Annotated in this window: 45 protein-coding genes and 2 pseudogenes (2 of these 47 cut by a window edge); 18 read left to right on the top strand and 29 right to left on the bottom strand. The window is 64.7% G+C overall.

Annotated features, from left to right (window positions below; all coding sequences use genetic code 11):
- A protein-coding gene (locus EN874_RS05310; RefSeq protein ID WP_127424319.1) for an EAL domain-containing protein crosses the window boundary here: on the bottom strand, positions 1-1663 show its 5' portion. It extends 407 nt beyond the left edge of the window; 1663 of the gene's 2070 nt are visible here — the first part of the coding sequence; its start codon is at positions 1661-1663; its stop codon lies off the left edge, out of view.
- Positions 1664-1952: 289 nt separating this feature from the next.
- Here EN874_RS05310 and EN874_RS05305 point away from each other — a divergent pair, with 289 nt between their 5' ends.
- Together EN874_RS05305 and tdh are read left to right on the top strand one after the other, a co-directional pair.
- Positions 1953-3140 carry a glycine C-acetyltransferase gene (locus tag EN874_RS05305; protein ID WP_127424318.1) on the top strand — a complete coding sequence of 396 codons (1188 nt, stop codon included), beginning with the start codon at positions 1953-1955 and terminating at the stop codon, positions 3138-3140.
- 52 nt (positions 3141-3192) lie between these two features.
- On the top strand, positions 3193-4227 hold the full coding sequence (tdh, locus tag EN874_RS05300) for an L-threonine 3-dehydrogenase (RefSeq protein WP_126084386.1): 1035 nt from the start codon (positions 3193-3195) through the stop codon (positions 4225-4227).
- A gap of 61 nt (positions 4228-4288) precedes the next feature.
- Here the strand turns inward: tdh and EN874_RS05295 are convergent, their stop codons facing one another.
- Positions 4289-4732 carry a MarR family transcriptional regulator gene (locus tag EN874_RS05295; RefSeq protein WP_168247359.1) on the bottom strand — a complete coding sequence of 148 codons (444 nt, stop codon included), beginning with the start codon at positions 4730-4732 and terminating at the stop codon, positions 4289-4291.
- Between the two features lie 132 nt (positions 4733-4864).
- Between EN874_RS05295 and hmgA the strand changes: the two genes are divergently transcribed.
- From hmgA to EN874_RS05280, 3 genes are all read left to right on the top strand, one after another.
- Positions 4865-6178 (top strand): homogentisate 1,2-dioxygenase, encoded by a 1314-nt coding sequence (hmgA, locus tag EN874_RS05290; RefSeq protein WP_127424316.1) that lies wholly within the window; start codon positions 4865-4867, stop codon positions 6176-6178.
- 109 nt (positions 6179-6287) lie between these two features.
- Positions 6288-7301: a fumarylacetoacetate hydrolase family protein gene (locus tag EN874_RS05285; RefSeq protein ID WP_127424315.1), complete on the top strand. Its 1014-nt coding sequence runs from the start codon at positions 6288-6290 to the stop codon at positions 7299-7301.
- Positions 7302-7327: 26 nt separating this feature from the next.
- Positions 7328-7870 carry a DinB family protein gene (locus EN874_RS05280; RefSeq protein ID WP_127424314.1) on the top strand — a complete coding sequence of 181 codons (543 nt, stop codon included), beginning with the start codon at positions 7328-7330 and terminating at the stop codon, positions 7868-7870.
- Here the strand turns inward: EN874_RS05280 and EN874_RS05275 are convergent.
- From EN874_RS05275 to hppD, 3 genes are all read right to left on the bottom strand, one after another.
- A complete protein-coding gene (locus EN874_RS05275; protein ID WP_127424313.1) occupies positions 7867-8244 on the bottom strand; it encodes a type II toxin-antitoxin system VapC family toxin in 378 nt (125 codons plus the stop codon). The genes EN874_RS05280 and EN874_RS05275 overlap by 4 nt on opposite strands.
- On the bottom strand, positions 8241-8465 hold the full coding sequence (locus EN874_RS05270; protein WP_127424312.1) for a type II toxin-antitoxin system prevent-host-death family antitoxin: 225 nt from the start codon (positions 8463-8465) through the stop codon (positions 8241-8243). The genes EN874_RS05275 and EN874_RS05270 overlap by 4 nt, the downstream gene beginning before the upstream one ends.
- Before the next feature lie 67 nt (positions 8466-8532).
- Positions 8533-9648: a 4-hydroxyphenylpyruvate dioxygenase gene (hppD, locus tag EN874_RS05265; RefSeq protein WP_127424311.1), complete on the bottom strand. Its 1116-nt coding sequence runs from the start codon at positions 9646-9648 to the stop codon at positions 8533-8535.
- A gap of 139 nt (positions 9649-9787) precedes the next feature.
- Here hppD and EN874_RS05260 point away from each other — a divergent pair, with 139 nt between their 5' ends.
- A complete protein-coding gene (locus EN874_RS05260; RefSeq protein ID WP_127424310.1) occupies positions 9788-10255 on the top strand; it encodes an Lrp/AsnC family transcriptional regulator in 468 nt (155 codons plus the stop codon).
- A 224-nt stretch (positions 10256-10479) separates the two neighbouring features.
- On the opposite strand, the gene EN874_RS05250 is transcribed toward EN874_RS05260, so the two are convergent.
- The 4 genes from EN874_RS05250 to aztA form a co-directional block, all read right to left on the bottom strand.
- Positions 10480-10818 (bottom strand): TIGR01244 family sulfur transferase, encoded by a 339-nt coding sequence (locus EN874_RS05250; RefSeq protein ID WP_127424532.1) that lies wholly within the window; start codon positions 10816-10818, stop codon positions 10480-10482.
- A gap of 150 nt (positions 10819-10968) precedes the next feature.
- The gene (aztC, locus tag EN874_RS05245) at positions 10969-11910 is read right to left on the bottom strand and encodes a zinc ABC transporter substrate-binding protein AztC (protein WP_127424308.1); all 942 of its coding nucleotides are present in this window, start codon (positions 11908-11910) and stop codon (positions 10969-10971) included.
- A 30-nt stretch (positions 11911-11940) separates the two neighbouring features.
- Positions 11941-12816 carry a zinc ABC transporter permease AztB gene (gene aztB, locus EN874_RS05240; protein ID WP_127424531.1) on the bottom strand — a complete coding sequence of 292 codons (876 nt, stop codon included), beginning with the start codon at positions 12814-12816 and terminating at the stop codon, positions 11941-11943.
- Positions 12816-13646, bottom strand: a complete 831-nt coding sequence (aztA, locus tag EN874_RS05235; protein ID WP_127424307.1) for a zinc ABC transporter ATP-binding protein AztA — start codon at positions 13644-13646, stop codon at positions 12816-12818. Before aztA ends, aztB begins: the two co-directional genes overlap by 1 nt.
- Positions 13647-13872: 226 nt before the next feature.
- Between aztA and EN874_RS05230 the strand changes: the two genes are divergently transcribed.
- On the top strand, positions 13873-14217 hold the full coding sequence (locus tag EN874_RS05230; protein WP_127424306.1) for a RidA family protein: 345 nt from the start codon (positions 13873-13875) through the stop codon (positions 14215-14217).
- A gap of 117 nt (positions 14218-14334) precedes the next feature.
- On the opposite strand, the gene hutC is transcribed toward EN874_RS05230, so the two are convergent.
- Both hutC and EN874_RS05220 read right to left on the bottom strand, forming a co-directional pair.
- Entirely contained in the window at positions 14335-15081 is a 747-nt protein-coding gene (hutC, locus tag EN874_RS05225; RefSeq protein ID WP_127424305.1) for a histidine utilization repressor, read from the bottom strand.
- Between the two features lie 15 nt (positions 15082-15096).
- Positions 15097-16452 carry a formimidoylglutamate deiminase gene (locus EN874_RS05220; protein ID WP_127424304.1) on the bottom strand — a complete coding sequence of 452 codons (1356 nt, stop codon included), beginning with the start codon at positions 16450-16452 and terminating at the stop codon, positions 15097-15099.
- Between the two features lie 99 nt (positions 16453-16551).
- Here EN874_RS05220 and hutI point away from each other — a divergent pair, with 99 nt between their 5' ends.
- The 5 genes from hutI to EN874_RS05195 are packed head-to-tail and all read left to right on the top strand — an operon-like array spanning position 16552 to position 22472.
- Positions 16552-17781, top strand: coding sequence for an imidazolonepropionase (gene hutI, locus EN874_RS05215; RefSeq protein ID WP_168247358.1), 1230 nt, complete (start codon positions 16552-16554; stop codon positions 17779-17781).
- Positions 17778-19313, top strand: a complete 1536-nt coding sequence (gene hutH / locus EN874_RS05210; protein ID WP_127424302.1) for a histidine ammonia-lyase — start codon at positions 17778-17780, stop codon at positions 19311-19313. The genes hutI and hutH overlap by 4 nt, the downstream gene beginning before the upstream one ends.
- Before the next feature lie 52 nt (positions 19314-19365).
- A complete protein-coding gene (gene hutG, locus EN874_RS05205; RefSeq protein ID WP_127424301.1) occupies positions 19366-20181 on the top strand; it encodes an N-formylglutamate deformylase in 816 nt (271 codons plus the stop codon).
- Positions 20182-20209: 28 nt separating this feature from the next.
- Entirely contained in the window at positions 20210-21880 is a 1671-nt protein-coding gene (gene hutU, locus EN874_RS05200; protein WP_127424530.1) for a urocanate hydratase, read from the top strand.
- Between the two features lie 4 nt (positions 21881-21884).
- On the top strand, positions 21885-22472 hold the full coding sequence (locus EN874_RS05195) for a HutD family protein (protein WP_127424300.1): 588 nt from the start codon (positions 21885-21887) through the stop codon (positions 22470-22472).
- A 50-nt stretch (positions 22473-22522) separates the two neighbouring features.
- Here EN874_RS05195 and EN874_RS05190 read toward each other — a convergent pair whose 3' ends face one another.
- Entirely contained in the window at positions 22523-23068 is a 546-nt protein-coding gene (locus EN874_RS05190; protein WP_127424299.1) for a DUF4019 domain-containing protein, read from the bottom strand.
- Between the two features lie 357 nt (positions 23069-23425).
- Between EN874_RS05190 and EN874_RS05185 the strand changes: the two genes are divergently transcribed.
- The 3 genes from EN874_RS05185 (at position 23426) to EN874_RS05175 (ending at position 35150) form a co-directional block, all read left to right on the top strand.
- The gene (locus tag EN874_RS05185) at positions 23426-32005 is read left to right on the top strand and encodes a glucoamylase family protein (RefSeq protein ID WP_127424298.1); all 8580 of its coding nucleotides are present in this window, start codon (positions 23426-23428) and stop codon (positions 32003-32005) included.
- Positions 32006-32378: 373 nt separating this feature from the next.
- The gene (locus EN874_RS05180; protein ID WP_127424297.1) at positions 32379-34148 is read left to right on the top strand and encodes a glucan ABC transporter ATP-binding protein/ permease; all 1770 of its coding nucleotides are present in this window, start codon (positions 32379-32381) and stop codon (positions 34146-34148) included.
- Positions 34149-34391: 243 nt separating this feature from the next.
- Positions 34392-35150: a heme ABC transporter permease gene (locus EN874_RS05175; protein ID WP_127424296.1), complete on the top strand. Its 759-nt coding sequence runs from the start codon at positions 34392-34394 to the stop codon at positions 35148-35150.
- Between the two features lie 3 nt (positions 35151-35153).
- Here the strand turns inward: EN874_RS05175 and EN874_RS05170 are convergent, their stop codons facing one another.
- Positions 35154-36212 carry a D-TA family PLP-dependent enzyme gene (locus EN874_RS05170; RefSeq protein ID WP_127424295.1) on the bottom strand — a complete coding sequence of 353 codons (1059 nt, stop codon included), beginning with the start codon at positions 36210-36212 and terminating at the stop codon, positions 35154-35156.
- Between the two features lie 213 nt (positions 36213-36425).
- On the opposite strand from EN874_RS05170, the gene EN874_RS05165 reads away from it, so the two are divergent.
- Complete coding sequence (locus tag EN874_RS05165) at positions 36426-37112, top strand: D-lyxose/D-mannose family sugar isomerase (protein ID WP_127424294.1); 687 nt, start codon at positions 36426-36428, stop codon at positions 37110-37112.
- Positions 37113-37157: 45 nt separating this feature from the next.
- On the opposite strand, the gene EN874_RS05160 is transcribed toward EN874_RS05165, so the two are convergent.
- Genes EN874_RS05160 through EN874_RS05130 form a run of 7 tightly spaced genes read right to left on the bottom strand, consistent with a single transcriptional unit; the run spans position 37158 to position 43674 of the window.
- On the bottom strand, positions 37158-37694 hold the full coding sequence (locus tag EN874_RS05160) for a hypothetical protein (RefSeq protein WP_127424293.1): 537 nt from the start codon (positions 37692-37694) through the stop codon (positions 37158-37160).
- 26 nt (positions 37695-37720) lie between these two features.
- On the bottom strand, positions 37721-38584 hold the full coding sequence (locus tag EN874_RS05155) for an RDD family protein (RefSeq protein WP_127424292.1): 864 nt from the start codon (positions 38582-38584) through the stop codon (positions 37721-37723).
- Positions 38571-39590 (bottom strand): stage II sporulation protein M, encoded by a 1020-nt coding sequence (locus tag EN874_RS05150; protein WP_127424291.1) that lies wholly within the window; start codon positions 39588-39590, stop codon positions 38571-38573. Before EN874_RS05150 ends, EN874_RS05155 begins: the two co-directional genes overlap by 14 nt.
- Positions 39587-40891 (bottom strand): DUF58 domain-containing protein, encoded by a 1305-nt coding sequence (locus EN874_RS05145; RefSeq protein ID WP_127424290.1) that lies wholly within the window; start codon positions 40889-40891, stop codon positions 39587-39589. The genes EN874_RS05150 and EN874_RS05145 overlap by 4 nt, the downstream gene beginning before the upstream one ends.
- A complete protein-coding gene (locus tag EN874_RS05140) occupies positions 40888-41844 on the bottom strand; it encodes a MoxR family ATPase (protein ID WP_127424289.1) in 957 nt (318 codons plus the stop codon). The genes EN874_RS05145 and EN874_RS05140 overlap by 4 nt, the downstream gene beginning before the upstream one ends.
- Positions 41831-43045, bottom strand: coding sequence for a DUF4350 domain-containing protein (locus EN874_RS05135; protein ID WP_127424288.1), 1215 nt, complete (start codon positions 43043-43045; stop codon positions 41831-41833). The genes EN874_RS05140 and EN874_RS05135 overlap by 14 nt, the downstream gene beginning before the upstream one ends.
- A complete protein-coding gene (locus EN874_RS05130; RefSeq protein WP_127424287.1) occupies positions 43042-43674 on the bottom strand; it encodes a DUF4129 domain-containing protein in 633 nt (210 codons plus the stop codon). Before EN874_RS05130 ends, EN874_RS05135 begins: the two co-directional genes overlap by 4 nt.
- Before the next feature lie 149 nt (positions 43675-43823).
- Here EN874_RS05130 and EN874_RS05125 point away from each other — a divergent pair, with 149 nt between their 5' ends.
- Positions 43824-44606, top strand: a complete 783-nt coding sequence (locus EN874_RS05125; RefSeq protein WP_127424529.1) for a hypothetical protein — start codon at positions 43824-43826, stop codon at positions 44604-44606.
- Between the two features lie 6 nt (positions 44607-44612).
- On the opposite strand, the gene EN874_RS05120 is transcribed toward EN874_RS05125, so the two are convergent.
- From EN874_RS05120 to EN874_RS05105, 4 genes are all read right to left on the bottom strand, one after another.
- The gene (locus EN874_RS05120) at positions 44613-46319 is read right to left on the bottom strand and encodes a tetratricopeptide repeat protein (RefSeq protein ID WP_127424286.1); all 1707 of its coding nucleotides are present in this window, start codon (positions 46317-46319) and stop codon (positions 44613-44615) included.
- Between the two features lie 105 nt (positions 46320-46424).
- Positions 46425-47549 (bottom strand): FAD-binding oxidoreductase, encoded by a 1125-nt coding sequence (locus EN874_RS05115; RefSeq protein WP_127424285.1) that lies wholly within the window; start codon positions 47547-47549, stop codon positions 46425-46427.
- Between the two features lie 72 nt (positions 47550-47621).
- Positions 47622-49145, bottom strand: a complete 1524-nt coding sequence (locus EN874_RS34795; protein ID WP_127424284.1) for an amino acid ABC transporter permease/ATP-binding protein — start codon at positions 49143-49145, stop codon at positions 47622-47624.
- 168 nt (positions 49146-49313) lie between these two features.
- The gene (locus EN874_RS05105; protein WP_127424283.1) at positions 49314-50150 is read right to left on the bottom strand and encodes an ABC transporter substrate-binding protein; all 837 of its coding nucleotides are present in this window, start codon (positions 50148-50150) and stop codon (positions 49314-49316) included.
- Between the two features lie 193 nt (positions 50151-50343).
- Here EN874_RS05105 and EN874_RS05100 point away from each other — a divergent pair, with 193 nt between their 5' ends.
- On the top strand, positions 50344-51423 hold the full coding sequence (locus tag EN874_RS05100) for a LacI family DNA-binding transcriptional regulator (RefSeq protein ID WP_127424282.1): 1080 nt from the start codon (positions 50344-50346) through the stop codon (positions 51421-51423).
- Between the two features lie 75 nt (positions 51424-51498).
- Here EN874_RS05100 and EN874_RS05095 read toward each other — a convergent pair whose 3' ends face one another.
- From EN874_RS05095 to EN874_RS05070, 5 genes and pseudogenes are all read right to left on the bottom strand, one after another.
- Entirely contained in the window at positions 51499-53139 is a 1641-nt protein-coding gene (locus tag EN874_RS05095; RefSeq protein ID WP_127424281.1) for an ABC transporter substrate-binding protein, read from the bottom strand.
- Between the two features lie 249 nt (positions 53140-53388).
- Positions 53389-54350, bottom strand: a pseudogene (locus EN874_RS05090) (alpha/beta hydrolase).
- 5 nt (positions 54351-54355) lie between these two features.
- Positions 54356-55033, bottom strand: a complete 678-nt coding sequence (locus EN874_RS05085) for an isochorismatase family protein (RefSeq protein ID WP_127424528.1) — start codon at positions 55031-55033, stop codon at positions 54356-54358.
- A 334-nt stretch (positions 55034-55367) separates the two neighbouring features.
- The gene (locus EN874_RS05080; protein ID WP_127424280.1) at positions 55368-56672 is read right to left on the bottom strand and encodes a Xaa-Pro peptidase family protein; all 1305 of its coding nucleotides are present in this window, start codon (positions 56670-56672) and stop codon (positions 55368-55370) included.
- A 318-nt stretch (positions 56673-56990) separates the two neighbouring features.
- A pseudogene (locus EN874_RS05070) lies at positions 56991-57671 on the bottom strand (GlxA family transcriptional regulator) (it continues 288 nt past the right edge of the window).

Below are 57671 nucleotides of genomic sequence, written 5' to 3'. Positions count from 1 at the left end.
CGTCGAGGATGACGGATTCGACGATTTCCAGCGACAGCTTCTGCGGCGCAAGCCCGGCCCGCTCCAGCGTCCCGAACAGGAACTTGTCGAAGTCAGGCTCGCGCAGCTCGGTGCCCGAGACGTTGACCGCGATGCGCCCGAAATCGATGCCGGCGCGGTCCCATTCGGCGGCTTCGTTGATCGCCTTGGTGATGACGATGCGGCCGATGTCCGGCATGAAGCCGCATTTCTCCGCCACCGGGATGAACTCGCCGGGCGAGATCATGCCGCGCACGGCATGCTTCCAGCGCACCAGCGCTTCGATGCCGCTGATCTTGCCGCTGGTGAGCGAGACCTGCGGTTGGAAATAGACCTCGAAGGCCTTTTCCGCGATCGCGGCACGGATGTCCTGCTCGAGCTGCTTGCGGTAGTCGAGTTCGCGCCGAAGCTCCTCGGAGAAGAAGGAGAAGCTGCCGCCGCCCAACTTCTTGGCAGAATAGAGCGCGAGATCGGCATGGACGAGCAGGTCCTGCGCATTGTCGGCGTCTACAGGGTAGACGGCGATGCCGGCGCTGGCGCCGGGCAGGATCGTCGCGCCCTGGAAGGTGATCGGCTCGTTGATCTCGCCCAGGATGCGCTTGGCCAGCGCATGGATGTCCTCGGTGGAGCCGGCGCCGTTCAGGATCATCACGAATTCGTCGCCGCCGAGACGGGCGCAAAAATCCGACGCGCGGCAGGAATCGCGCATGCGCTGCGCCGTCACCACCAGCACATAGTCGCCGGCGGGGTGGCCGAGCGTGTCGTTGATCTGCTTGAAACGGTCGAGGTCGAACTGGATCACCGCCAGCCGTTCGCGGCGGCGATGCGCGCCCTTGATCAGCGTGTCGAAATGATCGGTGAGGAAGGTGCGGTTGTGCAGGCCGGTCAAGCCGTCATGCACCGCGATGAACGCCATCGAATTGCGGGCATCTACCAGCTCGTGTGTCTTGCGCAGGATCGCCTTCGACATCGGCCGGAAGATGAACAGCGCCACCAGCACGATGACGCCGATGGTGGCGAAGAACAGCGTGCGGTGCAGGTCGAGCATCTCGTCCGATCGCTCGTTGGCAAAGGCGCTGATGCGCTGGCCGAGCGCGGCATAGCCCGACAAAGTCGCATTGGCGACGGAAGCGTCGAGCCCGGCGCGCTCGCCGCCGCCCTTGTAGCCGTCGCTTTGCATGCCGAGCTGCGACTGGAAGGACGACACCAGCCTGCCGCCATTGGCGATCAGGCCGACCGAGAAATAGTCGAGATGGAACGGCTTGCTGAACAGCACATATTCGATCGATTTCGGATCGTTGCGGGCAGGCGACAGCGGATCGGCGCCGGTCTCCTTGAGCAGCCGGTCGTAATTGGTCTCGAACTCGCCCGTCGCCTGCTTGAGCGCGGTGACGAGCGCCGGCTGCTTGTCGCGCGTGGCAGCACCGGTGGCGCTGGCCAGGAAGACAATGCGCTGCGACAGTGCCTTCTGCATGGAAACGATATCGAGCAATGCATCATTGTGCTGTTGCTGCGCGATCAACTGCTGCAGAAGAATGAAGGAGGCCATCACCATGGCGGCAATGATCGTGAGCGCCAGCCAGTAGCCGGTCTTGATGAGCAGAATCAGCTTGCGCGAAACGCTCTGCACTGGCTGCTGCGACATAATTCGGTGACCCCTCCGGTCGACGCGTTCTTGCCCTGGATTTCGTGGCGGGAAGACCCTTGACCTGAAAGGGTTAACAGGTCGGCAAGCGGGCGCGGCGTTGATCCCGACAGCGTGACAAAGCTGACAAGATGGTTATCGCGTCCTTTCAAGCGTTGTCGGCATTTGAGCGCATCGTCCTCCGGCCGCCGTCGCAAAGCTTTCGCAAGGCCACCGAAGCGGTCGTTTTTGCAGTGGATTTTTCTTGTCCGCGGCGCGACAGTCCGCGTCAAACGAACAGGGCCTGACCATGAGCGCAGCGTTTCTCTCCCACCTCGACAACGAGCTTCAGGGCCTGAAATCGGCCGGCCTCTACAAGTCGGAGCGGGTCATTTCCTCGATGCAGTCGGCCGAGATCGAGGTGGCTGGCCAGAAGGTGCTGAATTTCTGCGCCAACAATTATCTCGGCCTCGCCGACAGCCCCGAACTGCGCGAGGCCGCAAAGCAGGCGCTCGACCGCTACGGCTACGGCATGGCCTCGGTGCGCTTCATCTGCGGCACTCAGGAGGAGCACAAGGCGCTGGAAGCCACAATCTCCTCTTTCCTCGGCATGGACGACACCATCCTGTACGGCTCCTGTTTCGACGCCAATGCCGGCCTGTTCGAGACGCTGCTCGGCGAGGAGGACGCCGTCATTTCGGATGCGCTGAACCACGCCTCGATCATCGACGGGGTCAGGCTCTCAAAGGCCAGGCGCTTCCGCTACGCCAACAACGATATGGCCGATCTCGAAGCGCGGTTGAGGGAAGCGAAGGACTGCCGCTTCCGGCTGATCGCCACCGACGGCGTGTTCTCGATGGACGGCATCATCGCCAACCTTGAAGGGGTGTGCGACCTCGCCGCGAAATACGATGCCATGGTCATGGTCGACGACAGCCACGCTGTCGGCTTCGTCGGCAAGAACGGCCGCGGCTCGACCGAACATTGCGGCGTCGAGGGCAGGGTGGACATCATCACTGGCACGCTCGGCAAGGCGCTGGGCGGCGCATCCGGTGGCTATACTTCGGGCAAGAAACAGGTGGTCGACTGGCTGCGCCAGCGCTCGCGGCCCTATCTCTTCTCCAACACGCTGATGCCAGCGATCGCCGGCGCCTCGCTGAAAGTGTTCGAGCTGATCCGCAATGGCGACGCGTTGCGCGAGCACTTATATGCCAATGCGCAACGTTTCCGGTCTCAAATGGGTAAGCTGGGGTTTACGCTTGCCGGCGCCGATCATCCGATCATCCCGGTGATGCTGGGCGATGCTGCGCTCGCGCAGGAGATGGCTGCGCAGATGCTGAAGCGCGGCATCTATGTCATCGGCTTTTCCTTCCCGGTGGTGCCGAAGGGCCAGGCGCGCATCCGCACGCAGATGTCGGCGGCCCATTCCGGCGCCGACATCGATCGCGCGGTGGAGGCGTTTGGCGAAGTCGGCAAGGAACTGGGTGTGATTTCCTGAACGGCCGACATCGAAAAGCCGCTCCCGATCAAGAGATTCGAGGAACAAAAGAATGTCCAACATGATGAAGGCGCTGGTGAAGGCCAAGGCCGAGCCGGGCATCTGGATGGAAGAGGTGCCGGTGCCGGAGATCGGCCCCAACGACGTGCTGATCAAGGTCAAGAAGACCGCGATCTGCGGCACCGACGTCCACATCTACAACTGGGACCAGTGGGCGCAGAAGACGGTGCCGGTGCCGATGGTGACCGGTCACGAATTCGTCGGCACCGTCGCCGATTTCGGTGCGGCGGTCACCGAATACAAGATCGGCCAGCGCGTCTCGGGCGAGGGCCATATCGTCTGCGGCCATTGCCGCAACTGCCGGGCGGGCAGGGGGCACCTCTGCCGCAACACGCTCGGCGTCGGCGTCAATCGCCCCGGCGCCTTTGGCGAGTACATGGTGATCCCGCAGCACAATGTGGTGCCGATCCCCGACGACGTGCCGGACGAGATCGCCGCCATCTTCGATCCACTGGGCAATGCGGTCCACACGGCATTGTCCTTCGACCTGGTCGGCGAGGACGTGCTGGTCACCGGCGCCGGGCCGATCGGCATCATGGGCGCCTTGGTCGCGCAATGCGTCGGCGCGCGCAAAGTCGTCATCACCGACATCAACCCGGTGCGGCTGGATCTGGCGCGCAAGCTCGGCGTCCAGCATGTCGTCGACGCCTCGAAGGAGAAGCTGCGCGACGTCATGCCGAAGCTGGGCATGACCGAAGGCTTCGATGTCGGCCTCGAAATGTCGGGTGCGGCGCCCGCGTTCCGCGACATGATCGACACCATGAACAATGGCGGCAAGATCGCCATCCTCGGCATCGCCCCCACCGGCTTCGAGATCGACTGGAACAAGGTCATCTTCAAGATGCTGCATCTCAAGGGCATCTACGGCCGCGAGATGTTCGAGACCTGGTACAAGATGATCGCCCTGGTGCAGGGGCCATTGGATGTCTCGGGGCTGATCACGCATCGCATTGGGATCGACGATTTCCAGGTTGGGTTCGATGCGATGCGGAGTGGGAGTTCGGGCAAGGTGGTGATGGATTGGTAGGAGGCCCTCCGGGAGGACGCCTCCCGTCCATACATGACGAAGGGTAGGAGGCGTCCTTTTGCTACAATCCGTAAAGAGCTGTCTCCAGCGCCGCCACGCCCCTTGCAATCGCCGTCCGCTCCTCCTCACTCAGCCTCGCCAACAACTCTCCCTCAAACGCTTTCGCCAGCGGCACCATCTCGCGATAGGCGGCAAGTCCGGCCTTGGTCAGCGTCAGGTGCTCGATGCGACGGTCATTCTCGTCCGGCGAGCGCGTTAGCCAGCGCCGCCGCTCGAGTTCTGCGACGGCGCGCGAAACCTTGGTCTTGTGCATCGCCGACTGCTCGCCAAGCTCTGTCGCCGTCATCGTGCCGCGCTGGCCGAGGCCAGAAAGCGTGCGCCATTCCGGTCGGGTCAGGCCGTGGCGGTCCCTGTAGATGGCGGAGAACTCGCGGCTGACAGCGTCGGCCAGCCGATAGAGCCGGTAGGGCAGGAAGCTTTCGAGCTCGAGGATTTCCGGTTCCATCAGGTCCACCATCGGAGCAGCGTTCGCCGTTGATAGTTACATTTTCGATGGTTACAAATGAAACCAGTTTGGTCAACATTGCCGGCAAGCCACGCTTCATGAGGCCTGGAAGCCGAGATCAGGGAGGATCGGATGGCCTTTTCCTACATGCCGGGCTTCGGCAACGACTTCGAGACCGAGACGCTGCCCGGTTCGCTGCCGCAGGGGCGCAACTCGCCGCAGCGGCCGGCTTATGGCCTCTATGCCGAGCAACTGTCAGGCTCGCCCTTCACCGCGCCGCGCGGCACCAACGAGCGCTCCTGGCTCTACCGCATCCGGCCGAGCGTGAAACACACCGGCCGCTTCAAGGGCGCGAGCTATCCCTTGTGGAAGACCGGGCCCAACATCGGCGATCATGAGCTTGCGCTCGGCCAGTATCGCTGGAATCCCACCCCGATGCCCGGCGAGCCGACCGACTTCATTTCCGGCATGCGCACCATGACCACGGCCGGCGATGCGATCGGCCAGTCCGGCATGGCCGCGCATGTCTATGTCGCCAACCGCTCGATGGTAGACGACCATTTCTTCAATGCCGACGCCGAGATGCTAATCGTGCCGCAGGTCGGCGCGCTGCGCTTCGTCACCGAGATGGGCGTCATCGAGCTTCGGCCCGGCGAGATTGCCGTGCTGCCGCGCGGCCTCGTCTTCAAGGTCGAGCTCGCCGACAAGGAGGCCCGCGGCTATGTCTGCGAGAACTATGGCGCCAAGTTCACCATGCCCGATCGCGGCCCGATCGGCGCCAACTGCCTGGCCAATCCGCGCGACTTCAAGACGCCCTGCGCCTGGTTCGAGGAGAAGGAGACGCCGTGCCGGCTGATCGTCAAATGGTGCGGCACCTTCCACGTCACCGAACTCGGCCATTCGCCGCTCGACGTGGTCGCGTGGCATGGCAACTACGCGCCCTACAAATATGATCTGGCGACGTTTTCGCCGGTCGGCGCCATCCTGTTCGATCACCCCGATCCGTCCATCTTCACCGTGCTGACGGCGCCGAGCGGCGAGGAGGGCACGGCCAATGTCGACTTTGTCATCTTCCCGCCACGCTGGCTGGTGGCGGAAAACACGTTTCGGCCGCCGTGGTACCATCGCAACATCATGAGCGAGTTCATGGGCCTGATCCACGGCCAGTACGACGCCAAGGAGGAAGGTTTTATTCCTGGCGGCATCAGCCTGCACAATCAGATGCTGGCACACGGCCCGGATGCGTCCGGCTTCGAGAAGGCGACGCGTGCGGAGCTCAAGCCGGTCAAGCTCGACAACACCATGGCCTTCATGTTCGAGACGCGCTTTCCGCAGATGCTGACGCGCTACGCCGCCGAGCTCGACACCTTGCAGGAGAACTACATCGACTGCTGGGCCGACCTGAAGAAGCGTTTTAACGGCACGCCTGAAGGCGACTGGTCCTGACCGCCGGCATCAGTGTCAGGAAAACTTGAACGGGCGGCTTGACGATCGTCCGTAACGGCCTTGTTGTGGAGCCACGCGGTGAGAGGGCCGCATCGGGAGAGGAGACCGCATGAAGCTTGCCACTTTGAAGAACGGAACGCGCGACGGGAAGCTGGTCGTGGTCTCGCGCGATCTGACGCGGTTCACCGACGCTTCCTTCCTGGTGCCGACGCTGCAAGCCGCGCTCGACGACTGGCGCCGCATTGCGCCGCATCTGGCGGCGATGGCGGAATCGCTCGAGACCAACGCGGTGCCTTCGGCGCGCTTTCACGAGCATGACGCGCATTCGCCGCTGCCGCGCGCCTATCAATGGGCCGACGGCTCAGCTTATGTGAACCATGTCGAGCTGGTGCGGAAGGCGCGCGGCGTCGAGATGCCGGCAAGCTTCTGGACCGATCCGCTGATCTACCAGGGCGGCTCGGATTTCTTCATTCCGCCGCGCGACCCGATCCGCATGGCGGACGAGGCTTTCGGCATCGACATGGAGGCCGAAGTCGCCGTCATCGTCGACGATGTGCCGATGGGCGCCGGGCTGAACGAGGCGAGGGACGCGATCCGGCTGGTGATGCTGGTCAACGACGTGACGCTGCGCGCCATCACCGGACCGGAACTGGCCAAAGGCTTCGGCTTCTTCCAGTCGAAACCGTCATCGGCTTTCTCGCCGGTCGCGGTCACGCCGGACGAGTTGGGCGATGCCTGGGATGGCGGCAAGGTCAACCTGCCACTGCTCGCCGATCTCAACGGCAAGCCGTTCGGCCGCGCCAATGCCGGCATCGACATGACCTTCGACTTCCCGGCGCTGATCGTGCATGCCGCAAAGACCCGGCCGCTCGCCGCGGGCACCATCATCGGCTCGGGCACCGTCTCCAACAAGCTCGGCGGCGGCCCGGGCAAGCCGGTTTCGGCCGGCGGCGCCGGCTATTCCTGCATCGCCGAATTGCGCATGATCGAGACCATCGAGACAGGCGAGCCGAAGACGCCGTTCCTGCATTTCGGCGACACGGTGCGCATCGAGATGAAGGACAAGGCCGGACATTCGATCTTCGGCGCCATCGAGCAGAAGGTCGAGAAATACGTCAGATAAGCACGGGCCGGGGAGGAGGCGAAGCGGTGACGTTGCTCGAGCATCTGCGGCGCATGGCGCGCAACAATCTGTGGTCGAACGACCGCCTCTATCGCGCTGTGCTGGCGCTCCAGCCCGGCGAGTTCGAGGCCGAGCGCAACAGCTTCTTCCCATCGATCAAAGAGACGCTCAACCACATCCTTGCGGTGGACGATCTCTATTTCGATTTCCTGACGGACGGCGGTCGGGGCGCCGCGGCCTACGACGACTTCGTGCCCTTCGACAATGGGGCCGACCTGGCGGCGGCCCAAGCCGATTTCGACCACAAGCTCATCGCTTTCTGCGATGGCTTGATGGATGCCGATCTCGACCGCCGCGTCATCACTGATAGGCGCGAGGACGGCATGATCCCCGAACGGATCGGCGACATTCTCGGCCACGTCTTCCTGCATGACATCCACCATCGCGGCCAGGTGCACGCCATGCTTTCCGGCACCTCGGTGGCGCCGCCGCAACTGGATGAATTTTTGCTCGACTATGACGTCAAGCTGAGAAAGGACGAGGTCGAACGGCTCGGGCTGGAAACTTAAGCAAGCGCAACGTTGTAGCGAGCGAAATGCGAGTCAGATGTCAAGATCGTCAGGTTCTCTATCTGCGCCTGCGCGATCAGCAGCCTGTCGAACGGATCGCCATGGTGAGAAGGTAGATCGCCGACTGCGTGCGCGTGCTGCAAGGTAACGGCGAGGGGCTGAAACCGCATCCTCGGAAGCAATGTTGGCAGGTCATCTGGCGCCTGGAGCTTTCCAATTGATCGTTTGATGGCGATCTCCCAAACGCTCGCCGCGCTGGCGAACACCACTGCATCCGATGCGAGGATAGCGCGGTGGTGCTCGCCGAGACGTCGATCGTCCGCAATGGACCAGAGGATAATATGTGTGTCGGCGAGAAACGGGCCGACCGTCATTTGACGTACTCGTCCCATTCGGGACCGAGTTCGTCAAAATCCTCCGCAATCCAGATCTTGCCCTTCAAGGCGCCGATACGCGGCAGCGGCTCTGCTACTGCTGGAGGTACGATACGCGCGGCAACCTTGCCATGGCGCGTGAGCACGATCTCTTCACCAGCTTCCGCTCGGCTGACGAGTTCCGACAATTTGGCCTTGGCTTCGGCGATGGAGACATTCATGGGCGCGTTCCTTTATGACCATAATTTAGGTCATAATTGACCGCACCGCAAGATATCCGCGCGTCGCTTACGCCGCCTTGCCGTCCAGCTTGATCACGCCGCGCTTGATCTGGTCCTGCTCGATCGACTCGAACAGGGCGCGGAAATTGCCCTCGCCGAAGCCCTCGTCGCCCTTCCTCTGGATGAACTCGAAGAAGATCGGGCCGATCACGGTCTTGGAGAATATCTGCAGCAGGATCTTGGTCATGCCGCCGTCGACGACGCCTTCGCCGTCGATCAGGATGCCGTGCTTCTTCATGCGCTCGATCGGCTCGTCATGGCCGTGCACGCGCTCATGCGACATCTCGTAATAGGTGTCGGGCGGGCCGGGCATGAATTTCAGCCCATTGGCTGCAAGCTTGTCGGTGGCCTCGTAGATCGCGTCGGTGCCGACGGCGATGTGCTGGATGCCCTCGCCATTGTACTTCTTCAGGTACTCGGCGATCTGGCTGGTCTCGTCCTTGGACTCGTTCAGGGGAATGCGGATCTTGCCGCAAGGCGAAGTGATGGCGCGGCTGACCAGGCCGGTGATCCTGCCGTCGATGTCGAAGAAATGGATCTGCTTGAAGCCGAACAGGTCGCGATAGAAATCCCACCACTTGTCCATGTTGCCGCGATAGACGTTATGCGTGAGGTGGTCGAGATAGAAGAAGCCGACGCCTTGCGGCTTCGGGTCGCGCTCGCCCAGCCATTCGAACTCGGCATCATAGGCCGAGCCCTTCTCGCCATAGGCTTCGATGAAATAAAGCAGCGAGCCGCCGATGCCGACGATGGCCGGCACATCGAGAGCCTTGTCGGCGTCTTCATAGGGCACAGCACCCTTCGACACGGCATGGTCGAATGCGTGCTTGGCATTGACCACGCGCCAGGCCATCGATGCGGCGCAGGGGCCGTGCTTGTCAACGAACCTCATCGCATGCGAGCCGGGCTCGGCATTGACGACATAGTTGATGTCGCCTTGCCGCCAGACGGTGATGTTCTTCGCGCGGTGCTTTGCCACCGCGACGTAACCCATGCGGGTGAAGAGTTCGGCGAGCTTGGCGGGCTCCGGATGCGCGAACTCGACGAACTCAAAACCGTCGGTGCCGGCCGGGTTTTGCTTGCTGATCTTGGCGGGCGGGGCGTCGTGCGGGAAGGGGCCCATGGCGGTTCTCCGAAAACTGTTGCGGCCGATCTTGGCCATCTTCGCGAAATGATAGCGCCAGATGGTCGCACGGTGCTTGCATTCAACCGCTTGAAATGCTCTTGATGTGCGCAGATCGTGCATGGTTGGAGGAAAATCCATGGATGATGCGCGTGTTGATCAATTTGACCGCAAGATACTGGCGCTGCTGCAGGCCGACGCGCGGCTCACAAACAATGACCTTTCGGAGCGGGTGAATCTCTCGGCCTCGCAATGCTCGCGCCGCCGCCAGCGGCTGGAGGAGGACGGCTTCATCAGAGGCTACCGCGCCGTGCTCGACCGCGACCGTCTGGGCTTTTCGCTGGTCAATGTGATCTCGGTGACCTTGGCCACCCACAATCGCGACAATGCGCGGCGCTTCGGCGAGTTGGTGGCGCGCCTGCCCGAAGTTCAGGAGGCGCATGCGCTGACCGGTGAGATGGACTACATCTTGAAGGTCGTGACGCCCGACCTCAAATCGCTGTCGGAGTTCGTCAACGGCGTGCTGCTGCCGCACGAATCCGTGCAGCACGTGAAGACGGCGATCGTGCTGGAAACATTGAAGGAGACGGGTGCGCTGCCGATTTAGGGCCGACAGATTTTATTGGCTACGTCGGCGGGACAGCGCCCCCCTCTGTCCTGCCGGACATCTCCCCCACAAGGGGGGAGATCGGCCATCACACCGGCTTTCACCAATCTCCTACGTTGCAGAACGAGCGGGGCGCTCAAGCTACCGATCTCCTCCCTAGTGGGGGAGATGGCCGGCAGGCCAGAGGGGGCGCGAAGGATCGCCAACCTGATTGGGAACGCCCGTCACGCCTTCTGCTGCTGGATCAGCCCGTAGAGGTTGGTGCAGCGCGCGCCGGAGCGGCAATAGGCGAAGACCGGGCCTTCGAGCTCATCGAGCGCCGCGGCCTGGTCCTCGACATTGTCCATGGTGATCTGGCCGCTGATGACCGGGATGTAGCGGAAGGCGAGCCCGGCGGCTTCGGCCGCCGCCTGAACGCTCTCGGCCGAGGGTTGGCCCGGCTGCTCATCGTTCGGCCTGTTGCAGATCACGCTTCTGAAGCCGGCATCCTTGATGGCGGCGATGTCCTCGGGCCGGATCTGGCCGGAGACCGAATAATCGTCGCTGACCTGGCGGTATTCCATCGTCTTATCCTCGCAATCTTCCTTGGCTGCAGTCATGCCACTCCAGGGCATGAGCGGCAATCCGTGACGGCGGATTTCTCTGCCAAATAGAGAGTGCGAGCAGGAAAATCCAACCAGGCCGCTTCCCGGCCCGGTTGGATCCTTGGCAGCTCAGCTGCCGAGGATGGCGCCTTTGATCTGGGTGAGGTTGTTGTGCATCATGTCGATATAGGTCGAGGCCGGACCGTCCGAGCCCGACAGCGCATCCGAATAGAGCGTGCCGCCGACCTTGATGCCGGTCTCGCCGGCGATCTGCTCGATCAGCCGCGGATTGGTGATGTTCTCGATGAAGATCGCCGCCGCCTTGTCCTGCTTCACCTGTTCGACCAGCCTGGCGACGTCGGCGGCCGAAGGCTCGGAATCGGTCGAGATGCCTTGCGGCGCCAGGAACGTCAGCCCGTATTCATGCTCGAAATAGCCGAAGGCGTCATGCGAGGTGATCACCACGCGCTTCGCTTCGGGGATCGACTGGATGGCGGCTTTCACTTCGCCTTCCATGGCATCCAGCTTGGTAGTATAGGCGGCGGCGTTGGCCTTGTAGCTGTCGCAGCCCTCGCTGTCGGCCGCGCAGAAGGCATCGGCAATGTTCTTCACATAGATCCTGGCGTTGGCGATCGACTGGAAGGCGTGCGGGTCGGTGACCGTCTTGCCGCCGCCGGTGCCGGCGCCTTCGGCGGCGTCCGCATCGGCGAATTCCGGCTTGAAGTCGATCGGCGTGACGCCCTTGGTGAGCGTCACGATCGCGGCCTTGGTGGCGCTGGCGTCGACCAGGCGCTGCAGGAAGCCTTCGAAATGCAGGCCGTTGACCAGCACCACATCGGCCTTCGCCATCGCCACGGCGTCGGCCGGGCTCGGCTCATAGACATGCGCGTCGCCGTCCGGGCCGACGATAGTGGTGATGTTGACGCGATCCCCGCCGACGTTCTTGGCGAAGTCGGCAATCACCGTGAAGCTCGCCACCACCTTGAGCGGTGCCGCGAAGGCCGACGATGTCGCGACTGCGCCTAATGTTATAACGCTCATCGCTACGGCGGCGCGGAAGGATTTCAGCATCGGGGAGGTCTCCTTAGAGGGCGATTGAGGTCAGGCAGTCCGGTGACGGTGATGAACGATGCGGGCGCGCAGCGCGCCGCGCGAGCCGAACACGATCGAGAAGAAGTAGACGACCCCAGCCGAAAGGATGATCGCCGGGCCGGACGGCAGCGAGGCGTGGTAGGACAGAAGCAGCCCTGCGATACAGGAGGCGAAGCCGATCAGCACCGCCAGCACGCACATCGGCTCGACGCGCACCGTCCAGAAGCGGGCGGCTGCCGCCGGCAACATCATCAGACCGACCGACAGCAGTGTGCCGAGCGCCTGGAAGCCGCCAACGAGATTGAGCACGACTAGGCCGAGGAAGATGAAATGCACCGGGCTACCCATGCGGCTCACCGAGCGCAGGAACAGCGGATCGAGGCATTCGGCGACCAGCGCGCGCCAGAAGACGGCAAGGCTGGCAAGCGTCACCACCACGATGCCGCCGATCAGCGTCAGCGCCTCGTTGTTGAGCGCCAGCACCGTGCCGAACAGCACATGCATCAGGTCGACGCTCGAGCCGCGGATCGACACCATCAGCACGCCGACAGCAAGCGAGATCAGATAGAAGGCCGCCATCGAGGCGTCCTCGCGCTGGATAGTGAAGCGCGATACGGCGCCGGCGCCGAGCGCCACGATGATGCCGGCGATCAGCCCGCCGACCGTCATCGGCAGGATTTCGAGGCCATAGAGCAGGAAGCCGGCGGCCGCACCCGGCAGGATCGCGTGCGCCATCGCGTCGCCCGAAAGGCTCATGCGCCGCAGCATCAGGAAGACGCCGACCGGGCAGGCGCCGAGCGACAGCATCAGCGAGCCGAACAGCGCCCGCTGCATGAAGGCAAAATCGGCGAAGGGTGCGATGAACAGGCCGTAGAGGAAATCCATCATGCCGCCCTCGGTCCGGAGCCGTGGTGGTGATCATGCGTGTGGGCATGATCATGGTGATCGTGCTCATCGTCATGATCGTGCCCGGGATGGTCATGGTCGGGCTCGCACCACGGCGCATTCTCTTCCCAGGCCTCATGGAAGCGCCGCGCCTTGAGCAGGTTTTCAGGCCGCAGCGTCTCGCGCGTCTCGCCCCACGCAACGGGCTGGCGGGCAAGCAGCAGCGTCTCGGGAAAATTCTGCCGCACGAGGTCCAGATCGTGCACGACGACCATGATCGTGCGCTCCTCGCCATGCCAGCGTTTGATGAGCTCGATGAGGTCCCCGACCGTCTTGGCATCGACGGCATTGAACGGCTCGTCGAGCAGGATGAGGTCGGCGTCCTGCAGCAGCACGCGGGCAAACAGCGTGCGCTGCAGCTGGCCGCCGGAGAGCGTGTCGATCGGCCGCTTCTCGAAACCGCCGAGGCCGACGGCCATCAGCGCCTTGCTCACCGACTCGCGATCCTCCCTGGTGTAGCGGCCAAGCATGCCGCGCTTCGGCCAGAGACCCAGCGAGACCAGGTCGACCACGCGCGCCGGAAAACTGCGGTCGAGCTCCGACTGCTGCGGCAGATAGGCGGTGCGCACGCCGGGCGCACGGACGACCGTGCCCTCCATCGGCTTCAGCACGCCGACAATGCCCTTCATCAGCGTCGACTTGCCCGAGCCGTTGGCGCCGACAACCGCGGTCAGCGAACCTTTGCGGACGATGCCGTTGAGGTGATGGATGGCGGGATGGCTGTTGTAGCCGAGCGTCAGGTCGCGGAAGGTCAGGCAGGCATTGGTCATCAGACGTTCCGGGCGGTCCGCTAGAGCGAGTGCATCGTCGATATGTGATGTTATTACATTAGTCAACACGGCAGATCGGCGGAATTGTGTCCCGGCCGGTCAACTCGGCGTGTGCGCAACGGGCGAGGCCAAGCTATTGGCTCAATTGGTTTCGCCTCCGGCGGCCTTGCCCGGAACCGGCCCGGACTCTAAAGAGCAGCGACACCAAAAACGAAGGAACCTTGCAATGAGCATTCGTCGCATCGATGTCGGTCCACGCATGAGCCAAATCGTCATCCATGGCAATACCGTCTATCTGGCCGGCCAGGTTGGCGAGCCCGGCGGCAATGTCGCCTCGCAGACCCGCGACATCCTGAAGACCATCGACGAATTGCTGGCCAAGGCCGGTACCGACAAGACCAAGATCGTGCAGGCGATCATCTGGCTGGCCGACATGGGCACCTTCGCCGAGATGAATTCGGAGTGGGACAAGTGGGTGCCGCAAGGCCACACGCCGGCTCGCGCCACCGGCGAAGCCAAGCTCGCCGGCCCGGAATATCTGGTCGAGATTATTGTTACGGCGGCGATCTGAGGCCTTCTACCTCCCCCTCGTGGGGAGGTCGGGCCGAAGGCCCGGGTGGGGGTCGGCGCAGCCCCGGCCCCGCCGCTTTGCGGCGACACTCCCCACAAGGGGGAGGGTGAAGGGGCGCTACCCCTGCGACGGAGTAAACCTCGCCACCAGCGTGTGGCTTTCCGCCGGATAGATAAAGCGCACGTGAGTGACCGGGTGCTCGGCGCTCCAGGTGCGGCGCTCGACCACCAGGCAAGGGGCGCCGGGGTCGATGTCGAGCGCGTCGGCGATAGCCTCGTAGGCCGCCATGGCGCGGATGCGGTGCTCGGCCTCGCTCCACGGCACGCGGCCGATCAGCCAGGGGCCGGGGGCGATGTCGAGAAATTCTTCCTCGGCCGCCCCGGCCACAGCTGAAAGATTGATCAGGCGCTGCTCGAGCGCGAACGGCCGTTCGCCGGCAAAATGCAGGCTCTCCAGCCAAAGCACCGGACCGGCGGCGGCAAGCCCGAGCAGCGACCGGTCCTCGGCGCTGCTGCGCCGTTTCAGGCGTTCCAGCCGCTCGTAGCAATAGGGCAGGCCAAGCGCCTCGACCTCGATCCTGATGTCGTGCAGCTCCAGCACCGCCGCCTGCGATTGCGGCTGGCGCACGAAACTGCCCGAGCGGCGGCGGCGCTCGATCAGCCCGGCCTTGGCGAGCTGCGACAGCGCCTTGTTCACGGTCATGCGCGAGCATCTGTATTCGGCCGTCAGCTCATGCTCGAAGGGGATGCGATGGCCGGGCGCCCAGGCGCCGGACAGGATTTTCTCGCGGATATCCGACAGGATGCGCTGGTGCAACGAGATGCTTTCGCCGCTTTCCCCGTCATCTGTTTCAACCAGGCTCATTGCGCTTTTCCCTGCTCAGCCTTGCGAAAGCGCGGTCATCACTGTGCGGAACCGCTTGGCAATGGTCTCGCGCTTCGCATGCCTGCCGCCGCTGACCTGCTTTTTGCCATGCACCCAGACGCAATCGATCGTGCTGGCACTAGCGAAGATCCAGGCGTCGAGGACCGCATCGCCCGCCTTGCCGGCAAGCGAGGGATGGCTGGCGTCGAGCGAGACGAAATCGGCAGGACCGCCGGCCGCAATCCGCGACGGACCGGCGCCGAGCGCCTGGCTGCCGCCGTCGAGCGCGGCGTCGAACAGCGCGCGCCCGGCGGAGCCGCCGGCGCGCGCCAAAACGTTGCGGGCTCGGTGGGCGAGGCGCTGCGAATATTCGAGCTGCCTGAGTTCGTCCGGCAGGCCGATCAGCACGTTGGAATCGGAACCGACGCCGAAGCGGCCGCCATGCTCGATGAACAGCGGCGCGGCAAAAGTGCCGTCGCCGAGATTGGCCTCGGTGATCGGACAAAGCCCGGCGATCGCGCCGCTCTTTGCCATGGCGACCGTCTCGGCCTCGGTCATATGCGTGGCGTGGATCAGACACCAGCGCTTGTCCACTGATGCCCGGTCGAGCAGGAACTCGACGGGACGAGCACTGGACCAGGCAACGCAATCTTCCACTTCCTTCACCTGCTCGGCGACATGGATGTGGATTGGACCGTCCGGCGCCATCGCCGCGACCGCGTTGACGTCGTCCGGCGTCGCCGCGCGCAGGCTGTGCGGCGCGACGCCGACGACCGCTTGATTCAAACGGCTAACGCTCTCGCGACTTTTCTCAAGCAACTGTCCGAACCGCTCGACATCGTTGATGAATCGCCGCTGGCCTTCGTTCGGCGCCGCGCCGCCGAAGGCGGAATGGGCGTAAAAGACCGGCAGAAGCGTCAACCCGATACCTGTCTCTGAGGCGGCCGCCCCGATGCGCTCCGCCATCTCGGCGATGTTGGCGTAAGGCCTGCCGTCGCGGTCGTGATGGAGATAGTGGAATTCGCCGACGCGCGAGAAGCCGGCCTCCAGCATCTCGATATAAAGCTGCGCCGCCACCGCCTCGACCTGGTCCGGCGTCATCGACAGCGCGAAGCGGTACATCACCTCGCGCCAGCTCCAGAAACTGTCGGCCGAAGGGCCTCGCAATTCGGCCAGCCCCGCCATGCCGCGCTGGAAGGCGTGGCTGTGCAGATTGGGCATGCCGGAGAGCAGAATGGCATGGCGCTCATCACCCGCCTGCGGCAAGGCGCCCGCTTCGACTGTTGCGATGCGGCCGCCATCAAAAGCAACCCTCACATTGCCTTGCCAGCCATCCGGCAGCAGCGCCTGTTCCGCAAAGATCGCCGTCACGTCCAAACTCCCAAATATGAATGCCCGAGCGACATTATCACTTGCGTCGCGCCCCAATATGTATATACATAATCGTCATCCTTTCAAATGGAAAAGATGATGGGTGGAGAGAACGGAAAGAGCGGACTTCGTCTCTGGCGCAATGCGCGGCTGGCGACCATGGCCGATGGCGCGGCCGGGTTGGGTATCGTCGAAAAGGGCGCGGTTGCCGCGCGCGACGGGCGTATCGTCTTTGCGGGCGTAGAAGCCGAAATGCCGGCGGCGCTAGGGCAAGGCGCCGAGACCGTCGATTGCGAAGGCCGCTGGATCACGCCGGGTTTGATCGACTGCCATACGCATCTGGTCTATGCCGGCAACCGCGCCAACGAATTCGAGATGCGGCTGGCCGGCGCCACCTACGAAGAAGTAGCGCGAGCAGGGGGCGGCATCGTCTCTTCGGTCAAATCGCTGCGTGCCGCCAGCGAGGACGAGCTCGTCGCCCAGACGCTGCCGCGCCTCGATGCGCTGATGGCCGAGGGCGTCACCACCGTCGAGGTGAAGTCCGGCTACGGCCTCGATCTCGACAACGAGAAGAAGTCGCTGCGCGCCGCCCGTCGGCTTGACGGCGAACGGCAAGTGACGATCCGCACGACCTGTCTTGCCGCGCATGCGCTGCCGCCCGAAGCCAAGGGCGACAAGGATGCTTTCATCGATCTCGTCGCCGGCACGATCCTGCCGGCGGTCGCCGCTGAAAAGCTCGCCGACGCCGTCGACGGTTTTTGCGAGGGCATCGCCTTCTCGCCGGAGCAGATTTCCCGCGTTTTCGACAAGGCAAGGGTGCTGGGCCTGCCCGTAAAACTCCACGCCGACCAACTGTCCAATTTGCATGGCGCCGAGCTTGCCGCGCGCTACCGCGCACTGTCCGCCGACCATCTCGAATACACGGATGAGGAGGGCGCCACGGCGATGGCCAGGGCCGGCACGGTCGCGACGATCCTGCCGGGCGCCTATTACTTCATCCGCGAGACCAAGAAGCCGCCGGTCGACCTGTTCCGCCGCCACGGCGTGAAGATGGCGGTCGCCACCGACAGCAACCCCGGCACCTCGCCGCTGACCTCGCTGCTGCTCACCATGAACATGGCCGCGACGCTCTTCGGTCTCACCGTCGACGAATGCCTCGCCGGCGTCACCCGCGAGGCTGCGCGGGCGCTGGGCCTGCTCGACAAGACCGGCACGCTTGAAGCCGGCAAATCGGCCGACCTTGCCATCTGGGACATCGAGCGGCTGGCCGAACTCGTCTACCGCATGGGCTTCAACCCGCTCCATGCCCGCATCTGGAGAGGACAATGACCGAACTGATCCTGAAGCCCGGCAGCGCGACGCTTGCCGACTGGCGTGCCATCTACCGCGGCGCCGTGCCGAAGCTCGACGACGCCTGCCGGCCGAAGATCAAGGCCAGCGCCGAGGCCGTCGCGCGCATCGTCGCCAAGGGCGAGCCGGTCTATGGCATCAACACCGGCTTCGGTAAGCTCGCCAGCGTCCGTATCCCGGCGAACGATCTCGAAACGCTCCAGCGCAACATCGTGCTCTCGCATGCCGCCGGCGTCGGCGAGCCGATGCCGGTCGCGGTGGTGCGGCTGATGATGGCGCTTAAGCTTGCCAGCCTCGCCCAGGGCGCTTCCGGCGTGCGCGCCGAGACCGTCGATCTGCTCCAGGGGATGCTCGCCAACGACGTCATTCCGGTGGTGCCGGCGCAAGGCTCGGTCGGCGCCTCGGGCGATCTGGCGCCGCTCTCGCATATGACCGCGGTCATGATCGGCGTCGGCGAATGCTTCACCCCGCATGGCCGCTTCCCGGCCAAGGTAGCCTTCGTCTCGCATGGGCTGGAGCCGGTCACGCTCGGCGCCAAGGAGGGCCTGGCGCTGCTCAACGGCACGCAGTTCTCGACCGCTTTCGCGCTGGCCGGCCTGTTCGAGGCCGAGACGCTCTACCAGTCGGCGCTGGTCGCCGGTGCTCTGTCGACCGATGCCGCCCGCGGGTCAGACGCGCCCTTCGATCCGCGCATCCACCTCTTGCGGAAACATCGCGGCCAGATCGAGACGGCGGATGCGCTGCGCAATCTGATGGCCGGCAGCGCCATTCGCGAGTCACACCGCGTCGGCGACGAGCGCGTGCAGGACCCGTATTGCCTGCGCTGCCAGCCGCAGGTGATGGGTGCGGCGCTCGACGTGCTGCGCAAGGCCGCCGACACGCTCGAGACCGAGGCCAACGGCGTGACCGACAATCCGCTGATCTTCGCCGAGGACGACACCGCGCTCTCGGGCGGCAATTTCCATGCCGAGCCGGTGGCCTTCGCCGCCGACATGATCGCGCTCGCCGTCTGCGAGATCGGTTCGCTGTCGGAGCGGCGCATCGCCATGCTGGTCGATCCGGCGCTTTCCGGCATGCCGGCATTCCTGACGCCGAAGCCTGGCCTGAATTCCGGCTTCATGATCCCGCAGGTGACGGCCGCGGCGCTTGTCTCCGAAAACAAGCAGAAGGCCTATCCGGCAAGCGTCGATTCGATCCCGACCTCGGCCAACCAGGAAGACCATGTCTCGATGGCCGCCCACGGCTCGCGCCGGCTGCTCGGCATGATCGAGAACGCGACCGCCGTCATCGGCATCGAATTGCTGGCTGCGGCGCAAGGTTGCGATTTCCACGCGCCGCTCGCTTCGAGCGAAGCGTTGGAAGCGGTGCGCAAGCTGGTCCGTTCGGAGGTACCGCATCTCGATAACGACCGGCATTTCCATCCCGACATGGAAAAGGCGATCGCAATGGTGCGCAGCGGAGCCGCGGTGGCTGCCGCCAATGCGATCGTGCTGCCGGGGATTACGTCGTGAGGCGGTATTTATTGATAGGCCGCCGTGGAACTCCAGCGCTGGGAGATCTTTCATGACGTCTTCTTGGCTCACCGTCACCCGCGACACCGCACCCCTGCTGGTCTCCATCCCGCACACGGGAATCGATCTTGCCGGGCTCGACGGCCGGCTGGTCTCGACCTGGCTTGGTCGCCGCGACTGCGACTGGTGGATCGACAAGCTCTACGACTTCTCCGCCGACCTTGGCGCGACGGTCGTCCATACCGCCATCTCGCGCACCGTCATCGACGTCAACCGCGACCCTTCCGGCGTCTCGCTCTATCCTGGACAGGCGACGACCAGCCTGTGCCCCACGGACACCTTCGACGGCGATCCACTTTACCGCATGGGCGAGGAGCCGACGCCGGCCGAGATCGATCAGCGCCGCGAGAAATACTTCGCGCCCTACCATGCCGCCTTGCAGGCCGAGATCGAGCGGCTGCGCGGCATGCACGAGAACATAGTGCTCTATGATTGCCACTCGATCCGCTCGGTGCTGCCGCGTCTCTTCGAAGGTACGTTGCCGGTGTTCAATCTTGGCACCAATGACGGCAAGAGCACCGACCCGTCGCTGCAGGAAAAGGTGGCCGCGATCCTCGCCGCGACCGGCGAGAGCTGGGTGGTCAACGGCCGCTTCAAGGGCGGCTGGATCACCCGCAGCTTCGGCCGGCCGCAAAATGGCGTGCATGCGCTGCAGATGGAACTCTCCAACCGCGGCTACATGCGCGAGCCGCCGGAGAAGGGTTCGCCGGAAAACTGGCCGGTGCCTTACGACGCGACCTACGCCGCGCCGATCCGCGCCACGCTCAAAACCATCCTCGAAACCGCCATTGAATGGGCCGGGCGCTGACGCGCCGACTTGCTAGAAAGGGACAATGATGAACGATCCCCGCCACAACATCCGCGAAGTGCGTGCACCGCGCGGCGACAAGCTCAACGCCCGCTATTGGACGACCGAAGCGCCGCTGCGCATGCTGATGAACAACCTCGATGCCGAGGTTGCAGAGAACCCGAACGAGCTCGTCGTCTATGGCGGCATCGGCCGTGCAGCGCGCACCTGGAACGACTTCGACCGCATCGTCGCCTCGCTGAAGACGCTCGGCGAGGACGAGACGCTGCTGGTGCAGTCGGGCAAGCCGGTCGGTGTCTTCAAGACCCACTCCAACGCACCGCGCGTGCTCATCGCCAACTCCAACATCGTGCCGCATTGGGCGAATTGGGAAAAATTCAACGAGCTCGATAAGAAGGGCCTGATGATGTACGGCCAGATGACGGCCGGCTCCTGGATCTATATCGGCACGCAAGGCATCGTCCAGGGCACCTATGAGACCTTTGTGGAAGCGGGCCGCCAGCATTATGGCGGCAACCTCAAAGGCAAATGGCTCCTGACCGGCGGCCTCGGCGGCATGGGCGGCGCCCAGCCGCTGGCCGCCGTCATGGCCGGTGCCTCTTGCCTCGCCATCGAATGCAATCCGGACTCGATCGATTTCCGCCTGCGCACCCGCTATGTCGACGAGAAGGCCGAGACGCTGGACGAGGCGATGGAAATGATCGAGCGCTGGACCAAAGCCGGCGAGGCGAAGTCGGTCGGCCTGCTCGGCAATGCGGCCGAGATCGTGCCGGAAATGTTCAGGCGCGGCATCCGCCCCGATATCCTCACCGACCAGACCTCGGCGCACGACCCCATCAACGGCTACCTGCCGAAGGGCTGGACCATCGCCGAATGGCGCGAGAAGCGCGTCAGCGATCCCAAGGCCGTCGAGAAAGCCGCGCGCGCGTCGATGCGCGAGCACGTCGAGGCGATGGTGGCGTTCTGGAATGCCGGCGTGCCGACGCTCGACTACGGCAACAACATCCGCCAGGTCGCCAAGGACGAGGGTTTCGAGAATGCCTTCGCCTTCCCGGGCTTCGTGCCGGCCTATATCCGGCCGCTGTTCTGCCGCGGCATCGGCCCGTTCCGTTGGGCCGCGCTCTCCGGCGATCCCGAGGACATCCTCAAGACCGACGCCAAGGTGCGCGAGCTCACCCCCGGCAACACCCATCTCCACAATTGGCTCGACATGGCACGCGAGCGCATCTCCTTCCAGGGCCTGCCGGCGCGCATCTGCTGGGTCGGCCTCGGCGATCGCCACCGTCTCGGCCTCGCCTTCAACGAGATGGTGGCCCAGGGCGAGCTGAAGGCGCCGGTCGTCATCGGCCGCGATCATCTCGATTCCGGCTCGGTCGCTTCGCCGAACCGCGAGACGGAAGCGATGAAGGACGGCTCAGACGCCGTTTCCGACTGGCCGCTGCTCAACGCGCTGCTCAACACCGCGTCGGGCGCCACCTGGGTGTCGCTGCACCATGGGGGCGGCGTCGGCATGGGCTTTTCGCAGCATGCCGGCATGGTGATCGTCGCCGACGGCACGCCGGAAGCCGCCAAGCGGCTGGAACGCGTGTTGTGGAACGATCCGGCGACGGGCGTCATGCGCCACGCCGATGCCGGCTACGACATCGCCCTTGAGTGCGCCAAGGAGCACCACCTCAACCTGCCGGGCATATTGGGCTGACGCGATGCGCATCCTTCGTGCCGCCGGCTACCGCGTCATGCCGTGGAAGAATGGCGGCGGCACGACCACCGAGATCGCCGTCTCGCCTGACGGCGCCGGTCTCGACGATTTCGACTGGCGCATCTCGATGGCCCGCGTCGAGACAAGCGGGCCGTTCTCCAGCTTTGCCGGCATCGACCGCACGCTGTCGGTGCTCGAAGGCGAAGGCATCGTGCTCGATATCGCCGGCAGGCCCTCGGCGCGCCTGACCACGGCCTCAGCGCCGCTTGCCTTTCCGGGCGACGTGCCCACCAGCGCTGCGCTGATAGGCGGCCCTATCACCGATCTCAACGTCATGACGCGTCGTGGGCGGATGACACACCAGGTTGAACGCCTGGCGCTCTCGGCGCCGCTGGATGTGGAGGCGAGTGCGGGCACGACCCTCGTCCTGCCTCTCGGCGGAGAATTCATCGTGCCTGGCGACAAGCCGGTCCGCGTCGGCCCGCTGGACGTAGTGGTGCTCGATCAGGGCGCCCCATATCTTCGCCTCGAACCGGCCGAAGAAGCGGTGCTGTTTGTCATCCGCATCGATCGGACCACCGCCAACGACTAGGCCGCTTGCCGTGGAGAAGGCAGCCCGTCTGAACGTTCAACGATTGGCTTTCAACGGAAGTTTGGACAGTTCCGCGACAACTCGGCCCATGCTTTGTCCAATTCAAGTTTCGAGTTGGTGGTCTCGATTTTCTTCGCTGTCGCGTTGTCGATGAAGTTGCTTTCGGCGCGCATGACGTGGAAAGCTCCCCCTGAAGGCTGCTGATAGAGCACGATATATCCACAGTGGCGGTCGATCTTCTCAAACCTCGTGGCGATATCGACCGCCGCATAGATGCCCGGAAAGGGAGCGTCCGCCGGGTCTTTAAGCCACGTGAATTTGAGTAGTTTCCGTTCCAGCAGTGGACCGGACTGTGAGCGGCACTTCTCGGATTGCTCTGCGAACATAGTCGGCGGAATGGATGATTTGGCGGCATCATCCATCATTTGATATGCTCGTTCGGGGTTGCCGCTATCGAGCATGGAGAAATAATCGGTGACTGTCTGTGTTGCGTCCCGAACCGAATCCTGAGACGGCGTCCACTCTTGCGAACACGCAGGCTGGCCGTCGATCGATGTCAGAGCCACCAACACAATGAAAGCTACGGCTGCGCGCATCCGCTTACCTTGTCACGCCGTCTAAAACGTCACAGGCACTCCAGGCCTATGGCCATATTTCAATCTGACAAACTACCAACGATTAACGGCTGTTGCCAAACATGATCGCGGCGCCCGCGAAATATCGCCCGGCCACTTGCATGCATCACGAAAAAGCCTGAATCCTTTCCCTGATCGGAACCGGGGCAGGGAAGTGAGGGGCGTTCGCCCTTGAGTTGTCGAAAGGGGACGCCCCTGTCATGGAGCGCAAGAAAACTTTCGACCGGACCTGCCATGCAACCAATTGCATTTGAACCGGTTTTAGGGCCATTGCCGTGGCGGTGACGCCGCATTGCGCCCCGCCTTACGGAATAATCAATGAACATTCAGACGAACCCCGCCAAGATCGAATTCACGAGCGCCGGCTTCCCGGGCGTGACGGAAGCGCCGATACGCTCCAATTTCCTGCCTGAGGACCGGCTGCGTGTGCTTGGCGCAGCACTTGCCAAAGGCGAAGTCAGGGACCTTTTCGGGTTCGCGCCATTCGAATTCCAGGCCCGCATCCGCGACAGCGCCAAGAGGATTCTCGAAGTCTACCGTTCGACCAATGCCGCCCAGGCGAAGGGCGAGACGATCACGCCCGCGGCGCAATGGCTGCTCGACAACAATTATCTGGTCGAGGAGACCATCTTCCAGGTCAAGCGCGACCTGCCGCGGCGTTTCTACCGCCAGTTGCCGACGCTCAGGCTTGCCGACGGGACCGTGCTGCCGCGCGCCTTCGTCGTTGCCTGGAGCTATGTCGAACATTCCGACAGCGCGGTTTCGGCGACGATGTTCAAGGCGATCGTCGAGGGCTTCCAGTCGGTCGAGCCGCTGAAGATCGGCGAGCTCTGGGCGCTGCCGTCGCTGCTGCGTTTCGTGCTGATCGAAAACCTCCGCCGCATCGCCGTGCGGGTCGAGCGCACGCGTCAGATGCGCCACATCGCCAACGAGGTCGCCGACCGCGTTCTGGCGACCGACGACAACGCCGACCGGACCAGGATCCTGTCGACCTACGCCGCGCATGCGCAGGACACGACTTTCGCCACCCAGCTCCTCTACCGCTTGCGCGACGGCTCGCAGAACGCCGGCCGGGCGCTGGAATGGCTGGAGGGCGAGCTCGAGAAGACCGGCTCCGACGCAGAGGAGATCATCATCTCCGAGCATCAGACGCTGTCCAGCGGCAATGTCACCACCGGCAATATCATCCGCGGCCTGCGCCTCATCAACGACGTCGACTGGACGGTTTGGTTCGAGGGCGTCAGCCGCATCGACACGTTGCTGCGCGAGAAGACCGATTTCGCCGCGCTCGATTTCTTCTCGCGCGACCAGTACCGCACCGCGATCGAGCAGCTCGCGCGCCGTTCCGACCTCTCCGAATTCCGCGTCGCCGAAAAGGCGATCGAGCTCGCCGGCCATGTTCCGGGCGTCACCGACGCGTCCGGCGTGCCGGAAACCGCCGATCCCGCTGTGCATACCGATGTCGGCTTCTTCCTGGTCGGGCCGCGCCGGCCGGAGCTGGAACAGGCGATCGGCTATCGGCCGCCGATCAATGTGACTTTCAAGCGCGCCTTCACCGCAACGGGCTGGCTGGGCATTGTCGTGCCCGTCTTCCTGCTGACGGTGCTCCTGCTTGTGCTGTCCGGCAACGCGCTGGCCAATCTCGGTCTCTCGGCGGAATCCATCACGCTGATGCTGGCGCTGTTCGCGGTGCCGGCGAGCGAGGGCGCATTGGCCTTCTTCAACACCGTCATGGCGCTCTTCCTCAAGCCGACGCGGCTCGTCGGCTACGACTACAAGCACGGTATCCCCGCCGAAGCGCGCACGCTGGTCGTGGTGCCATCGCTGATCGGCTCGCGCGACGACGTCGAGGAAAACATCCGCAACATCGAGGTCCATCATCTCGCCAACACGGCGGAAGAGATTCATTTCGCGCTGTTGTCCGACTGGCCGGATTCCAAGACCGAGATCGACGCCGCCGACATCGAGATCCTGCAATATGCCCGCGACGAGATTGCCAGGCTGAACGCCCGCTACCCGTCCGAAGGCGCCCCGCGCTTCTACCTTCTGCACCGCCGCCGCCTCTACAATCAGGCGCAGGGCTGCTGGATGGGCTGGGAGCGCAAGCGCGGCAAACTGCACGAGCTCAATCTCCTGGTGCGCGGCGACAGCGACACAACCTTCCTGCCGCTCGACGTGCCGCTGCCGGATAAAGTCACCTATGTGATGACGCTCGACGCCGACACGCGCACCACACGCGACGCCGTCTCGACGCTTGTCGGCAAGCTCGCGCACCCGCTCAACCGTCCGCACTTCGATCCCGTGAAGCGCGTCGTCACCGCGGGCTACACCATCCTGCAGCCGCGCATCACCGCGTCGCTCACCAGCGGCGACGATGCCTCCTTCTTCCAGCGCGTCTTCTCGGCCAACCGCGGCCTTGACCCGTATGTTTTCGCCGTTTCCGACGTCTATCAGGACGTCTTCGGCGACGGCTCCTTCACCGGCAAGGGTCTCTATCATGTCGATGCCTTCGAGGCGGCGCTGAAGAACCGCATCGAGGAAAACACCATCCTCAGCCACGATCTGCTCGAAGGCGCACTCTCGCGCGCCGCTTTGGTCACCGACGTCGAGCTCGTCGAGGACTATCCGACCCGCTACTCGGTCGACGCCTCGCGCCACCACCGCTGGGCGCGCGGCGACTGGCAATTGCTCGGCTTCATGTTCGACCCGCGCTCCGGCGTTCCGGCGCTGTCGCGCTGGAAGATGGTCGACAACCTCCGCCGCTCGCTGACCCCGATCTTCTGGGTGATGGCCTGTATCGCCGGTTGGACGTTGCTGCCCTTCACACAGGCTGCCCAATGGCAAGCGCTGTTGATCCTCAGCCTGTTCATGGCGCCCACTTTCGACATCGTCAACGGCATCCTGCCGAAGAGCGGCGACCAGACGCCGCGCGGCCATTTCTCGGCGCTTGCGCGCGACACCGTGTTCGGCACCGCGCTTGTGGCGCTGAAGGTGCTCTTGATGGCGCATCTTGCCTGGATGATGGGCGACGCCATCATCCGAACGCTTTACCGGCTCTTCGTCAGCCGCCAGAACCTTCTTGAGTGGCGCACCGCCTCGCAGGCGCACAAGAGCGGCGGCAGCGATCTCGGCGCCTACTACAGCATGATGTATGGCGCCGTGATCATCGGCGTCGTCGGCCTTGCCATTCCCGTGCTCGCCGATTCCACCGGCGCGTTCGTCGCCTTCTTCTTCGCGATTTTCTGGATCGGCTCGCCCGCCGTTGCCTGCTGGATCAGCCGCTCGGCCGAAACGGAGGACAGGCTGCGCATTTCGGCGTCCGACATCCATGCGCTGCGCACCGTGGCGCGACGCACCTGGCACTATTTCGAGACTTTCGTGACGGCCGAGCACCACCATCTGCCGCCCGACAATTTCCAGGAAAGCCCGGCGCCCGTGGTGGCGCCGCGCACCTCGCCGACCAACATCGGCGTCTATCTGCTGTCGGTGGTGTCGGCGCGCGATTTCGGCTGGATCAGCCTGTCCGACGCTATCACCCGCATCGACGCAACGATGACGACGATCGAGAGCATGCCGCGCGATCGCGGACACCTCTACAACTGGTACGACACGACGACGCTGAAGCCGCTCTATCCGCTCTATATCTCGGCGGTGGACAGCGGCAACCTTGCCGGCCATCTGGTCGCCGTGGCCGCGGCCTGCGCCGAATGGGCCGAAGCGCCTTCCGTCCACCTGCAGGGCGATTTCGAAGGCATCCTCGACACCGTCACCATCCTCGACGAGAGCCTGGAGGACCTGCCTGACGACCGCCGCCAGCTGAGGCCGCTGCGCCAGCGGCTGGCCGACCGCCTCGACGGCATGCGCCGGGCGGTGATGACCATCAAGGCCCAGCCCGAGATGGCCTCGATCCGCACCATCAACCTCGCGGTGCTGGCCGGCGAGATCCGCAAGCTCGCCACCGCCATTCACGTCGAGGCGGCGTCGCCGAAGAGCGACGTCATCGCCGACTGGGCCGCAAGGCTGGAGGCGACCTGCGAAGCGCATGTGCACGATTCGCACAATGACGAAAGCGCTGTCACGGCGCTGCGCACCAAACTGCTCGCGCTACGCGGGCGCTGCCGCCGCTATGCCTTCGAGATGGAATTCTCCTTCCTGATGCGGCAGGAGCGCAAGCTCCTGTCGATCGGCTACCGCGTCGAGGAGCACCAACTCGACGAGAGCTGCTACGACCTGCTCGCTTCCGAAGCGCGGCTGACCAGCCTGTTCGCCATCGCCAAGGGCGACCTGCCGACGGAGCACTGGTTCCGGCTTGGCCGGCCGATCGTCGAGATCGGCTTCAAGGGCGCGCTGATGTCCTGGTCGGGCTCGATGTTCGAGTACCTGATGCCGCCGCTGGTGATGAAGGAGCCGCAGGGCTCGATCCTCAACCAGACCAGCAAGCTCATCATCAAGCGCCAGATCCAGTATGCGCGCTCGAAGAACGTGCCCTGGGGCATTTCGGAAGCGGCCTACAATGCCCGCGATCGCGAGCTCACTTACCAATACACCAATTTCGGCGTGCCCGGCCTCGGGCTGAAGCGCGGCCTCGGCCAGAATACGGTGATCGCGCCTTACGCCACCATCCTGGCGGCGCAGTTCTACCCGCGCGAGGCGGTGCAGAATCTCATGCGGCTGCGCTCGATCGGCGCGCTTGGCCGCCACGGCTACTACGACGCGGTCGATTTCACGCCGCAGCGCGTGCCGGAAGGCACCGACCATGCGGTCGTTCATAACTACATGGCCCACCATTCCGGCATGTCGATCGCCGCTGTTGCTGACGCCATCTTCGAGGGCCGGCTGCGCGAGCGCTTCCACAGCGATCCGGTGATCGAGTCGGCGGAGCTCCTGCTGCAGGAGAAGGCGCCGCGCGACATTCCGGCCGCGACCGTCAGGACGGAGGCCGACGAGCGCGCCAAGGACGAGACCGAGACCGAGAGCCCGGACAGCCGCATCATCCTCGACCCGATCAGGGCGCTGCGCGCGACCAATGTCATGTCGAACGGCCGTTACTCGGTCATGGTCTCCGCCACCGGCTCCGGCTACAGCCGCTTCGGCGAGCTTGCCGTCACCCGCTGGCAGCCGGACCCGAGCGAGGATCGCCTCGGCTCCTACATCTTCCTGCGCGACACAGCGACCGGCGACTGGTGGTCGGCGACCGCCGAGCCGAAGCGCGCCGAGAACGAGCGCGTGCAGACGCTGTTTGCCGATGACAAGGCGAGCTTCACCAAGTCCGTCGGCTCGCTGCGTTCGGAAGTCGAATGCATCGTCATTTCCGAAGGCAATGGCGAGGGCCGCCGCATCACGCTCTACAATGACGGGGCCACGGACCGCCACATCGAGGTGACCTCCTTCGCCGAGCTGGTGCTGGGCAACGAGGCCTCGGACAATGCCCATCCCCTATTCTCGAAGATGTTTGTCGAGACCGAGATCGCGGCGAACAACGGCGCCATCTTCGCCACCAGGCGCAAGCGTGACAAGAACGAGCCCGACCTCGCCATGGTGCATTTCGTCACCGATCCGTCGGGGCCCTCGCGTGACGCGGAGGCCGAGACCGACCGGCGCGCCTTCATCGGCCGCGGCCGCACCATCGCCGACGCTGCCGCCTTCGATCCCGGCGCCCGGCTCTCCGGCGGCCACGGCTTCACGCTCGACCCGGTGGCGGCGCTCCGCCGCCAGGTGCGCGTGCCGGCCAACAAGAAGATCTCGCTCACCTTCTGGACCATTGTCGGCGCCAACCGCGGCGAGCTCGACGAGGCGATGGGCCGTCTCGACCACCAGGAAAGCTTCGCCCGCCAGGCGATGCTCGCCTGGACGCGCAGCCAGGTGCAGACGCGCCATCTCGGCCTCAGCCTGACCGATGCCGCCAATGTGCAGACGCTGGCGCGCTACCTGATCTATCCAGATCCGTTCCTGCGCCTGCCGGCCGAATCCATCGCCTCGGGCCTTGGCCGCCAGTCGAGCCTGTGGCCGACCAGCATCTCCGGCGATTTCCCGATCTTCCTCGTGCGCATCGGCGATGTCGCCGACCTCGAGATCGTCGCCCAGGCGCTGCGCTTCCAGGAGTATATGCGCGCCCGCGGCATGATGATCGACTTCGTCGTCGTCAACGAGCAGGCGTCCTCCTATGTGCAGGATCTGCAGCGCGCGGTGGAGACGCTGTGCGAGAACAGCCGCCTGCGCGGCCGCGAGCTTGGGCCTCGCCAGCACATCTTCGCGGTGCGCCGCGACCTGATGGACGAACCGACCTACAAGACCTTGCTGTCGGTCGCGCGCGTCGTGCTCCACACCCGCAACGGCACCATCTTCGACCAGCTCGAGCGGGCCGAGACGGCGGCATTGCAGGCCCGTGACGCCTTGCAGCAGGCGGAGGGTATTCCGACCCGCCAGCCGGTGCCGCCATTGCCTGAGCCGACGCCGGCAAGCCAGGGAGGAGCCGATATCGCCGCCGACGGCGCCGGCCTCAGCCTCTGGAACGGCTTCGGCGGCTTCGACGGCGACGGCCGCCACTATGTGACGCGGCTGACCGGGCGCCGCACGACCCCGCAGCCCTGGATCAACGTCATCTCCAACGCGTCGTTCGGCTTCCACGTTTCGGCCGAAGGCTCCGGCTTCACCTGGAGCCGCAACAGCCGCGACTACCAGTTGACGCCGTGGTCGAACGATCCGGTGTCGAACCGGCCCGGCGAAGGCTTCTACATATACGATCAGCTGAGCGGCAAGGCGTTCTCGCCGATGGCCGCGGTGGTGCGCGATCCCTCTATGACCTACGAGACCTGGCACGGGCAGGGATTCTCGACCTTCCGGTCGAAGCGCGGGGCGCTGTCGATGGATCTGACGCAGGTGGTCGACCCGGTGGATCCGGTCAAGATCACGCGGCTGCGCATCCAGAATAGCGGCCCGGCGCCCGCAAGGCTGCGCGTCTATGCCTACGCCGAATGGGTGCTCGGCGGCCATCGTTCGCGCACGGCGGCGACCATCGTGCCCACGCGGGACGCCGCGACCGGCGCCATGCTGGCGCAGAACCCTTATGGTCTCGATTTCGGCGAGCGGGTGGCTTTCCTCGCCGCCGCTGCGCCCGTTCATTCGGTGACCGCCGACCGCACGGAGTTCATCGGCAGGCACGGCACCACGGAATATCCGCAGGCCGTGCTTGGCGGGCTTGCCCTGTCCGGCCGCGTCGAGGCAGGCGACGATCCCTGCGCGGTGATCGCCAACGACATCGACATTCCGGCCGGCGGCGACGTGACGCTGTTCTGGCTGCTCGGCGACGCCGCCACGGCCACCGAGGCGAGCGCCTTGGTGCAGACCCATCGCGGCAAGGACTTCGACCAGCGTCTGGCCGACAACGAGCGCGTTTGGCGCGGCTTCCTCGACACCATCCAGGTCGAGACGCCGGACAAGGCGCTCAACGCCATGGTCAACCATTGGCTGCCCTACCAGAGCCTGGCCTGCCGCATCCGCGCGCGCTCGGCCTTCTACCAGGCGAGCGGCGCCTTCGGCTTCCGCGACCAGTTGCAGGACACGCTCGCCTTGCTGGCGCACGATCCGAAGCTTGCGCGCGACCAGATCCTCAACGCCGCGCGCCGGCAGTTCCCGGAGGGCGACGTGCAGCACTGGTGGCTGCCGCGCACGGATGCCGGCGTACGCACCATGATCTCCGACGATGTCGTCTGGCTGGCGCATGCGACGGCCCGCTATATCGAGGTGACGGGCGACGTGGCGATCCTCAAGGAGCAGTTGCCCTTTATCGACGGGCAGGAGCTTGGCGAGGGTGAGCATGACGCCTTCTTCACGCCCGAGATCACCAAGACCACCGCCTCGCTCTACGACCACTGCGCGCGGGCGCTCGATCTCGCCATCAAGCGCAGCAGCCCGGCCGGCCTGCCGCTGATCCTCGGCGGCGACTGGAACGACGGCATGAACCGTGTCGGCGAGGGCGGCAAGGGTGAGAGCGTCTGGCTGGGCTGGTTCCTGTTGAAGACGCTGGGCGACTTCGCTCCCGTCGCCAAGGGACAGGGCGATGCCAAGCGGGCGCAGGCCTGGACCAAGCACGCGGACCTGCTGAAGCGGGCGCTGGAGAGCACGGCCTGGGACGGCCAGTGGTACCGGCGCGGCAGCTTCGACGACGGTGCGCCGCTCGGCTCCCGCAACTCGGATGAGTGCAAGATCGACTCGATCGCCCAATCGTGGAGCGTGCTTTCGGGCGAGGGCGACCCGACCCGCTCGACCACGGCGATGGAACAGGCGACCAGGATGCTGGTCGACGACGAGCTCCAGATCGTCAAGCTGTTCACGCCGCCCTTCTCGAACAGCGAGAGGGATCCCGGCTACATCAGGAGCTATCCGCCGGGCGTGCGCGAGAATGGCGGCCAGTACACGCATGCCGCCACCTGGTTTGTCATCGCGCTGGCCGAGATGGGACGCACCGACGAGGCCTATCGCTGCTTCTCGATGCTGAACCCGGTCAACCACGCCTCGGACGAGAAGGCGGCCGAGCACTACCGCGTCGAGCCTTACGTGGTGGCGGCCGACATCTACGCCGGCGAAGGAAAGGGCGGCCGCGGCGGCTGGACCTGGTACACGGGTTCCGCCGGCTGGCTGTATCGAGCGGCGGTCGAGGGAATTCTGGGCATCGAGCGGCGCGGCAAGCAGATCACGTTTAGACCGAAGCTGCCCGGCCATTGGGACGGCTACGCCGCCACGCTCAAGATGTTCGACGGCGAAATCAACGTTCGCGTCATCCGCGACAAAAAGACCAAGTCGATCGCGCTCGAAGTCAATGGTTCGAAGACGAGATCGGGGTCTTTCGAGCCGAAGCCCGGCGAGAAGACCGCGGTCGTCGTCAAGATACCTGCGTAAAATCAAAGGCTTGGCTTATAGGCCGCGCATCTCCCGGGATGCGCGGCCATGCTTGGCGTTTTACTTGGCAACAATCGCGGCCCGCGGCCCCAAACTGCTTTAGCTCCGGCTAAGCAAGCGCCTTGTGATTAAAAATGTGGCAGCGCGATGCACCTGCCATTATTTTGCCGCAAGGCTGACATTTCACCTTTTATCTCAAACCGTTAGGTGATCACGTCAGATTTCGCACCGTCGTCATCTTTTGTTCGCTAAATGGGAACGGAAGCGATAGACGGGCATTGTTTTGCGACGCGTTAACCGGTACGTGTCAAAAAATGCTGCGGTGCACAATTCCGGAATTGAGCACACACAAGAGTTTGGCGGAGTAGCTGAAGTGTCACTTCTGCAGATCTACTTTAGAGCGCTGGGTTATCTGGCGGCCGACAAGAAGCGGGTCGCCCTGATTTGCGGCGCCAACATCGCGCTCGCAGCGATCGCAATCCTCGAGCCGATCCTGTTGGGCCAGGTGATCGGTGCCATCTCCGAAAAAGGCGCGGTGTTTTCGACGCTCGCCGTCTGGGCCGCTCTCGGCGCCTTCAACGTCATCGCCTTCGTCATGGTGGCGCGGGGCGCCGATCGCTTTGCCCATGCCCGCCGCTCGGAAGTGCTGTGCCAGTCCTTCGAGCGCGTCATCACCATGCCGCTTGCCTGGCACCATCAGCGCGGCACTTCCAATTCGCTGCATACGCTGCTGCGCGCCGTCGAGACTCTGTTCAGCCTGTGGCTCGAATTCATGCGCGTGCATCTCTCGACGGCCATCGCGCTGGTGCTGCTTGTGCCGACCGCGCTTGCCATGGACATCCGCATGTCCGTCGTGCTGCTTGGCCTCGGCGTGCTTTACGTTGGCATCGGCCGTATCGTCATGCGCCGCACCAAGTCAGGGCAGACCGCGGTCGAACGCCACTACCACACCGTGTTTGCCCATGTGACCGATAGCGTCAGCAACGTCGCCGTGCTGCAGAGCTACAACCGCATCGGCCATGAGACCGCGACACTGAAGCGCTACGTCAAGAACCTGCTCGACGCGCAGAACCCGGTGCTCGACTGGTGGGCGGTCGCCAATGCGCTGAACCGTCTCTCGTCGACCATCTCGATGATGATCGTGCTCTCGATTGGCGCTTATCTCGTCACTCGCGGCCAGCTTCGCGTCGGGGACGTCGTCGCCTTCACCGGCTTTGCCGGAATGCTGATCGCTCGTCTCGACCAGATGTCGGCTTTCGCCACCCAGATTTCCGAGGCCCGCGCCAAGCTCGAGGACTTCTATCGCCTCGAGGACTCGGCTGCCGAAAGCGCCGAGTCGGACGGCCTGCGCGAGTTGACCAACGTCACCGGCCATGTGCGTTTCGAGGATGTCAGCTTCGAGTTCGCCAACTCCGGCCACGGCATCGAGGACGTGTCGTTCGAGGTGCCGGCCGGCAAGACGGTCGCCATCGTCGGTCCGACCGGCGCCGGCAAGACGACGCTCATCAACTTGCTGCAGCGCGTCTTCGCGCCGTCCAGCGGCCGCATCCTGATCGACGGCATCGACACCCGCACGGTGACCCGCAAGTCGCTGCGTCACTCGATCGCCACCGTCTTCCAGGACGCCGGCCTGCTCAACCGCTCGATCGAGGACAACATCCGCGTCGGCCGCGCCGATGCCAGCAATGACGAGGTCCACGCCGCCGCCGACGCCGCCGCAGCGCAGGACTTCATCCTGTCGAAGAGTGACGGCTACGACACCGTCGTCGGTGAGCGCGGCGGCCAGCTTTCGGGCGGCGAGCGCCAGCGCATCGCCATCGCCCGCGCCGTGCTCAAGGATGCGCCGATCCTCGTCCTCGACGAGGCGACCAGCGCGCTCGACGTCGAGACCGAGGACCGCGTCAAGGAAGCGATCGACGAGCTGCGCCGCGACCGCACCACCTTCATCATCGCCCACCGCCTGACCACTGTGCGCGACGCCGACCTGGTGGTCTTCATGGACAAGGGCAAGGTGGTCGAGTATGGCGGCTTCACCGAGCTGTCGCTGCGCAACGGCCGCTTCGCAGCCCTGCTGCGCGCCGGCGGCCTGCTCAACGACGAGGAAGTCCGTCGCCTCAGCCGCCCGGTGAACGAAGCGGCGTAAGTTCTTCCCTTCTCCCCTTGTGGGAGAAGGTGGCCGCGAAGCGGCCGGATGAGGGGTGCTCCAGCTTGGCGGTGCCCCTTTTCCAGACGGGATCGCGTCGGATCACCGACGCCTCGTTCCTTCCAGCACCCCTCATCCGTCTCGGCGCTGCGCGCCGATCCACCTTCTCCCACAAGGGGAGAAGGGAAGGCTGCGACAACCGTCCAATTGCCCCGGACGCGCTGCCGGTCTATCTAGGTCGGCATGAGCGACACCTCTTCACGCCTGAGCGGTTTTACCGATCTCGCCAATCCGACGCGCTTCGTCGGACTGGCCGACAAGGTCGTTCCATGGCTGGCGGCGATCGCGGCGATCCTGCTCGGCGTTGGCCTTTACATGAGCTTCACCGCGCCCGAGGATTTCCAGCAGGGCATCACGGTGCGCATCATGTATATCCACGTGCCTTTCGCCTGGCTCGCCATGATGTGCTACACGATCATGGCGGTCTCGGCGCTGGGCACGCTGGTCTGGCGCCATCCGCTGGCCGACGTGGCGCTGAAGTCGGCCGCCCCGATAGGCGCCACCTTCACGGCGCTTGCGCTGATCACGGGCTCCATCTGGGGCAAGCCGATGTGGGGCACCTGGTGGGTGTGGGACGCGCGGCTGACCTCGGTCTTCGTGCTCTTCTTGATGTATCTCGGCATCATCGCACTGACGCGCGCGCTGGATGACGCAAGCCGCGCCGCCTGGGCCGCGGCAATCATCACGCTGGTCGGCTTCATCAACATCCCGATCATCAAATTCTCGGTCGACTGGTGGAACACGCTGCACCAGCCAGCCTCGGTCTTCCGCCTCGGCGGCCCGACCATCGATCCTTCGATGCTCTGGCCGCTCGCCGTCATGGCGCTCGGCTTCACCGTGCTGTTCTTCGCGCTGCACCTGATGGCGATACGCACCGAGATCTTCCGCCGCCGGGTGAGCGCCATGCGCCGGGTTGCGGCGAGGCAGGCGGAGCGGCAGTAGGCGTCACCCCATCCGCCCGCGCGCCGCCACCGGCAGCGTCTCCAGCACCTTGTCGCCGTCGATCAGGTGCACCTGGTCGAACAGGTTCGTCACCACGCAGCAATGGTCGGGCACGACGCGCACACGCTCGCCGATGCGAAGCCTGGCGCCTTCCGCAAGCGTGACGTTGCCGTGTTCCTCGCTCAAGCCGGTGACACGCGCGCCGGGCACGCCGAGCAACTCGCCGAAATCGGGCAGCCCCAGCGTGTCGGAGGATAGCGCCTTGCTGCCGCTGTCGAGGATGGCGCGGGTCGGCGTCGGGTGGCTGACCACGGTGGCGAACACCGTCAGCGCGCAGTCGTCGAGCGTGCCGACGCCTTTGGCGACCTGGTAGCGGTCGAGATAGATGTAGGTGCCGGGCCTGTACTCGGTGACGACGCTGTCCTCGCCCGAGCGCCACATGTCCGGCGTGCCGCCGCTGGAGATGCGCCGGCATTCGAGCCCGGCCTCGGCAAGCGTGTCGCGCGCGCCCCTCAGCCAGGTCTCCGCCTCGGCAGCGCGGCCGGCGGCCGGGTAGGTCATCAGCCCACCGAAGCTGAGGCCTTTTGACCGGTCGATCATCTTTGCCAGCGCCAGCGCTTCATCGGGGCTCTGCACGCCGCAGCGGCCCATGCCGGTGTCGCACTCGACCAGCACCGGCAGCGGATGGCCGGCATCGGTGAAGGTCGCGGCAAGCCCTTCCAAAGTCTCGTGGCTATCGGCCGTCACCGACAGCGTGACGCTGCCGTGCAGCGCCTTCAGCCGTTCCAGCTTGGCGCGGCCAAGGATGTTGTAGGGCAGGAAAATGTCCTCAAGCCCGGCATCGGCCATCACCTCGGCCTCGCCGATCTTCTGGCAAGTGATGCCGACCGCGCCGGCGGCGACCTGCTTCTTTGCCCAATAGGGCAGCTTGTGCGTCTTGATATGCGGGCGCAGCTTCAGCCCGTGGCTGTCGGCATGCGCCTGCGCGCGTTTGATGTTGGCTTCGGCGCGGGCCGCGTCGATCAGGATCGCCGGGGTGTCGAGGTCGTCTATGCTTGGCATGAAGATCACCGCTCAAAGGCATGTCTCCCGAAAGTGGAAACCGGTTTCGGGACAAAGACATGCGCAAATTCAAAAAGATTCCGCGAGGCGTTATGGGCCTGATACTGCCGGTTGTCACGGGGCCAGAGCCGTCAGTTTGCGTCGACAGCGGAACGGCATTGGGCTATGCGAATGGGACGATTTCAGCAGGCAGCGGCCGGAAGGAAAAGACTCATGAAACGATCCACCATAAACGACATCATCCGCGACGCCGACGCCTTCATCCGTTCCTTCGGCTACATCATGCCGCCCTTCGCCTATTGGAGCCCGGAGGAGATGAAGGCTCACAAGGCGGACTCCTCGGCCATATTCACCTCGCGCCTCGGCTGGGACATCACCGATTACGGCCAGGAGAAATTCGACGAGCTCGGCCTCTTCCTGTTCACCGTCCGCAACGGCCGCTACGAGGACATGAAGCTCGGCATGGGCATGCTCTATGCCGAAAAAATCATGATCTCGCGCAAGGACCAACTGTCGCCGATGCACCGCCACAACATCAAGGCCGAGGACATCATCAACCGCGGCGGCGGCAAGCTGGTGCTGGAACTGTTCATGCACGACCGCGACGGCGGCATTGACCCGAAGGCCGAAGTGTCGGTGCCGGTCGACGGCACCATCCACCGATTGCCGGCGGGCGGGCTGTTGAAGCTCGACCCGGGTCAGAGCGTCACGCTGCTGCCCGGCGTCTGGCACGCCTTCTGGGCCGAGGGCAAAGATGTCTTGATCGGCGAGGTCTCGACCGTCAACGATGACCTCACCGACAACGTTTTTCGCGAGCCGATCGGCCGCTTCTCCAACATCGAGGAGGATGTCGCGCCGGTGCATTTGCTGGTGTCGGATTACGAGAAGTGGGTGGGGTAGGCCATTCGACAGCTTTAGCCGCTAGACCGATTCCGGGCACCGGCCCTAGGTCGGGTGGAAACGAAGGCCTGTCAGTCCGTGCTTCTCGTACACATCCTTGAACGCGTCCGAAACGACGATGTGAAACCTCGTGCCCCAATTGTCGTTCAGACGAAAGAGATGTGAGTTTGTCGAAAAACCGTCGACGAGCCTGAGTTCATAGATATGCCAGATGTCTCCGTCATCGAAAGTGTCGAATGTGGATCTCGAAAAATCAAATCCACTGACCTCTTCCATGGGTGCATAAATTTGCAAAGGTCCGCTGTCGGTCCTTGCGACGTAGGATTTGTGATGGTTCTCCACCAGCAGATGGTCGAACAAAGAAAACACTTCTGGTTTGGCGAATATAACGCCGGGATGGCTGCTCGGAACGAAGTCGGGTATTGGCAACGGCCGCTCGTCATCGAACCGGAACTGTAGGGTATCACGATCCACCTGAGCGGCCCCTTTCTCCATTTCCAGAAATTGTTGGGGGCCAGCTACATTGCCATCGTCGGCAAGTATACAATATTCGCGTGCGTTTTCTCTAATCCACCAGTACATTGCTCACTCGTTCGTTCTCAGCAGCGCTACCTCGCATACTTATCCGCCTTCCGATTCCCGAGCAGCAGTTTGCGCTCCAGATGCGCTCTGAGCTCGCCGTAATAGGCGGTGAGGAAGGCCTTTGAATCGGCGGGCTCCGTCTTCGCGCCGATCTTGCGGCCGATCGTCTCCGCCACCGCTTTCATCGCGAAATAGTCGTCGCGGCGCAGCACCTCTTCGAGTTTATGCAATTCGGCGATGCCATAGGCGTCGAGCTGCGCGGCGCTGAACTGGAAGTGGGCCGCGATGGGATCCTTGCGCAGCGAAAGATCCTCGACCAGCGCCACTTTCGGCGCCTCGACCACCCAGGTGCCGGCGAGCAGGTCGCCGATCCGCAACCGGTCGCGGTTGAAGAGCGGAAACAGCGCGAACAGCAGCGCCCACACCAGGCCGAAGATCGTCGACAGCGTGTCGGCGATGCCGGCGCTGCCGCGCGCGGCAAGGATCGACAGCGGCAGGAAAACCTCGATCTCGCGCATCAGGTTGCGCGCGATCACCTGGTCGAGGGTGAGGCCGGCGCCGCTGCGCGAGGCAACCCGTACGCCGACCATGCGCTTGCCGGGCGTCGCCGCTCGTCGGCCTGCCTCGAAGGCGATGAAATAGACGTTGCGCAGCAGGAAGATGAAGATGATCCAGACGATGAAGAGCGGTTCCGCGTCCTGAACGCCGAGCCCGCCCAGGCCGAAGATCGCGACAAGGCTGACCACGACCGCGGCGGTGATGATGATCACCACGTCGAGCAGGAATCCGGAAGCCCGCGTGCCGGCATCCGCCAACTTCACGCGCAGGTCCACGCCCTCCGGCGTGACCAGCGGACGCACGAGCGCGGCAGGGTTCCTAGCCGTTGCCATGCCTCACCATCCGGAACAGGTAGAAATAGCAGATCCACAGCGCCAGCATGCCGCCGCCGATCGAATAGCGGGCGACGTCGCTGGTGATCGTCTGCCGGCCGATGCCTTCGAGCAGGCCGGCAAACAACAGCATCACCGCCACACCGACCATGGCGGTCGCCGCCACGCGCCCGGCTCGAGCGGCCGCGGCCATGCGCGTCAACTCGCCGGGAAAGGCGATGCTGGTGCCGATGCGCATGCCGGCCGCGCCCGCGATCGCGATCGCGAACAGCTCCGTGGTGCCGTGGATCGACAGCCAGCCGCCGAGCTGGAAACCGAGCCCCTTGGCCGCGTAGACCTGGAACAGCGCGCCCAGCATGCAGCCATTCATCAGGATGATCAGAACGCTCGGCGCCGCGAAGGCGAAGCCGAGCGCGAAAGCCAGGATCGACACCTGTGTGTTGTGCGTGAAGAGGTAGGCGGCGAAGCCTGAGAGAAAATGGCCGCCGCCATCGCCGTAGAGCACGCTGCGCAGCATCTCGGCCGACGAATCCGGGTTGCGTCCGCCCGCGAGGCTCGGCGCGATGATGGCGTCGTACCAGCGTTTGTCGGAGGCGACCAGCCAATAGCCGGCGATGGCGCCGATCGCCGTAAGGGCGATCGACGTCCAGACTTCGCGCCACAGGTCGCGGATCGCCGCCGGCCAATCGCGCAGGAAGAAGTCGCCGACGCGTGTTCTCAACGATCGCCGTGCGCCGTAGAGGTAAAAATAGCCGCGCAGGCATAGCGCCTCGAGATAGGCGATCAGCGCGCTGTCGAGCGAGGTCGCGCGCGCCACCGAAAGCGAGGACAGCGCCGAGCGGTAGAGGAGCGGGAGCGACAACAGCTCGTCTTCCGACAGCGCGCGCGGCGCCCGCTTCTCGACGCGCGCCAGCAACGCCTCGAAAGCCTTCCAGTCGGCCTCGCGCTCCTGGCGGAAGCTCGCCAGCGACTGGCGCACCGCATCGGTGCCGGCGGGCAGCGTCATAAGAGGTTTTCCTCCTTGAGCTGGATATAGCGCTCGACCAGCGCCGGGCCGAGCCGCTGGTGGTCGGCCTCGATGACATGCGCGCCGAGCAGCCTGAGGCGCCCGATCACCACTTGCCGCTGTTTCAACAGGTCGCCGGCGGTCACCGCGCGGGCGACATCCTCCGGCATCGCCGGCGCCATGTCGGCCAAGGTCTCCAGCTCGACATCCTTCATCAGCATGAACAGCACCAGATGCCGCTCGGTCAGCCGGCCGACGGTGCGCAGCATCAGCTCGGCGCTGATCGGGTCGACGAAATCGGTGAAGACGATGACCAGCGATCGCCGGTCGAGCTTTGCCGCAAGCGTGGCCAGCGCCAGGGTGAAATTGGTCTCCTCGGTCGAATAGTCGATCTCGGCCGCGCGCTTCTGGATCATCGAGAAGCTCGGCGAGCCGCGCACCGCGCCGCTCGAGACGCGCGGCCTGGCGTCGAAGGAGAACAGGCTGACGAGGTCGCCGCCCTTGAGCGCGATGAAGGCCGAGAGAAGCGCCGCCGTCACCGCGCGGTCGACCTTCGGCACGCCGTCGACGGGCTCGCACATCAGGCGGCCGCAGTCGATGGCCAAAACGATGTTGTTGTTCTCCTCGATCCGGAACTCGCGCGCCAGCAGCTTGCCGTGGCGGGCGCTGCGCTTCCAGTCGATCATGCGCCGGCCCATGCCGGGCTGGTAGTCCTTCAGCGCCTCGAACTCGCGACCCTGGCCGGCGCGCTTCTGCGCATGGCCGTCGGCAAGCGCCGAGCGCTGCAGCAGCGTGATCGCCTCGTCGCGCGCGCGGTTGACATCGGGCAGCACCGTTATCTTGCGGTCCACCGGCAGCACGGCCTGGTTCCAGACCAGCCCGAACGGTCCCTGCCAGCGCAGCCACAGCCGATCGAAGCTGGCGATGCCGCGCCGAACGGCGTCGAATTCGAGATCGAGCGTGCCGCCGTTCGCGGGCAGGGCGCCGCCGGTGCCGGTGACCGGCGTCAGTCGCTGGTCGTGCCCGACGCGCGCCTGCAGCCGGCGCGGCCTCGCGCCGAGACCGGCCGCGATGTGGAGCGTGAAGCGCCCGCCGACGCCGACCTGCGGCGGCGCGGTCAGCGCGGCGTCGAGCGAGGCACGTCCACGCCCGGCCGCGGCGTCGACCGCCAGGAAGGCAAGAAGCACGCAGATCCACAACAGGCCGAGATACCAGACATGCGGCAGCGCCAGCGCGATCAGGAAGGCGGGGATCGCCCCAGCCGCCGCTGCCCACACCGCTCTGCCGCTCGGATAGATCAACGCGGCGCTTCCGTCTGGTCGACGAGGTCGGAAACGATCTGCTCGACCAGGCGTCCGTCGATCTGCGCCGCCGGCGAGAGGATGACGCGGTGGCGCAGCGCCGGCACCGCTAAAGCCTTGACGTCGTCGGGGATGACATAGTTGCGGCCGTCGAGCGCCGCCCTGGCGCGCGCGGCCCTGGCCAGCATGGCGCCCGCGCGTGGGCTGGCGCCGACCTCCAGGTCCGGACTTTCGCGCGTGCCGCGCACCAGCGCCGCGATATAGCCGACGACGTCGTCGACCAGTGTGACGTCGCCGACGGTAGCCAGCGCCGCCTCGAGCGTCTTGCGGTCGGTCTGCGCCTCGATGCCGTATTGCTTGATGTCGTGCGAGGCCGAGCCGCCGCCGTGGTGGATGATGATGGCGCGTTCCTCCTGCGCATCCGGATAGCTCACCCGGTGCTTGAACAGGAAACGGTCGAGCTGCGCCTCGGGCAGCGGATAGACGCCCTGGTGCTCGATCGGGTTCTGCGTCGCCACCACCATGAAGTTGCGGCCGAGCGAGTGCGTCGTGCCGTCGAAGGTCACGGCGTGTTCCTGCATGGCTTCCAGAAGTGCTGCCTGCGTCTTCGGCGGCGTGCGGTTGATCTCGTCGGCGAGCAGGACGTCGCAGAAGATCGGGCCGCGCGTCAGCGTGAACTGCCCGGTCTGGAAATTGTAGATGTTGGAGCCGACGATGTCGCCTGGCATCAGGTCGGGCGTGAACTGGATGCGTCCATAGGCGACACCCAGCGCCTGGGCGAAGCAGCGCGCGGTCATGGTCTTGGCCGTGCCCGGCGGGCCTTCGAGCAATATATGCCCGCCGGCGAACAGCGCCGTCAGCATCAGATCGACCGTGTCGCGCTGACCGGTGATCGCTTTCGCCACTTCTTCCCTGATCGCGCTCGCCAGGGCCTTCACTTCATCGACGTTCACCAAGCCTCCTTGCCGTCCAGTCATGCAGCTTTTCCGCTGCTTCATGCATTCCGGCCAAACTATTGGAATCGTTCGCCGCCTTGAACCGCGCGGTGAAGCCGTGCGCTTCGCTTTTATCGCGGCTATCCAGCCAGCGGTCGAGCGCTTCGCCCTGCAGCCCGTGCGGCGCGCCAAGCAACGCGGCGGCGCGCTGGCGCATCAGCGCCGCGTAGCGGTCGCCAAGGCCTCCGAGCCGCCCGGCGCGCCTGAGCAGCATCGCCGTGGTGTCGACCAGCGCCCGCTTGCCGAAGGCGATGGCGCGCCCTTCGGCGCGCGGCGGGCCGAACCGGCCGAGCCCGTGCAGAAAGGCAAGTGCTGCCGCCGTCAGCACCGACAGCGTCAGCGCCAGGAAGGGCGGCTCGACCAACAGCTTGGCGAGGTCATAGTTGTGGCCGATGCCGTGCAGCGTCAGGTCGAACATCACCGCGCCCCTGGTGGGCTCGAGCATGGCGATCATGTCGAGCGCCGCGGCCGCCTTCTGCTCGTCCTTCAGCGCCGCGTTGTTGATGAGATCGGGATCGGTCAGGATGTAGAAGGGCTCGTTGTCGAGCTCGGTGAGAACGGCCCTGCCGTCGCCGGCAGCGATCAGCGGATGCTCGTCGGCCACCCACTGCAACTCGCCGGGCACGGCGATCTTGCGGCCATCGACATCGATCTGATCGACCGTCGGCTTGCCTTCGCCGAGCTTCGCCTTGGCGATGCGGCCGAGCCAGTCGTTGACGACGGTATTCGGCAGCCGTTCGACCTTCGTCTCCCAGCCCTCATGCTCTGGTTGCGGAAAGGTCACCCATTTGGGCAGCACGAACAGCGTGTCCTTGCCGGAGCGCAGCTTGATGATGCGCTGCAGCGCCGCCGGGTCGCTTTCCGGAGCGATGGTGACGATGAGCAGGAAGGTGGACGCCAGGGACGATTCCAGATCCTTTTCGCCGCGCGCCATGGGCGGCGCCTGTCCGTTGGTGAGCTTCAGCCATTCGACAAGCCCGGCATAACCGGTGCCGCCTTTGGAGAACGGCGTGCCGCCACCTTGAGGCTGGCGGAAATCCGGGGCGTAGGTGGAGAGGAGAAAAAATCCGGCTGCCGCCAGCAGGCTGGCGAAGATGCCCCAGAACAGCGTCCTGCCGCTGAACGGTGCCTCGGCTGTCTCGCTCGCCTCCGCGCTCATGCCCAGGCATCCCGGAAGGCGAAGCGCTCATAGGCGCCGCGCGCCTGCCCCCAACCCTCGGCGCCGACTGGGCGGCGGGCAAACAAGGCAGCCTCGACGATGCGCGCGATCTCGCTGAACGCCGCGCGGGGGCGGGTAGGGATGGAGCTCGCGGCCGCGATGTCGCGCGCGGTGAGCGACGGGCGCAGGAAATCGGGCAGGCGGGTGGCGATGTCGGCGACGCTGCGGCGCAAGAGAAGATGCACCGCCTCGTCATAGTCGCCGCGCGCGGCGAGCGCGTCGGCCTCGGAGAGCAGGATCTGCGCCGCACCGGCATCCGGGCGCCATTCTTCCTTCGTCTCGTCCTCCTTGCGGGCGCGCCGCCATGGCAGCCGCCAGGCGGCCCCCTTCGCCTCGAGGACGAGCAGGAACACGATGATCGCGACGCCGATGATCACCGCCCCCCAGAACAGATAGATCATGTAAGGGCCGAGCTTCGCCAGGGCTTCCAGAAAGGGCTTCAGCCATTCCGGCGGTTCCGGCCGCACCAGGCCTGGCAGGTCGAACTGGATCGAATCGTCCGTCAGCAGCTGCTTGTGCATCCTGCCCAGCCATTCGGCGTCGGCCGTGCCCGGCTGTGCGACAGTCACCCGCGCGTTCCCCCTGCAGCCTGCGGTTCGGCGTCGACACTGGCAATATGGAAAGACAATTGCAAGTGCACTGGACGCAGCCCGTCAATCTTGGCAAATTTACTTTGGAGTCACTGATTGGATGCGCGGTGACCAAGGGGGAAAATATCATGACCACTGCGACACTGGGACAACCTGGCCGATTCGAGATCGGCAGGGTATTCAACACTACTTTCGGTGTGATTACACGCAACATCGGGCTTTGCGTTGGCCTCGCACTGCTGTTTTCCGGCCTGCCGACATTGCTCATCAGGATGTGGCAGCAGCCGCAAATCGATGCCATGCTGCAGAGCGATCCGAGCTCGATGGCAGATCCCAACGCGGTGCTGAGCAACTCCTACATCAGCGTGATCGCAGGATTGGTTGCCTTCGTTTTCTCGCTCCTGCTTCAGGCGGCGCTCGTTCGCGCCACCATCGAGGATCTGAACGGCAAGCGACCGTCCTTCAGCGATTGCGTACAGATTGCAATTCGCTTTTTGCTGCCGACGCTCGCAATTGGCCTGCTGGTTGGTATCGGCGCGGGTATCGGCCTGGTGTTGCTGATCGTGCCCGGCATCATCCTGTGGCTGGGCTGGTCGATGGCGGTTCCGGTTCTGATACAGGAGCGGCTCGGCGTGTTCGGCTCGATGTCGCGCAGCCGCGTCCTCACCAAGGGCAATCGCTGGTCGCTGTTCGGCCTGTTCCTTATCCTGATCATCATAGCGATGGTCATCCAGTGGGGGATGCTGGTGGTGCTCGTGCTTTTCGGCGGGATCATCGCCGAGATCGGCTCAGCGTTGGTGCAGACCGTAGTGTCCATGGTGCTGTCGATCGCGACCGCAGTCAGCTATGTCGAATTGCGCCAGGTCAAGGAAGGCACCAGCGTCGACGAACTGGCGAAAATTTTCTCTTAAAAGACGTCACCGGAGAGGACCGCCATGGCGTCGACAGCAGCAATGGTCTGCCTGCACGCTCGTCCGGCACAAGCATGACGACGTTATCGCCACATCCGCCTTGGCAATCGTCATCTCAAGCTTCGCCTGCAACCCCGGCAATTCCCCGGTCTCGCCGCGCCTTATCAGGCATTCGACCAGCCCGTGCAGCGCCCAGACATTGTCGGGATGCTGGGCGCAGCGCTGCACGGCGCCGCTCAAGCCAAGATCGTCGCGATAGACCTGTTCGGCCTCCGCCGCGTGGCCCTGGTCGAGCAGAAGTGCTGCCAGCGCGTGGCGCGGCGGATGCATCCAGGCCCAGGGCTCGGTGTAGGATAGATTGTCGTCGAGCTCGACCGCGCGGCGCAGATGATCGTAGGCCTCGTCATGTCGTCCTTGATGGTAAGCAAGCTCGCCATCGAGCAGCGCGGCGCCGACGGCGAGCGAGGCCCGCGTCGGGTTGCTGAGGAAACGCCGCTCCGGTGGGATGTCTTCGATTTGCCGGCTAAATAGATCGCGCTCACGCTTAGCGTTCGCAAATTCGCGCAGCGTCGCATGCGCCACGCCCTTGGCGTAATGCTGCATGGCCGTGGTCAGAACATAGAGTTCCGGATCGCCGTTCATCGGCTCGTCGATGATCTCGCGCCAGCGGCCGAAGCGCACCTGAACATGCGATTTCATCGCATGATAGCCTTCGACCGTCTGTGTCAGATTCGGCCGGTCGGCGATGCTGACGACGTCGCGCGTCACCAGGCTGCGCACCTTGTCGGCCGCCCACAGCGCCGGCCGGTGCTGGCCGAGGAACATGCAGGTGAACATCATCAGATGCAGGTCGTGGCAGCAGCCGAGCAGGTAGTAGGTCGTCTCGCCGGCATAGGCGAGGTAAAGGTCGTTGGCGCGCACCGCCTTCTCGCTGGCAAGCTTTGCTTTCTCATATTCACCGCAGAGCACATGGATGTGTCCAGGCATATGGTTCATGTGGCCGGCGTCCGGGCACATTGTGCCAAGCCGCTCGGCCGAGCGCATTCCGCGCTCCGGCTGCGTCGACATCTCAAGCAGATGGATGTGCAGATGCAGTGCCGCCGGATGCGGCGCCGCGCCTGCCTCGTCCGACAGACGGATTGAGCGCTCGCAGATCTCCAGCGCCTCGAGCGCATCCGAGTTCGGCGCCGGCTCGCCGGTCTTGAGGTTCCATAGCCGCCTGACCGTGCGCATCATCAGCGCTTCGACGGTCAGCGCCATCACGTCATGGTCGTCGGGGAAGTCACGATAGACCTGACGCATCGCGGCGGCATAGGCATCGTCCCATTTTTCGAATTCCGCTGCGCTCACGCCGTGCGGCTGCTGGAAACGTGCGGCCAGCGCCTCGATCAGCCGCCGCTCGACAGCGCTGGCGCCGGCCGCCTTTGAACGCGCGAGCTGCACATGGTCGAAGCAGCGCCTTGTCGCGCGGTTGGCCTCATCCTTGCCGTGCTCCTTCCAGGTCAGATTGTAGAAAGGCCCGGCGGCATAGGCGATGCCCCAATGCACGAAGGCGCAGCCGGGATCGGTCTCCAGCGCCTTCTCGAAGCACTTTATGCCTTCCTCGTGGTTGAAGCCGTAGCACCAGTTCAGCCCGATATCGAACCAGCGCTGCGTTTCCGCCGAGGCTGTTGAGATGGGACGGCGATAGGTGCCGAGGTCGAAATGGTCCATGCCTGATTGCTTCTCGCATTCCGAGCCGGCGTGAGGCCCCTCTGGCGCAACCTGTGCCGAAAAGCATGAACTTGGCAAACGGCGTTCGGCGGGTGCAATCCCATCTCATCTGTCGAACCGCGAGGGACGAAACGGCTCGAGCAACGGACTGGGCGTGCCGCTGACGATCTCGCCGGCCAGCAATTCGCCCGCGATAAGGCCAAGCGTGGCGCCGCTGTGGCTGAAGACGACGTGATAGCCGGGAATGCCGGTCAACTGGCCGATCACCGGCTCGCCGTCCGCGGGAATTGGCTTCGGCCCCATGTGAAGGCTTTCCAGCGCGAGCGTCGGGTTGCCCTCCAGCACCTTCGAGGCTTCCTCGAGCAGCCCGGCAACCGTGGACGGCTTGGCTTCATAGGTGCCGTCGTCGCGCAGGATGACTTCGTCCTCGGACCAGGCCGAGTCGAGGGCAAAGGCGCCGTTTGGTGTCGGCCGGATGGCGACGCGCGGCGTGTTGAGCACCGCACGCAGCGGATGCCGGACCGGTTTGCTGAAGACGAGCAGCGCGCGCGTCGTGCCGTCGCCGATCCGCCTGCCGACCTTGGCCGCCATGCCGGGGACGGCCGGGCCCGTCGCGACGACAACAGCATCGCAATCGACTGTCTGGCGGGAGGCCGTCTTCACGCCACTGACGCGGCCATTGGCGAGCGTGACGTCGGCGGAGCCGGCGTCGGTGAGAATGCGGCCACCGCGGTCGCGGAATTCGCCGAGCAGCAGGCCGATGAGCGAAGGCAGGTCCACCCAGCCTTCGCCGGCATTGAAGATCGCGCCTTGAGGCGAAACGACCCTTGCGTCGACACCCGTCGTGACCGCGGCGACATCGCCCGGCGCAAGCAGGCGCGTCTGGTAGCCGATCGACTGTTCGTGGCGGAAGATCTCCTCGATCTGGTTAGCGGCATCGTCGGCGTCCCAGGTCAGCCCGCCTTCGAGGCGAAGCCAGGCGCCGCAATCGTGCTTCGCCGCGAATTCGTGGTAGCGCTCAAGGCCTGCCACGCGCAGCTTGTGATAGGCCGCCGAGCGCTTCCGCGCCGAGTTGAGCCAGGCGAGCGAACGCGACGATGCGCCATTGGCGACCGGGCCGTCCGTGACGATGGTCGTTGCCGCGCCAAGCCGGGCGAGATGGACGGCAGTGGAGACGCCGAAGATGCCGCCGCCGATGACGGCGACCTTGAGGGCGGATTTATCGGTCATGGATACAGCTTTCGATGATCAGACTTTAGTTTTGGGAGATGCGCCGAGCTCGGCCGGCGCGGTAAAAATCGTTCACAGCACCTCGGCGAGGAATTGCTTGAGCCGTGGGCTTTTCGGCCTGTCGAAGATTTCCGCCGGCGGTCCGACCTCGACGATGCGGCCCTCGTCCATGAAGGCGACCTGATCGGCCACCTTACGGGCAAAGCCCATCTCGTGGGTGACGACGATCATGGTCATGCCACGGCGGCCGAGATCGGCCATCAGGTTCAGCACGCCCTTGACGAGTTCGGGGTCGAGCGCGCTCGTCACTTCGTCGAACAGGATGACCTCGGGGTCCATCGCCAGCGCGCGGGCGATCGCCACGCGCTGCTGCTGGCCGCCCGAAAGGCGGCTCGGCCGGTAGTCCGCGCGCGCTGCCAGGCCCACCTCAGAGAGGCGCGCCTCGGCAAGGCGCCGAGCCTTGCTGCTTGCCATGCCCTTGATCCTGGTCAGCGCCAGCATGACGTTCTCGATCGCGGTGTGATTGGGGAACAGGTTGAAATGCTGGAAGACCATGCCGACGCGCCGGCGCAGCGTCTCCGGTTTGATCGCCAGGATGCTTTCGCCGTCGAGCAACACGTCGCCGGCCTTGGGCTCGACCAGCCGGTTGAGGCAGCGCAGCAGCGTCGATTTCCCGGAGCCCGACGGACCGATGACGCAGGTGACCGTTCCCGGCTCGACCTTGAGCCGGATCTTTCTCAGCACCTGCAACTCGCCATAGGCCATGTCGAGATCGCGCACCTCGAGGCTGCCGGCCTTGATGGCGGGTCGCGCCGCCTCGCTTGAGGCCTTGCCCGCCGTATCTTTCAACTCGCCGACCTCGACTAGACCGCTGACGACGCCGCCAGGTTTCTGCTTGCCGAGCCGCAGGCGGTTGTCGATGTGGTTGACGACATGGGTCAGTGGCACGGTGATGATGAGGTAGAACATGCCGGCCAGGAGCAGCGGCGACAGGTTGCCGGTCACGACCGCCTGGTCTTGGCCGATGCGGAATATCTCGCGCTCGGAGGCGAGCAGGCCGAGAAAGTAGACAAGGCTGGAATCCTTGACGTTGCCGATGAACTGGTTGACCAGGGCGGGAAGCACGCGGCGCACGCCCTGCGGGATCACGATCAGCCGCATGCCCTGGCCGTAGCTCATGCTGAGCGCGCGGCAGGCTTCCATCTGGCCGCTTTCGACGCTCTGGATGCCGGAGCGAAAGATCTCGCCGATATAGGCGCCGGCGATCAGGCTGAGCGCCACGATCCCGAGCGGGTAGGGCGAGGGCCCGAAAATTTCGCGACCGATGCGGGCGAAGCCTTGTCCGATCAGGAGAATGGTCAGGATCGCCGGCAACCCGCGAAAGATGTCGGTGTAGACGCGTGCCGGGAGCCGCAGCCAGGCGGAGCGCGAGATGCCCATCACGGCAAGGACCATGCCGATAAGGATGCCAAGCACCGTCGAAGCCGCGGCGAGGATCAGGGTGTTCTTCAACCCGACGGCAAGCAGCGCCGGCAGCACCGATGCCATCGCGTCCCAGTCGAAGAAGCTGCGCTGAAGGTTTTCTAACCAGTCCATCCGTCAACCTGCCTGGAGCATGATGCCGAAAAGTGTGACGCGGTTGTCGGACGACATCATGCTTATTTCTTTGATTTAGAGGTGCGGCGGCGCAGTCGCCGGACGCGCAATCTCTCACGGCCTGCGAGAAGGGGCCGCCGGCATTTTGCGCCGGCGGCCCAGCGCGGCTCAGTTCTTCTTGGGGAGATATTGCTCCGGCATCGGCGAGCCGGGGAACCATTTCTGGTAGAGGTCGCGCCAGGTGCCGTCCTGCATGGCTTCATGGATGCCCTTGTCGAGCGCCTCGCGGAAGGCGTCGTTGCCCTTGCGCACGACAAAGCCCGCCGGTGCGTCGAAGGACGGGATGTTGATCGCGATCTTCAGGGCCGGATAGCGCTCGCCATATTGCTTGGCCGCCTCGTAGTCGAGGAAGTGGCCGTCGATGGTGCCGTTGTTGAGCGCGGCGATGGCCGAGTTGTTGTCCGGGAATTTCACCAGGTCGGTGTTCTTGAAGTTCTTGGTGGCGTAGATTTCCTGCAGCGTGCCCTGCACGACGCCGAGGCGCTTGCCGGCTAGGCCCTCGGCGCCGGTGATCTTGGGGTCGGACGTCAGCACCGACAGGTATCCGGCGAGATAGCCGTCGGAGAAATCAACCGTCTGCTTGCGCTTCTCGGTCGTTCCTATCGCCGCGACCGCGACGTCGAAGCGCTGGTTGGCGACCGAGGGCATCAGCGCCGAGAATTCCTGGCCGGTGAAGGTCACCTGGTCCGGCTTGAAGCCCATCCGGCCCACCACGTTCAGGAAGAATTCGAGATCGAAGCCGGTGAACTTGCCGTCGGCCGTGGTGAAGGCATAGGGCTTGGCGTCGCCCATCGTGCCGACGCTGATCGTCTTAGGATCGATGAGATTGTACGGATTGTCCGCCGCCCAGGCTTTGGGCAGCGACAAGGCGGCAAGTGCTACTGCGAAGACGAAGGAGCCGATGCGCTGCCGCCGGCTCGATGTGAAAAGACCTCTGATGCTCATGGTTGTTCTCCACTCTGAAGATCGGTCCGCGCGGGGACGCAGCGAACAATTTCGATACGGCCTGCAATTCGACGCCCCCGGGCGTTCTTTTTCTTATGAGACCGGTCTCAAACGCGAATGAGACCGGTCTCTTGACATTTGTAGACACAGCAACGACGATCCGTCAAACGAATTTGAAAGCGACTTTTCCACAATGAAGCGCCCACCCAAGACTCCATCTGTCACCGTCAGCGACGTCGCTCGCGAGGCGAAGGTCTCGAAGGCGACCGCCGCGCGCGTGCTGGGCGGCTATGGCCGCGTGAGCACGACGGTGCATGCCGCCGTGCTCGAAGCCGCGAAGGCGCTCGACTACCGGCCGAACGAGCTGGCGCGCAGCATGACGACCGGCCGTTCAGGCAGCATCGGCGTCATCGTCGGCGATATCGAGAACCCGTTCTTCTCGCTGGCGGTGCGCGGCATAAGCGATGCGGCGCGTCTTTCGGGCATCAACGTCATCCTGGCCAATTCAGGCGAGGAGCTCGAAGCGGAGAAGAGCGTGATACGCGTTTTGATGGCAAAGCAGGTCGACGGCCTGATCGTGACGCCTGCCCAGTCCGGAGACATCGCCCATCTCAAGGACATCGCCTGCCCGTTGGCCTTGCTCGACCGGGCACTGCCCGGGCTCGATGTCGACACCGTGACGGTCGATGACCGCAATGCCGCGCTGCGCGCCACGCGCATGCTGACGCAAGCCGGGCACCGCAGGATCGCCTATGTCACCGCCGCTGTGCTGTCCGGAGATTTTCGCGGCGCTCGGTCGAGGATCAACACCTCCACCGTGCGCGAGCGCATCCTGGGCTTCCTCGATGCCTGCCGCGAAGCCGGCATCGATGGGGCGGAGCGCAACATCCATTTCGGCAGCGGCCGCTCGGAGAGCGCGCACGCCGCGCTCCTGCAACTGCTTCGGAGCGCCGGCAGGCCGACTGCGATCCTGGCCTCCGACAGTGTCGTGGCGCTCGATCTGTTCAAGGCGATCCGCGAATGCGGCCTCGGCATTCCGCGCGACATATCGCTGATCACCTTCCACGACGCCGACTGGACGAGCGTGACGACGCCGCCCATCACCGTCATCGACCAGCCGGTCTATGCGCTCGGAAAATCCGTGGCGGAGCTGCTGATACGCCGCCTGAAAGGCGATGACCGGCCGCCTGAAAGGATCGTGCTGCCGACGACGATCATCGAGCGGATGTCGGTCGGCGAGACGCCGAAGGCGATAGGGCAGGCGCAATCCTGACCAGATCGAACGCAACATGCGGAAAGGCCGGCGCGGCTCCGCTGAGCCACGCCGGCCGGCTCGGCCCCGGGAGGATCAGGACTCCAGCCAGACCTTCTCGAAATGCTGCTCGAGCGCCTGGTGCTGCTCGCAGCCATGCACGCCCTTGCGGTACGTTCGGTAGACCGAGCGCCAGTAGGGCTGGATGATGACGCCGGAGTCGCGCAAATTCTGCTCGATCTTGGCCATGATCTCCTTGCGCTGGGCGGCGTCGGGCGTTGCCAGCGCCGTGTCGAGAAGCTCGTCGAACTCCTTGTTCGAATAGGCGCTTTCGTTCCAGGCTGCGCCCGATTTGTAGGCGAGTGCCAGCACCTGGACGCCGAGCGGGCGGCCGAGCCATTCGGTGCAGGAATAGGGGAACTTGCTCCAGTCGTTCCAGAAGGTCGCGGCCGGCAGCACGGTGCGCTTGACCTTGAGGCCGGCCTCGCGGATCTGGGCGGCGATGGCGTCGGCGGTGCTCTTCTGCCATTCGATGTCGACCGAGATCAACTCATATTCGTGGTCGGCCTTGCCGGCTTCGGAGAGCAGCTTCTTGGCAGCCTCGACATCGCGCTTGGCCGGGCCGATATCGGCGTATTCGGGGTGCATCGGGCCGACATGGTGGTTGTCGGCGGGCTTGCCCCTGCCGTCGAGTCCGAGCTTCAGCACCGCCGCATTGTCGACGGCAAGCTGGGCGGCGCGGCGGACCTTGACGTCGTCATAGGGGGCGTTGCCGACATTGAAGCGCGCGACGATGGTCGAACCGGTGGCGATCTCGGAGTTTTCGAGTCCCATCTGCTCGGTCTGCGACACGGCGTCCGACGCGGTCTCGTGGTCGGTGTCGATCTCGCCGGACTCGAAGGCCGACAGCATGGCGTTCGGGTCGGAGCCGTAGTCGACCCACTTGATGCCGTCTAGATGGAATTCGCCCTTCCACCACGGCTTGTCCTTGCGCTTCACCTCTGCGCCCGTCTCGGCATCCCAGCTCACCAACTCGCAGGGGCCGGTGGTGATGGCCAGGGCCTTCTTCGGATCGCCGTCGCCCTCATAGGAGCGGTGCATGATCAGCGCCGGATAATCGGCCATGCCGGCGACCAGCGAGATGTCGGGCTTCGGCAGGTTGAGCTTGACGGTGTAGTCGTCGACCTTCTGGATGCCGCCGTCGACCGGCTTCTTGGTGTCGGCATTGACCAGCGCGCCCATGCGGGCCGCGACCGAATTGCCGGCGACCGTGGCGTCGCACCAGCGGTTGAGGTTGTGGATCACGTCGTCGGCGTTGAAGGCGTCGCCGTTCGACCAGATGATGCCCTTGCGCACGTGAAGCGTGATCGTCCTGGCGTCGTCGCTGGTCTCCCAGCTCTCGAGCAGCCAGGGCTCGAAGCTGAAGTCGGTTTTCCAGCGCACAAGATATTCGTTGCAGTGGCGCGCGACATTCGACATCTCGACGCCGTCGAAGGTGCGCGGGTCCTTGAAACCCTTGACGTTCATGGCGACGCGGAGCACGCCGCCCCTTTTCGGCTCTTCGGCGCGGGCAGGCGAGGGTACGAGCCCTCCCAGCGCCAGCGCGCCGGCGGCACTGACGCCGAGGCCCGCCATGAGCGCCAGATATTCGCGCCGGCTGATCGCGCCTTTCCTGAAATCGTCGGCGGTCGGCTTGGCTTGCGGGTGCAGTTTTCTGTCGGTCAGCATGAATTTCATCGTCGTTCCCTCTGTCATTGGTGCGTGTCGCCCGCACGGCGGTTCTTGACGGCAGCGACGCGCACAAAAATCCAACGGGCGCCCCGGCTGCCGTCGGACGCGGGGGCGGGGCGGCCTCCGGGGCGCCGTTGCCTGCGAGGGGATGATAGGGCCGCTTTCCGCAGCGAAATGTCTGGTTTTCCGCAGTTCTTGTGCACTGTTCCGCAGGGCGCGGAAACAGCCGATCTCCCACAAGGGGGAGATTAGCGCTCAATCACCGGCGCCCAGCCTGGCGATATCGCCGATGATTCTCGCAAAAGCCTCCGCCGCGCGCGGCACAGTCGAACGGGCGCGCAGAAAACTGTGCACCAGCCGCGGCTCCTCGCGCCACACTGCGCGGCCGCCGGCGGCGAGGATCTTGTCGCGATAGGCCTCGCCGTCGGACGACAGCGGATCGCATTCCGCCGTGACGATGACGGTCGGCGGCAGGCCGGAGAAATCGCGATCCTTGAGCGGCGAGAAGGTCGGGTCGTCCGGCGACTGTCCCGGCGCTGAGCGGACGCGGCGGTAGAAGTCGATATCGGCGAGTGTAAGCAGCGGCGCTTCGGCATGCTCGGCGTAGGAGCGCCCCGTCTCGCCGCCGCCCAGCCCGGGATAGATCAGCACCTGGCCGACGGCATGGCGGGCATGGTGCCGCGCCGCCTGCGCCACCGCCGCGGCGAGGTTGCCGCCGGCGCTCTCGCCGCACAGCACGATCGGCAGCGCACTGGTGGCCGCGACCCATTCGAATACCGCCAGCGCGTCGTCGAAGGAGGCGGGATGCAGGTGCTCCGGCGCAAGGCGATAGTCAGCCGAGACCACTTCGAAGCCGGTGCCAGCGCAGATCCCGGCGCAGATGTCGTCATGGCTGTCCAGGTCGCCGAGCACGAAGCCGCCGCCGTGGTAGTAAGGACGATCGTCGCCGCCGGTTTGTCTGCCATGCGGTAGCGCCGCACCGGGATCGCTTGCGCCGTCGTGGCGACGAGGCCATCAATGGCGGTCACGCCTTCCGGGCGACCTTGGTGAAATGCGACGCACATCCGGTCGTAGACCGCGCGCTGCTCGGTGATGGGTGCGGCGACGATCTCCGATGGGTACCAGGAATTGACCATGTCGATGTAATCCCAAAGCTCCGGATCGAGCAGGGCGGCATATTTGCCGCGGCTGCCCTGGTCAGCTGGGTCGCCGGCCATCGCCGTCAGAGCTCTGCGTAGAGCCGCGCCGCATTCTCGAAGGTGAAGCGCAGCGGCACCGAGCCTTCGACCTGCCAAACGTTCACCGTGTCCCCGGCCATCAGCCGGCAGGCGTCGAGCGTGTTCGTGACGGCGCCGCCATAGAGCCGGTTGGCGAGGTTGAGGATGCCGGTCTGGTGCATGGCGGCACTCGCACTGCCGCAGGCGTCCTTGACCAGCAGCACGCGAAAACCGCGCGCCACCGCGTCCTTCACCGTGGCGTCTATGCAGGCTTCGGTCCACACGCCGGCAACCACCAGCCATTCGGTGCCGGATGCCTTGAGCTTGTCGGCAAAGTCGTTCTTGCCGAAGGCGCTCGCTTCCTGCTTGACCAGTGTTGCCTCGCCGTCACGCGGCGCCACCTCATGGCAGATCGCCGTCAGAGGGTCGTCCTTGCCGGAGAAGGCCGACTTGCCGCTTTCGTCGACCGGATGGAATGGGCGCGCCTCGGCGAGATCGACGATATAGGCCCAATGGTAGAGCGGCACGAAATTGCGCCGTGCCGCCTCCTGCAGGTGCTGGACATTGGCGAGGATGTCGCCGAACCCTTCGACCAGATAGCGCTTGTCCTTGCGATGCTCCTCCTGGAGATCGATGAACACCGCGGCCACCGTGCCGCGCCGTATCGAGATGGGATTTTTCATGCAGGGATGCCTAGGTTTGCGATCGACGCTGTTCCGTTCGAGCCGCTGCGAACCGTGGTGGCTGGCCGGTGCCTCCCCACCGTCGTCATCCACGGGCGAAGCAGGAGCGAAGCTCCGTCGCGGAGACCCGAGGATCCATGCCGTGACGTTAGCCGAGAAATACAGCGGAGCAAAATTTGCACCGTTGCGGCGCTCATGAGTCTCGGCATGGATCCTAGGGTCTGCGCTACGTCGCTACGCTCCTTGCTGCGCCCTAGGATGACGAAGGCGCGGTTGCCGTGGCCAGTTTCGAAACTCTGTGACATCGCGCCGAACCAAATACTGCGCACCCGATTCAAACCTGCGGCTCCAGAAACTCGTCTTCATAAGGAAACCGCGAAAGCAACTCGGTTCCCGTCTCGGTGATCAGGATTTCGTCCTCCAGCTTGACGCCCTCGCGGCCGCCTTTCTCGCCGATATAGCTTTCCACGCTGACCACCATGCCTGGCACGATGATGCCGTCGCGGCCATAGGTCTCGTAATCCATCGAATGCGCGATGAACGGCGTCTCGCCATGCATGCCGACGCCGTGCATGACCGAGGTGTAGCGTTGGTCGACGAAGCGGTCCGGGATCTTCCAGGCTTTCTCGGCGATCTCGCGGAAAGCCATGCCGGGCTTCACGATTTCGATATTGTGCTGCACCTGGTCATGCGCCATGCGGTAGAGCGACTTCTGATAGGGCGTCGGCTTGCCCGGGCCGCAGCGGAACGTGCGTGAGAAATCGGAATAATAGCCGTAGCAGCCGATCGTGTCGGTATCGAGCGCGACCAGCTCGCCCGGCCTGATCTTGCGGCCGCTGGCCTCGTTGAACCACGGATTGGTGCGCTGTCCCGAGGTCAAGAGCCGCGTCTCAATGAACTCGCCGCCCTGGCGGATCACCTCGTGATACATGATGGCGAAGAGCTCGTTCTCGGAAACGCCGGGCTTGATAGCCTCGCGCACGGCGGCCACCGCGGCTTCAGCGCCCGCCATCGAAGCCTGCAGGCATTTCACCTCCTCCGGCGTCTTCACCGCGCGCACGGCAAGAATCTCGCCTTGGCAGTCCTTTACCTCACAGCCGCGCTTTTCCAGCGCCAGCGCCTGCAGATGGCTGCAGCGGTCGAGCCCGAGCTTCATCGAGCCGCCGCCATGCTTCTTCAGAAGCTCGATGATCTCGTCGGCGAACGGTCCGGCGGTCTCATTGTCGCGGCCGGAGACCGATGACCAGACCAGTTTCGACGGCCGCGCCTCGTCGATCGTGTCGAGCACCATGGAGACATGGTAGCTCTGCGGATATTCGAACAGTACGACCGGCCCTTCGGTCGGGATGAAGAAGTAGCGGGTCGAGTTGCGCAGGAAATAGCCGAACATGTTGCGCGAGCCGGTGGCGTAGCGCTGGTTGTAGGGATCGAACAAAACGACGCCGCCATAGCCCGCCTCGCGCATCCACGCGCGCAGCTTTGTAAGTCGCCCCTTACGGAGTGCGTCTGCGTTGATGAAGGACGGCTCGGTGTCGGAAAGCCACATACCGCCGGCCGGATCGGCCGCGGCCGGATGGCGCATGCGGTCCTTGAAGTCCACATCCTCGGTGCTGTCGGGGTCGAATACGACGATGCTCATGGGGGCCTCCTGTTCTTGGCGAACATAGCCGGGCCGGGTTTTGAGCTTGTGCGGAATCCCGCGATTGTTGTGCCGGATGCCGCAGAGGTGGCGGCGGGAAAACGAGAAACGCCGCGATCCTTCGCGCCCCCCCTCTGTCCTGCCGGACATCTCCCCCACAAGGGGGGAGATTGGCAGCTTCAGCGCCGGCTCTCCCTGTCAACGTTGGAGATTGGCGAAGCCACGCGTGACATCCAATCTCCCCCCAAAGTGGGGGAGATGTCCGGCAGGACAGGGGGGCGCTGTCCCGCCAGCGTCTCATCTAAAGGCGCAGGAACATTAGTGCCTCCTCATCGCCTTCGGCGCATGCCCATGCTCTTCCCGAAAAGCCCTGGCAAAGCTCGACATCGAAGCAAAGCCGCAAGCAAGCGCCACATCCCGCACCATCAGCGTCGAATGCGCCAGAAGGTCTGCCGCCCGCTTCAGCCGCAGCCGCCTGTAATAGCCATTGGGCGAGATATCCAACTCGGCGCGAAAATTGCGCTCGAGCTTGTCGGACGACACGCCCAGCCGTTCCGCCAGCTCAGCCATCCCAAGCCGCTCCTCGACCGCATCCTCCATGATGGCGATGGCCGACAGCACCAGCTCGTTCTGCACGCCGGTGCGCAGGCGCAGCGGCATCAGCTTGCGGTCGACGCTCGACCGCAGCGGAGAGTGCACGAACCATTCGGCGACGCCCGCGGCAAGCTCGGCGCCATAGTCGCGCGTGATGATTTCCAGCATCATGTCGAGGCTGCCGACGCCGCCGGCCGAGGTGAAGCGCTTGCGGTCGATGACGAAGAGATCGCGCCTCAGCTCGATCTCCGGAAACGCCTCGGTGAAGGCGGCCTGGCTGGTCCAGTGCAAGGTTCAGGCATGGCCGTCGAGCAGGCCGGCGCGGGCGAGGAAGAACGCCGCATCGGCCACGGCGCCGATATGCGCGCCGCCGCGCAGGCTCTTGCGGATCCAGCTCATCGCCTC

Source organism: Mesorhizobium sp. M1D.F.Ca.ET.231.01.1.1 (assembly GCF_003999155.2).
Taxonomy (GTDB): Bacteria; Pseudomonadota; Alphaproteobacteria; order Rhizobiales; family Rhizobiaceae; genus Mesorhizobium.
The sequence above is the reverse complement of the archived record's forward strand: the minus strand, read 5'-3'. Positions and strand labels throughout refer to the sequence as shown.

Excerpts from the sequence above, each read along its gene's own strand:
- aztA (WP_127424307.1), bottom strand. The coding sequence starts at position 13,646 with ATGACCAATGCCTGCCTGACCTTCCGCGACCTGACGCTCGGCTACAAC.
- EN874_RS05260 (WP_127424310.1), top strand. The coding sequence starts at position 9,788 with ATGGATGATGCGCGTGTTGATCAATTTGACCGCAAGATACTGGCGCTG.
- EN874_RS05230 (WP_127424306.1), top strand. The coding sequence starts at position 13,873 with ATGAGCATTCGTCGCATCGATGTCGGTCCACGCATGAGCCAAATCGTC.
- EN874_RS05165 (WP_127424294.1), top strand. The coding sequence starts at position 36,426 with ATGAAACGATCCACCATAAACGACATCATCCGCGACGCCGACGCCTTC.
- EN874_RS05150 (WP_127424291.1), bottom strand. The coding sequence starts at position 39,590 with ATGACGCTGCCCGCCGGCACCGATGCGGTGCGCCAGTCGCTGGCGAGC.
- EN874_RS05105 (WP_127424283.1), bottom strand. The coding sequence starts at position 50,150 with ATGAGCATCAGAGGTCTTTTCACATCGAGCCGGCGGCAGCGCATCGGC.
- aztC (WP_127424308.1), bottom strand. The coding sequence starts at position 11,910 with ATGCTGAAATCCTTCCGCGCCGCCGTAGCGATGAGCGTTATAACATTA.
- EN874_RS05085 (WP_127424528.1), bottom strand. The coding sequence starts at position 55,033 with ATGAAAAATCCCATCTCGATACGGCGCGGCACGGTGGCCGCGGTGTTC.
- EN874_RS05250 (WP_127424532.1), bottom strand. The coding sequence starts at position 10,818 with ATGGAATACCGCCAGGTCAGCGACGATTATTCGGTCTCCGGCCAGATC.
- EN874_RS05305 (WP_127424318.1), top strand. The coding sequence starts at position 1,953 with ATGAGCGCAGCGTTTCTCTCCCACCTCGACAACGAGCTTCAGGGCCTG.
- EN874_RS05190 (WP_127424299.1), bottom strand. The coding sequence starts at position 23,068 with ATGCGCGCAGCCGTAGCTTTCATTGTGTTGGTGGCTCTGACATCGATC.
- hutG (WP_127424301.1), top strand. The coding sequence starts at position 19,366 with ATGACGTCTTCTTGGCTCACCGTCACCCGCGACACCGCACCCCTGCTG.
- EN874_RS34795 (WP_127424284.1), bottom strand. The coding sequence starts at position 49,145 with ATGGACTGGTTAGAAAACCTTCAGCGCAGCTTCTTCGACTGGGACGCG.
- hppD (WP_127424311.1), bottom strand. The coding sequence starts at position 9,648 with ATGGGCCCCTTCCCGCACGACGCCCCGCCCGCCAAGATCAGCAAGCAA.
- EN874_RS05170 (WP_127424295.1), bottom strand. The coding sequence starts at position 36,212 with ATGCCAAGCATAGACGACCTCGACACCCCGGCGATCCTGATCGACGCG.
- EN874_RS05270 (WP_127424312.1), bottom strand. The coding sequence starts at position 8,465 with ATGAATGTCTCCATCGCCGAAGCCAAGGCCAAATTGTCGGAACTCGTC.
- EN874_RS05125 (WP_127424529.1), top strand. The coding sequence starts at position 43,824 with ATGACCACTGCGACACTGGGACAACCTGGCCGATTCGAGATCGGCAGG.
- EN874_RS05195 (WP_127424300.1), top strand. The coding sequence starts at position 21,885 with ATGCGCATCCTTCGTGCCGCCGGCTACCGCGTCATGCCGTGGAAGAAT.
- hutC (WP_127424305.1), bottom strand. The coding sequence starts at position 15,081 with ATGAGCCTGGTTGAAACAGATGACGGGGAAAGCGGCGAAAGCATCTCG.
- EN874_RS05285 (WP_127424315.1), top strand. The coding sequence starts at position 6,288 with ATGAAGCTTGCCACTTTGAAGAACGGAACGCGCGACGGGAAGCTGGTC.
- EN874_RS05095 (WP_127424281.1), bottom strand. The coding sequence starts at position 53,139 with ATGAAATTCATGCTGACCGACAGAAAACTGCACCCGCAAGCCAAGCCG.
- EN874_RS05275 (WP_127424313.1), bottom strand. The coding sequence starts at position 8,244 with ATGACGGTCGGCCCGTTTCTCGCCGACACACATATTATCCTCTGGTCC.
- hutH (WP_127424302.1), top strand. The coding sequence starts at position 17,778 with ATGACCGAACTGATCCTGAAGCCCGGCAGCGCGACGCTTGCCGACTGG.
- aztB (WP_127424531.1), bottom strand. The coding sequence starts at position 12,816 with ATGGATTTCCTCTACGGCCTGTTCATCGCACCCTTCGCCGATTTTGCC.
- EN874_RS05135 (WP_127424288.1), bottom strand. The coding sequence starts at position 43,045 with ATGAGCGCGGAGGCGAGCGAGACAGCCGAGGCACCGTTCAGCGGCAGG.
- EN874_RS05185 (WP_127424298.1), top strand. The coding sequence starts at position 23,426 with ATGAACATTCAGACGAACCCCGCCAAGATCGAATTCACGAGCGCCGGC.
- EN874_RS05100 (WP_127424282.1), top strand. The coding sequence starts at position 50,344 with ATGAAGCGCCCACCCAAGACTCCATCTGTCACCGTCAGCGACGTCGCT.
- hutU (WP_127424530.1), top strand. The coding sequence starts at position 20,210 with ATGAACGATCCCCGCCACAACATCCGCGAAGTGCGTGCACCGCGCGGC.
- EN874_RS05295 (WP_168247359.1), bottom strand. The coding sequence starts at position 4,732 with ATGGAACCGGAAATCCTCGAGCTCGAAAGCTTCCTGCCCTACCGGCTC.
- hutI (WP_168247358.1), top strand. The coding sequence starts at position 16,552 with ATGGGTGGAGAGAACGGAAAGAGCGGACTTCGTCTCTGGCGCAATGCG.
- hmgA (WP_127424316.1), top strand. The coding sequence starts at position 4,865 with ATGGCCTTTTCCTACATGCCGGGCTTCGGCAACGACTTCGAGACCGAG.
- EN874_RS05155 (WP_127424292.1), bottom strand. The coding sequence starts at position 38,584 with ATGGCAACGGCTAGGAACCCTGCCGCGCTCGTGCGTCCGCTGGTCACG.
- EN874_RS05160 (WP_127424293.1), bottom strand. The coding sequence starts at position 37,694 with ATGTACTGGTGGATTAGAGAAAACGCACGCGAATATTGTATACTTGCC.
- EN874_RS05080 (WP_127424280.1), bottom strand. The coding sequence starts at position 56,672 with ATGAGCATCGTCGTATTCGACCCCGACAGCACCGAGGATGTGGACTTC.
- EN874_RS05120 (WP_127424286.1), bottom strand. The coding sequence starts at position 46,319 with ATGGACCATTTCGACCTCGGCACCTATCGCCGTCCCATCTCAACAGCC.
- tdh (WP_126084386.1), top strand. The coding sequence starts at position 3,193 with ATGTCCAACATGATGAAGGCGCTGGTGAAGGCCAAGGCCGAGCCGGGC.
- EN874_RS05115 (WP_127424285.1), bottom strand. The coding sequence starts at position 47,549 with ATGACCGATAAATCCGCCCTCAAGGTCGCCGTCATCGGCGGCGGCATC.
- EN874_RS05175 (WP_127424296.1), top strand. The coding sequence starts at position 34,392 with ATGAGCGACACCTCTTCACGCCTGAGCGGTTTTACCGATCTCGCCAAT.